The 57,671-nt window shown below is 35.8% G+C and carries 44 protein-coding genes (1 of these 44 cut by a window edge); 24 read left to right on the top strand and 20 right to left on the bottom strand.

Annotated features, from left to right (window positions below; translation table 11 throughout):
- The first annotated feature begins 229 nt into the window (after nt 1-229).
- Complete coding sequence (locus A3EM_RS0134560) at nt 230-1,870, top strand: pyruvate dehydrogenase complex dihydrolipoamide acetyltransferase (protein ID WP_020532836.1); 1,641 nt, start codon at nt 230-232, stop codon at nt 1,868-1,870.
- A 117-nt stretch (nt 1,871-1,987) separates the two neighbouring features.
- A complete protein-coding gene (locus tag A3EM_RS0134555) occupies nt 1,988-2,986 on the top strand; it encodes an aspartate-semialdehyde dehydrogenase (protein ID WP_020532835.1) in 999 nt (332 codons plus the stop codon).
- A 76-nt stretch (nt 2,987-3,062) separates the two neighbouring features.
- Here the strand turns inward: A3EM_RS0134555 and A3EM_RS0134550 are convergent, their stop codons facing one another.
- The 3 genes from A3EM_RS0134550 to A3EM_RS47835 all read right to left on the bottom strand — a co-directional run bounded on the left by A3EM_RS0134550 (nt 3,063) and on the right by A3EM_RS47835 (nt 4,538).
- Entirely contained in the window at nt 3,063-3,710 is a 648-nt protein-coding gene (locus A3EM_RS0134550; RefSeq protein ID WP_020532834.1) for a hypothetical protein, read from the bottom strand.
- Nucleotides 3,697-4,212, bottom strand: coding sequence for an RNA polymerase sigma factor (locus A3EM_RS0134545; RefSeq protein ID WP_020532833.1), 516 nt, complete (start codon nt 4,210-4,212; stop codon nt 3,697-3,699). Before A3EM_RS0134545 ends, A3EM_RS0134550 begins: the two co-directional genes overlap by 14 nt.
- A 179-nt stretch (nt 4,213-4,391) precedes the next feature.
- Complete coding sequence (locus tag A3EM_RS47835) at nt 4,392-4,538, bottom strand: hypothetical protein (RefSeq protein WP_020532832.1); 147 nt, start codon at nt 4,536-4,538, stop codon at nt 4,392-4,394.
- A 98-nt stretch (nt 4,539-4,636) separates the two neighbouring features.
- On the opposite strand from A3EM_RS47835, the gene A3EM_RS0134535 reads away from it, so the two are divergent.
- Nucleotides 4,637-7,357, top strand: a complete 2,721-nt coding sequence (locus tag A3EM_RS0134535) for a hypothetical protein (protein WP_020532831.1) — start codon at nt 4,637-4,639, stop codon at nt 7,355-7,357.
- Between the two features lie 51 nt (nt 7,358-7,408).
- On the top strand, nt 7,409-8,152 hold the full coding sequence (ppk2, locus tag A3EM_RS0134530) for a polyphosphate kinase 2 (RefSeq protein ID WP_020532830.1): 744 nt from the start codon (nt 7,409-7,411) through the stop codon (nt 8,150-8,152).
- Nucleotides 8,153-8,239: 87 nt separating this feature from the next.
- Here ppk2 and A3EM_RS0134525 read toward each other — a convergent pair whose 3' ends face one another.
- From A3EM_RS0134525 to A3EM_RS0134490, 8 genes are all read right to left on the bottom strand, one after another.
- Nucleotides 8,240-9,082: a DUF4097 family beta strand repeat-containing protein gene (locus A3EM_RS0134525; protein ID WP_083925360.1), complete on the bottom strand. Its 843-nt coding sequence runs from the start codon at nt 9,080-9,082 to the stop codon at nt 8,240-8,242.
- A gap of 6 nt (nt 9,083-9,088) precedes the next feature.
- On the bottom strand, nt 9,089-9,889 hold the full coding sequence (locus A3EM_RS0134520) for a HEAT repeat domain-containing protein (protein ID WP_020532828.1): 801 nt from the start codon (nt 9,887-9,889) through the stop codon (nt 9,089-9,091).
- A 53-nt stretch (nt 9,890-9,942) separates the two neighbouring features.
- Nucleotides 9,943-10,485, bottom strand: a complete 543-nt coding sequence (locus tag A3EM_RS0134515) for an RNA polymerase sigma factor (protein WP_020532827.1) — start codon at nt 10,483-10,485, stop codon at nt 9,943-9,945.
- Nucleotides 10,486-10,760: 275 nt separating this feature from the next.
- On the bottom strand, nt 10,761-11,102 hold the full coding sequence (locus tag A3EM_RS46590; protein WP_020532826.1) for a hypothetical protein: 342 nt from the start codon (nt 11,100-11,102) through the stop codon (nt 10,761-10,763).
- Nucleotides 11,103-11,372: 270 nt separating this feature from the next.
- Nucleotides 11,373-13,688 (bottom strand): LysM peptidoglycan-binding domain-containing protein, encoded by a 2,316-nt coding sequence (locus A3EM_RS0134505; RefSeq protein WP_020532825.1) that lies wholly within the window; start codon nt 13,686-13,688, stop codon nt 11,373-11,375.
- A 214-nt stretch (nt 13,689-13,902) separates the two neighbouring features.
- Nucleotides 13,903-14,784 (bottom strand): NAD kinase, encoded by an 882-nt coding sequence (locus A3EM_RS0134500; RefSeq protein WP_020532824.1) that lies wholly within the window; start codon nt 14,782-14,784, stop codon nt 13,903-13,905.
- 3 nt (nt 14,785-14,787) lie between these two features.
- Nucleotides 14,788-15,453, bottom strand: coding sequence for a CBS domain-containing protein (locus A3EM_RS0134495; protein ID WP_026210762.1), 666 nt, complete (start codon nt 15,451-15,453; stop codon nt 14,788-14,790).
- A gap of 300 nt (nt 15,454-15,753) precedes the next feature.
- Nucleotides 15,754-16,521 carry an alpha/beta fold hydrolase gene (locus tag A3EM_RS0134490; RefSeq protein ID WP_020532822.1) on the bottom strand — a complete coding sequence of 256 codons (768 nt, stop codon included), beginning with the start codon at nt 16,519-16,521 and terminating at the stop codon, nt 15,754-15,756.
- Between the two features lie 248 nt (nt 16,522-16,769).
- Here A3EM_RS0134490 and A3EM_RS0134485 point away from each other — a divergent pair, with 248 nt between their 5' ends.
- From A3EM_RS0134485 to A3EM_RS0134465, 5 genes are all read left to right on the top strand, one after another.
- Nucleotides 16,770-18,086 carry a gluconate:H+ symporter gene (locus tag A3EM_RS0134485; RefSeq protein WP_026210761.1) on the top strand — a complete coding sequence of 439 codons (1,317 nt, stop codon included), beginning with the start codon at nt 16,770-16,772 and terminating at the stop codon, nt 18,084-18,086.
- A gap of 123 nt (nt 18,087-18,209) precedes the next feature.
- The gene (locus A3EM_RS0134480) at nt 18,210-19,907 is read left to right on the top strand and encodes a DNA polymerase/3'-5' exonuclease PolX (RefSeq protein WP_020532820.1); all 1,698 of its coding nucleotides are present in this window, start codon (nt 18,210-18,212) and stop codon (nt 19,905-19,907) included.
- Between the two features lie 6 nt (nt 19,908-19,913).
- Nucleotides 19,914-20,759, top strand: coding sequence for a formyltetrahydrofolate deformylase (gene purU / locus A3EM_RS0134475; protein WP_020532819.1), 846 nt, complete (start codon nt 19,914-19,916; stop codon nt 20,757-20,759).
- A gap of 89 nt (nt 20,760-20,848) precedes the next feature.
- Nucleotides 20,849-21,172, top strand: coding sequence for a DciA family protein (locus tag A3EM_RS0134470; RefSeq protein WP_020532818.1), 324 nt, complete (start codon nt 20,849-20,851; stop codon nt 21,170-21,172).
- 108 nt (nt 21,173-21,280) lie between these two features.
- Entirely contained in the window at nt 21,281-22,354 is a 1,074-nt protein-coding gene (locus A3EM_RS0134465) for a mannose-1-phosphate guanylyltransferase (RefSeq protein WP_020532817.1), read from the top strand.
- An 82-nt stretch (nt 22,355-22,436) separates the two neighbouring features.
- Here the strand turns inward: A3EM_RS0134465 and A3EM_RS0134460 are convergent, their stop codons facing one another.
- Nucleotides 22,437-23,774 (bottom strand): YihY/virulence factor BrkB family protein, encoded by a 1,338-nt coding sequence (locus A3EM_RS0134460; RefSeq protein ID WP_020532816.1) that lies wholly within the window; start codon nt 23,772-23,774, stop codon nt 22,437-22,439.
- Nucleotides 23,775-24,148: 374 nt separating this feature from the next.
- Here A3EM_RS0134460 and A3EM_RS0134455 point away from each other — a divergent pair, with 374 nt between their 5' ends.
- The 5 genes from A3EM_RS0134455 (at nt 24,149) to A3EM_RS0134435 (ending at nt 34,174) form a co-directional block, all read left to right on the top strand.
- Nucleotides 24,149-26,266: an OmpA family protein gene (locus A3EM_RS0134455; protein ID WP_083925359.1), complete on the top strand. Its 2,118-nt coding sequence runs from the start codon at nt 24,149-24,151 to the stop codon at nt 26,264-26,266.
- A gap of 164 nt (nt 26,267-26,430) precedes the next feature.
- Nucleotides 26,431-28,368 (top strand): asparagine synthase (glutamine-hydrolyzing), encoded by a 1,938-nt coding sequence (gene asnB, locus A3EM_RS44560; protein WP_020532814.1) that lies wholly within the window; start codon nt 26,431-26,433, stop codon nt 28,366-28,368.
- Nucleotides 28,369-28,420: 52 nt separating this feature from the next.
- Complete coding sequence (locus A3EM_RS0134445) at nt 28,421-29,656, top strand: glycosyltransferase (RefSeq protein ID WP_020532813.1); 1,236 nt, start codon at nt 28,421-28,423, stop codon at nt 29,654-29,656.
- Nucleotides 29,653-30,717 carry a glycosyltransferase gene (locus A3EM_RS0134440; protein ID WP_020532812.1) on the top strand — a complete coding sequence of 355 codons (1,065 nt, stop codon included), beginning with the start codon at nt 29,653-29,655 and terminating at the stop codon, nt 30,715-30,717. The genes A3EM_RS0134445 and A3EM_RS0134440 overlap by 4 nt, the downstream gene beginning before the upstream one ends.
- A gap of 139 nt (nt 30,718-30,856) precedes the next feature.
- Entirely contained in the window at nt 30,857-34,174 is a 3,318-nt protein-coding gene (locus A3EM_RS0134435; RefSeq protein ID WP_020532811.1) for a PAS domain S-box protein, read from the top strand.
- Nucleotides 34,175-34,180: 6 nt separating this feature from the next.
- Here the strand turns inward: A3EM_RS0134435 and A3EM_RS0134430 are convergent, their stop codons facing one another.
- Nucleotides 34,181-34,879 carry a hypothetical protein gene (locus tag A3EM_RS0134430; RefSeq protein ID WP_020532810.1) on the bottom strand — a complete coding sequence of 233 codons (699 nt, stop codon included), beginning with the start codon at nt 34,877-34,879 and terminating at the stop codon, nt 34,181-34,183.
- A gap of 335 nt (nt 34,880-35,214) precedes the next feature.
- Entirely contained in the window at nt 35,215-35,949 is a 735-nt protein-coding gene (locus A3EM_RS0134425) for a hypothetical protein (protein ID WP_026210759.1), read from the bottom strand.
- A gap of 67 nt (nt 35,950-36,016) precedes the next feature.
- Between A3EM_RS0134425 and A3EM_RS0134420 the strand changes: the two genes are divergently transcribed.
- On the top strand, nt 36,017-36,421 hold the full coding sequence (locus A3EM_RS0134420) for an OsmC family protein (protein ID WP_020532808.1): 405 nt from the start codon (nt 36,017-36,019) through the stop codon (nt 36,419-36,421).
- Between the two features lie 123 nt (nt 36,422-36,544).
- Here A3EM_RS0134420 and A3EM_RS44555 read toward each other — a convergent pair whose 3' ends face one another.
- On the bottom strand, nt 36,545-38,584 hold the full coding sequence (locus tag A3EM_RS44555) for a CHU_0125 family OmpA-like outer membrane integrity protein (RefSeq protein WP_044240682.1): 2,040 nt from the start codon (nt 38,582-38,584) through the stop codon (nt 36,545-36,547).
- 336 nt (nt 38,585-38,920) lie between these two features.
- Nucleotides 38,921-39,688 carry a diaminopimelate epimerase gene (dapF, locus tag A3EM_RS0134410; protein ID WP_020532806.1) on the bottom strand — a complete coding sequence of 256 codons (768 nt, stop codon included), beginning with the start codon at nt 39,686-39,688 and terminating at the stop codon, nt 38,921-38,923.
- A 416-nt stretch (nt 39,689-40,104) separates the two neighbouring features.
- On the opposite strand from dapF, the gene A3EM_RS0134405 reads away from it, so the two are divergent.
- From A3EM_RS0134405 to A3EM_RS0134395, 3 genes are all read left to right on the top strand, one after another.
- A complete protein-coding gene (locus tag A3EM_RS0134405; protein WP_211212034.1) occupies nt 40,105-40,482 on the top strand; it encodes a hypothetical protein in 378 nt (125 codons plus the stop codon).
- A 69-nt stretch (nt 40,483-40,551) separates the two neighbouring features.
- Nucleotides 40,552-41,370, top strand: coding sequence for a purine-nucleoside phosphorylase (locus tag A3EM_RS0134400; RefSeq protein WP_020532804.1), 819 nt, complete (start codon nt 40,552-40,554; stop codon nt 41,368-41,370).
- A 30-nt stretch (nt 41,371-41,400) separates the two neighbouring features.
- Nucleotides 41,401-42,012, top strand: a complete 612-nt coding sequence (locus A3EM_RS0134395; protein WP_020532803.1) for a hypothetical protein — start codon at nt 41,401-41,403, stop codon at nt 42,010-42,012.
- A 200-nt stretch (nt 42,013-42,212) separates the two neighbouring features.
- Here the strand turns inward: A3EM_RS0134395 and aspS are convergent, their stop codons facing one another.
- Nucleotides 42,213-43,961, bottom strand: coding sequence for an aspartate--tRNA ligase (gene aspS, locus A3EM_RS0134390; protein WP_020532802.1), 1,749 nt, complete (start codon nt 43,959-43,961; stop codon nt 42,213-42,215).
- Between the two features lie 826 nt (nt 43,962-44,787).
- On the bottom strand, nt 44,788-45,678 hold the full coding sequence (locus tag A3EM_RS0134385) for an alpha/beta fold hydrolase (RefSeq protein WP_020532801.1): 891 nt from the start codon (nt 45,676-45,678) through the stop codon (nt 44,788-44,790).
- A gap of 128 nt (nt 45,679-45,806) precedes the next feature.
- On the opposite strand from A3EM_RS0134385, the gene A3EM_RS0134380 reads away from it, so the two are divergent.
- A complete protein-coding gene (locus A3EM_RS0134380; RefSeq protein WP_020532800.1) occupies nt 45,807-47,660 on the top strand; it encodes an ABC transporter ATP-binding protein in 1,854 nt (617 codons plus the stop codon).
- 209 nt (nt 47,661-47,869) lie between these two features.
- Nucleotides 47,870-49,834 carry a TonB-dependent receptor gene (locus A3EM_RS0134375; RefSeq protein WP_026210758.1) on the top strand — a complete coding sequence of 655 codons (1,965 nt, stop codon included), beginning with the start codon at nt 47,870-47,872 and terminating at the stop codon, nt 49,832-49,834.
- 17 nt (nt 49,835-49,851) lie between these two features.
- Here A3EM_RS0134375 and A3EM_RS0134370 read toward each other — a convergent pair whose 3' ends face one another.
- Nucleotides 49,852-50,487, bottom strand: coding sequence for a hypothetical protein (locus A3EM_RS0134370; protein ID WP_020532798.1), 636 nt, complete (start codon nt 50,485-50,487; stop codon nt 49,852-49,854).
- A 169-nt stretch (nt 50,488-50,656) separates the two neighbouring features.
- Here A3EM_RS0134370 and A3EM_RS0134365 point away from each other — a divergent pair, with 169 nt between their 5' ends.
- Nucleotides 50,657-51,826, top strand: a complete 1,170-nt coding sequence (locus A3EM_RS0134365) for a sensor histidine kinase (RefSeq protein WP_020532797.1) — start codon at nt 50,657-50,659, stop codon at nt 51,824-51,826.
- Between the two features lie 155 nt (nt 51,827-51,981).
- Here the strand turns inward: A3EM_RS0134365 and A3EM_RS0134360 are convergent, their stop codons facing one another.
- Nucleotides 51,982-52,422 (bottom strand): DUF3592 domain-containing protein, encoded by a 441-nt coding sequence (locus tag A3EM_RS0134360; protein WP_020532796.1) that lies wholly within the window; start codon nt 52,420-52,422, stop codon nt 51,982-51,984.
- A gap of 427 nt (nt 52,423-52,849) precedes the next feature.
- On the opposite strand from A3EM_RS0134360, the gene A3EM_RS0134350 reads away from it, so the two are divergent.
- The 3 genes from A3EM_RS0134350 to A3EM_RS0134340 form a co-directional block, all read left to right on the top strand.
- Nucleotides 52,850-54,640 (top strand): ABC transporter ATP-binding protein, encoded by a 1,791-nt coding sequence (locus tag A3EM_RS0134350; protein WP_026210757.1) that lies wholly within the window; start codon nt 52,850-52,852, stop codon nt 54,638-54,640.
- Nucleotides 54,641-54,890: 250 nt separating this feature from the next.
- Entirely contained in the window at nt 54,891-56,873 is a 1,983-nt protein-coding gene (gene nadE, locus A3EM_RS0134345; protein WP_020532793.1) for an NAD(+) synthase, read from the top strand.
- A gap of 127 nt (nt 56,874-57,000) precedes the next feature.
- Nucleotides 57,001-57,671, top strand: the 5' portion of a protein-coding gene (locus A3EM_RS0134340) for a LytR/AlgR family response regulator transcription factor (RefSeq protein WP_083925358.1). Its footprint extends 181 nt past the window's final position; the window shows 671 of its 852 coding nt (coding positions 1-671); the start codon lies at nt 57,001-57,003; its stop codon lies off the right edge, out of view.

Here is a 57,671-nt window from a genome sequence, read left to right as displayed (position 1 = left end):
TTTGTTCATTGTTTGGCACTATCCACATCAAATTTTCAATTTTTAGGTAAAAAATAAATAATGGTTATTATTTTTACATCCCAATTCGCAACACAATCAATAAACTGAAAAAACTACTTGATCTTATTGCTAATTTTATAATATAAGACAAGCATTATTAAAACTTAGTTGGGAAATTTAATTTTTCGCATTAATTCACTGATTTAGATATAAAAATTAATTTAATTATATGGCTGAAGTAATCAGAATGCCAAAGATGAGTGATACCATGACAGAGGGTGTTATTGCATCGTGGCTAGTAAAAGTTGGGGATGAAGTACAATCAGGGGATGTTCTTGCAGAAGTAGAAACTGACAAGGCTACCATGGAATTGGAAAATTACACTGATGGAACGATCTTATATATTGGTGTGGAGGAAAAAAACGCAGTTCCTGTTGATGGAATTATCGCTGTAATTGGTGAGGAAGGAGAAGATTATAAAGCATTATTAAATGAAGGTTCTTCTTCCAATGGAGCTACTGAAGCCCCTGCTGAGGAGGTATCAGCCCCTACAGAGGAAGCTGCTTCAGCGCCTGCCATAGATACTTCTTCTATTCCTGCCGAATTAATTACCATGCCCAAAATGAGTGATACCATGCAGGAAGGAACAGTAGCTTCCTGGTTGGTAAAAGTTGGCGATAAGGTAGAATCAGGTGATATTCTGGCTGAGGTGGAAACTGACAAAGCCACTATGGAACTTGAAAATTATACTGATGGAACGGTATTGTACCTGGCTGTTGAAGCTGGAAATGCAGTAGAAGTAGATGGTATTATTGCCATTATTGGTGAAGAAGGAGCTGATTACCAAAAACTGATTGATGCCTTTAATGCAAAAGGTACTGGTGGAGGTTCTGATGCTAAAACTAAAGCACCTGCTCCTAAAAAAGAAGCAGCGTCAGATAAAACTGTAGCTCCAACACCTCAGGCACAGGAAAGTACTCCATCCACCACAGCAGAAGGAGGAAGAATTAAAGCTTCACCTTTAGCTAAGAAACTTGCTAAGGATTTAGGTTACGATATTTCCAAAATTTCAGGATCGGGCGATCATGGAAGAATTGTGAAAAAAGATGTTGAAAATTACCAGCCAAGTGCGGCTCCGGCAGCCTCTACTTCTTCTGCAGCTGCGGCAGTTTCAGGTCCTGTAGGTGAGGAAAGCTATACAGAGGAAAAAGTTTCTCAAATGAGAAAAACGATTTCCAAGCGACTGGCTGAAAGCAAATTTACTGCTCCTCATTTCTACCTAACCATGGAAATTAACATGGACAAGGCAATTGAGGCCAGAAAGGGAATGAATGAAATTTCTCCAGTGAAAATATCTTTTAATGATCTGGTCATAAAAGCAGTTGCTACTTCTATCCGTCAGCATCCAAAAATAAACTCTTCATGGCTTGGAGATAAAATCCGATACAACAACCATATCCATATTGGGGTAGCTGTAGCGGTGGATGAAGGGCTCTTGGTTCCTGTGGTAAGATTTGCTGATGCAAAATCACTTTCACAAATTTCTGCCGAGGTAAAAGATCTTGGAGGAAAAGCCAAAGAGAAAAAATTGCAGCCCTCTGATTGGGAAGGAAATACATTTACCATTTCCAATCTTGGAATGTTCGGTATCGAAGAATTTACGGCTATTGTTAATCCACCAGATGCGTGTATTTTGGCAGTGGGAGGAATTAAACAAACCCCAGTGGTAAAAGACGGTGAAATTAAGATAGGTAATGTAATGAAGGTAACCTTGTCGTGCGATCACAGAGTAGTGGATGGTGCCATTGGTTCTGCATTCTTACAAACCCTTAAACAGTTACTGGAAGATCCGGTAAGAATCTTAGTTTAAAGATAAATAAATTACTAAGAGCCATTCTTACCGGAATGGCTCTTTTTTTATACCTAAAGTACCAGAAATTAAAATATTACCAAAAGTCACTTACTTTAATTTAAATTTTAAAAGCAAATGAAAGTTGCAATCGTAGGGGCCACAGGTTTAGTTGGTGGCCAGATGTTGAAAGTTTTAAAAGAAAGAAACTTTCCTTACACAGAATTATTAATGGTCGCTTCCAGCAGGTCTGTTGGAAAAGAAATTGAATTTGACGGGAAGACATATAAGGTCATCAGCATGGAGGATGCTATCGCTGCCAAGCCCCAGATTGCAATTTTCTCCGCAGGAGGAGGCACCTCTTTGGAATATGCCCCCAAGTTTGCAGAAGCGGGTATTACTGTGGTGGATAATTCTTCAGCCTGGAGAATGGATCCCTCCAAGAAATTGGTAGTGCCTGAAATAAATGCCAGGGTATTAACTAAAGAAGATAAAATTATTGCCAATCCGAATTGTTCTACCATCCAAATGGTATTGGCTATTGCTCCGCTTCACGATAAATATAAAATTAAAAGAGTAGTAGTTTCTACATATCAGTCAGTAACAGGAACCGGAAAAGCTGCGGTTGACCAGATGATGGCAGAAAGAGCAGGAAAGACATTAACTAAAGAGGAAATGGCTTATCCTTACCGAATAGATATGAATGTATTGCCTCATATTGATGTATTCCAGGAAAATGGTTATACCAAAGAGGAAATGAAAATGGTGAAGGAAACGGTAAAAATTCTTGAGGATGAAAGTGTGAAAGTCACTGCCACTGCAGTTAGAATCCCAACCATGGGTGGCCACTCAGAATCTGTGAATCTGGAATTTGAAAACGAGTTTGACCTTGCTGAGGTAAGAGCTATCCTGGAAAATACGGAAGGAATAGTAGTAGAAGATGATGTGAAGAATCTGGTTTATCCAATGCCGATTAATGCACATAATAGAAATGAAACATTTGTGGGTAGATTGAGAAGAGATGAAACTCAGGAAAAATCGCTTAATATGTGGATTGTGGCTGATAACTTGAGAAAAGGAGCAGCTACCAATGCGGTTCAAATAGCTGAATATCTTGTGAAAAGCAATTTGATATAATCCTGCAGAATTAACCGAACAAAAAAGAGTCACCTCCGGAAAATGGAGGTGACTCTTTTTTTATCAACTAAAAATTTTATGCTGATTCCAATTCAGCCAGACATTCTTTTAATGATTTTAAATGGACTCCATATAGTTTGTGGATATAAATTTTTGTAAAAAAGAAGAAGAATACAAAAACCAAAACAGCCACAAGAATTAAAAATATGAAATATTCATCCACCGGGAAAAAGGCTGGAGTAGAACCCTCATTTTCCCCTTCAGCTTCTGTCTGAAAAATATTATAACTAAATAACATTCCCACAAAAAAACCAATTGGCGCCAAAATGGCATTGGAGTAAAAATAAATTTTAATAAAAGAATTCAGCGAACTGATACTTTTTTTCAGGCTTTCTGCAAGGTTTTCGGTCGCATAATCCAGGTTATTTATGATTTTATACTGGTAAATAAAGAACCCCGAAAAGACGGCACAAACCCCTAACATCACCAGACTAAAATTAAATAAAAAGTGATTTTCCGGGTATTGATTGATGACAAAAAGAAATATCACTGAGCAAATAAAAAGCAGGCTAAACTCAAAAAGCAGGCTTTTATTAATTTTAGAAATAATAGATTGTGGCTGGTGGGAAAGCATCACTTGTACTTGTGCTTCCTCCACTTCATTTTCATGGACCAATTCACTGGTATAATCAGCCCAGGTTGTTTTTAATTCATCTAAGTTCATCGTACATTGGTTTTAAAATCCGCTGTAATTTTGATTTAATCCTATTGATTTTCACCCCTACATTGGTTTTTGTAATACCCGTAATCTGGGCAATTTCCTCATAGCTGTGTTCTTCCAGATAAAGCATAATGATGGCTTTTTCTACTTTAGATAAAAGCCCAATAGCTTTATACAAATATTTTAATTTCTCTTCTTTGTCTTCATTTGGTTTTGATATGGGAATCTGGAAAATTCGTTCGTTTATACTTTCCTTATCCTTTCTTTTGCTCTCCTTCCTAAAGCTGGATATAGCTGTATTCAGGGCCACTCTGTACATCCAGGTGGACACCATGGAATCTCCTCTGAAGGATGGAAATGATCGCCATAATTGGCTGATGATTTCCTGAAAAAGATCCTTTCTTTCCTCAGGATGATGGCAATACATCCCACACACCTTATGGATGATACCCTGGTGCTTGGTGATTACCGATGTAAATTTTTGTTCTAATTGAGGAGATGTCACAGCTTAAACAGAAAAATTTAGTATATAAAAATGCCAGATTTTTGTATATAATTTAATTTTTGGAGATTGGTAAATTAGTAATTTTTCTTAATTCCATAATTTAGAGCAATCCCAGTAATATTTTTGAATTTGGTTTGTCGCAAGTCTTCCGGAAAAATTACATCTGCCCGAAAAAAAATTTACCCGCAACCCAATAATCTGTCAAAATCATCCAAAAAATCGGTGATGCTTCCTTTAGCCTCGGCCACTTTTTTGGCTTTTTTTTCTTTCTCATTCCCCTTTTTTTCATCTTCTGGAACTACTGGCTTCCTTTTTTTTGATAGCATAAAAAATATGTTTTCTATAAGATAATAGGTTCTTGAACCGCTTTTATTTTATTTTAATGCTTAGTTAATTACCTTCAAACCTCCATTTTTCCCAGCTTATGCCATTAAAAAAATTATCAGATTTAAGCACGAAACAAAAAAAACAACTCTACATCTTTGGAGTACTTGTGGGTGGTTATTTAATCGTCCATCTGCTTTTTTTGTTATGGAAAAATACTTTTTATCAAAATCCCTGGCAATTGATTCCCGACCAGACATTGGTGGTTATAGAATCTGAAAACTTTCCCAGACTGATTACCAAATTAAATCAGGATAAAAATTACGAAAATAAATTTGTTGCAGGAAATGCAAAAAATCAAGTCCGGGTTTTGGACAGTTTATTTCAAGAATATCCCATATTAAAGGAAGAAGCCGAAAGTGAATCTTTCCTGGTTTCCTTTCATCAAATTCACAAAAAAAAGATTGATTATGTTTTCTATCTACCTTTCCCCGCTGAGGATTCTATTTTCAATCAATTCCTTTCGCCACATTTTAATTCAAAAAAGAAATTTGAACGGAACTATAAAGCCAATCGCATTTCAGAATACAGGAATAAAAATGGGGAAATAGCATTAGCCACTACCAGATTTAAAAATTATTTTATTCTCAGTTCCTCTTCTTTATTAATTGACGAAATTATAAGAGAAGAAGATGGAGGAAAGGGGGGAAAAATATTTTCAAAATTTAAGAGAAAAGCTTTTGAAACGGACGAAAAGGCTGATTTCGCTTGCTACTTTCATATTGATGGAATTACTCAACTATTATCATCACTCCAACAAGATAAATTAACTTCAATCCTTCAGCCTCTTTTCCATTTCCAGGATATTGTTGGATTAAATTTTCAAATCACACCTGAAAAGATTAAGACTTCTGGAATTCTTTCGGCTCAATTTTCTAAAGAAAAAAACCTTTTTCAGTTTACCAGTAATAATTTGAAACAGGATTTTCTTCCCCTATTTGATAAGCACAACCCTACCATGGTTTTCAATTTTGGGATTGATGATTTTGAACAATTTCATTCCAAATTAAAGGACAGGGAAATTACCGTTCAATCAGAGCTAAAAAATGGAAAAGGAGAAATTTTGGATAAGGAGAAATTTTTAGAATTCTTTTCTACTGAAATGACTTTTGTACTTTTCCCCAATTTCCAGGATGTGACGGGAAACTCAGCCCTGTTTTTAAAATTAGCGGACCAGAAACAAACTGAAAAAACAGCTTTTATTCGTGCAAATAAAGCACTTAGGCTCATTCAGGATTGGAGCATCTTTCAGAAAAAGGAAATCTATAAACTGAACATTCCGGATTTCCCCAAGCATCTTTTCGGAAGTTTTTTCACCGGTTTTAGCTACTCCTTTTGTACTTTTTACCAGGATTATCTGGTTATCTCCAGTGACCAAAATTTTTTGCAACGTCTGATACAGGTAGAAAATAGCCAAGGCGAAAATGTACCAGAAGTTCTTCGGGAAGAGGTAAACAGTACTTTTGGTATTGATTTAAAAATGCTTTCCAAAAAAAATAGCACCGGATTTATGAGCAATGCCATAAATTTCCCTGACTTTCTTTCTGAAATTCGATTTCCAGTGATGGCCCTTTCAGGCCAGGTGGTGGCCAAAAGAGAATGGCTGGAAGTAAACGGGAGTTTTCAATTCGACAATGATGAAGAAAATACCAGCACTGGAAAATTATTAGCTACCGACACCGTCCTAAGGTTTAATAAAAAAATCATTTCAAGAATAATTGATTTCCCAACCGGAAAGGAAAATTCCTGGTTCATTTTTCAGGACAACCGTTTTAACATCAATTTTATAAGGGAAGGAAAAAAGCAGTGGGAAATTCCTTTATGGAGGCCTTTTTCTAATGAAATTTATCAATTGAATAAAAACCGATACGATTTGGGCACTGGTGCGCATTTTGCCTTTGCCTCTGGCAGCAAAGTAAACCTGGTGGATACTGCAGGAAAGTACATTTCACCCTTTCCGGTTTTTCTTCCGTCTTATTTTTTGATCGATAAATTTGCGCTCATTCCACTGCCTCCACCCAATAAGTACGGGTTTCTTCTTTCTGATCAATATGGGAACGTTTTTATCCTCAACCAAAATGGAGAAAAACTCTCAAAATGGGAGCCCCGAAAGTTAAGGAATCCGCTTGGAGCTGTTCCGGTAAGTATAAAAATGGGAAATAAACAGGGTTTGGTTTTTCTGCTTAAAAATGGAGAATTAAACATTCTGGATCTAAACGGGAAAGCATTTCCGGGATTTCCCCTTCAGTTTAATAGTTTTATTGAAAATCCTCCTGTCATCACGATGGGCGAAAACTCCTCCGAATCATTTATCAGGTTGCTCACCAATACAGGTGAAATTATTTTGGTAAGCCTGGAGGGAAAAATAATTTCCAGAAATCAGATTAGGCGGTATTCTTCTGGTACAAGCACCAAAATTTGTGTGGATAAGCATTTGAGAAAAGATTGGATTATTACTCAAAAAGAGGGGAAAAGTTTAAATTTATTAAACAACGAAGGACAATTTTTATCCCGAATACCTCTAGAAAATAACCTCCCAAAAATTGTAAATTATTATAGTTTCGGATTTAATACATTTATTTCAGTATTTGACCAAAAAAGTGCTTCCACTAACATTTATTCTCTTGAGGGGAGGAAATTAAATACTCAACCTTTTATTTCGGAAAATGAATTTATCATCCAAAATACAGAAGCTGAAAATATTTTCTTTTTCTATAGATATTTAAATGGAAAGCTGGAAAAAGTTATATTTTCACTTTAAAATCCTAATTCTATTTTTACCCAAAAACATTAATATTTTAACCTTTATACTATGGCTTTTCATTCATTAGAAACTGATCCGGTTTATATCAATTTGCAAACTGAAATGGTAAGTATGCAGCGGTGGGTGATGGAAAATAATAAAAGAATTGCAATCATTTTTGAAGGACGGGATACGGCAGGAAAAGGGGGTGCCATTATGAGATTTGTTAGATTTATTAATCCCAGGGGATACCGGGTGGTAGCCAAGCCCAAGCCAACTGAAACAGAAATGGGACAATGGTATTTCCAGCGGTATATCAAGGAATTGCCGGATCCGGGCCAGATAGTTTTTTTTGACAGAAGCTGGTATAACCGTGCTGTAGTGGAACCAGTAATGGGTTTTTGCTCTAAAGAGCAGTACCGGGAATTTTTAAAACAAGTAGTGGCTTTAGAAGAAATGTTGATCAATGATGGGATTATTCTCATCAAATTCTGGTTTTCTATTGATGTGGATGAACAAAAAAGCCGGCTGGAAAACAGGAAAGTTGACCCTTTAAAACAATGGAAATTGAGTACCGTGGATATGCAGGCTCAGCTTAAGTGGCACGAATTCACGAAATATAAAGAAGCGATGTTTGAGAAAACAGGCACATCTTTGAGCCCGTGGGTAGTGATAAAGGGAAATGACAGGGACAAAGCAAGACTGGAAGCCATGCGTTATGTTTTAAATAATATTGATTATCCGGAAAAAGGTATTACCAAAGAAAGACTTACACCCGATCCGGAAATTGTGAATTTACAGATCAACAATTAAATAACTAGACGAAAAACCCATTCTACAATACACTGGAATGGGTTTTCAATTTAGTTTAATCAATTAAGTAAATACTCTATTTGCAACTCACTTTTGAACCCGGATATATACATTGCCTTTAGAGGTTGCTGCGGAAAACTCAGGTCCACCACTATTGATTTTGCCATAATTCCATTTTTCCACTGAATAGTAATTTGTGCCGTTTTTCGACTTAGTAATCACTTTTGGTTCAGAATCATTCACGGATACCGCCATATCTGTATAAATATTGCCTCTCTCCGATTTAGTTTTCACTGTAGCATTCCCTTTTTTGGGAAAAGTCAGGTCAATATTTCCATTATAAGAATTAAATGCCGAAGGGTTTTCAGAACTCACATCCGAAAAAGTGACAATAATATCACCATGATGAGTGTCGGCCACAATAGGGCTTGTCACATTCGTGAGCAGGATTGACCCCTGATGGCTTTCTGCATTTATCTCCACCCCCTTAATGTTATCGACTTCAATATCTCCATCCCGGTGATTTTCCAGATACAGGGCAAAATTATGCGGGACCTGTATTTCCAGATCAATTGAAGAATAATGAGAATCCGTGTCCACCTTTATCTTGTTTTCATTTTCAATAATATCAAGTGCATAGGCATTATTTCCCACTACCCTCATGCCTTCTGGCGGATTATCCTCTGAATTTTTATCCTTGTTATGATGGCTTTCAAGGGATTTACTTTTTGAAACCACAATCACCTCTTTGCCCTCATATCCTGATACTTTTATGGAACCATTATGAATCTCCACATATAATTTTCCAGCTTCTCCTGGCTTACTTAATGGAACAATAACTGATTTTTTCGATATTTCCTGAGAAAAGGCCGTAATGGCAAATAACATTATCAGGGTGAACAAACTATTTATTTTTAAAATGTATTTCATCTTTTTTTACATTAGAATTTCCAAACTTTCATTAATTTTTTCTTTTACATCTGCATCCAGTTCGTCCTGTTGAAGCAGATCTTTAAATTCCTTTTTTAAGGATTTATCGTGCATCTCGGTAAGCACATCTATTAAGGCAATTTGAATTAGCGGTTTATCCTGATGACGGAGTGATTCAGTTAATCCATTTCTTATTTTTTTATTGAAGGAATATCTGGTTAATGCTTCCAGTGCGGCCAGCCTTACATTTGAGTTTTTATCATTATTTAGGGTAAAAAACAAAGCTTCAATCACTTTTGGGTCAGCCTCTTCAAGATCATAAGAAATATTTACTGCTTTTATCCGCTCACTGGCTGAGGGCTGTTCCAGAAGGGTGAGCATCATATTTTTTCTCAATTCTTCAATCTCCATGGAAAGCTGTTGATTTCTCTCTCCAGCATTTACTGTTCCTTTGTTCTGATTATACCCAAAGAAAAAACCTACCAGTAACAATACAACAGCATATGCCATTTGCTTAAAACTAATGGTAATCTGGAAATTATTTATCCAATGCTGAATATTGGAAAACAAACCTGGTGATTGTATTGTATTTTCCTCCATCATTTTCTGGAAGTTCTCTTTCAATGCGATATCAGGCTTATGAGAAGGAATTTTATTTAATTCCCCGAATACCTCCTTAAGTTCATCCAGTTCTTCCTGAAGGGCAGGATCAACTTTTAACTGACTTTGAATTGCTATTTTTGTTTCCTCATCTAATTCTTCCCGAAGAAATTCCATTAAATAAGGTTTTAAATCTTTCTTTTCCATAGACTAATATTTTCGAAAGGTTTTATGCATTTGGCTAAAAATTCATCCAACACCTACACCAACATTTTATATAAAACACTCAATTCTTTAATGGCTCTGTGTACTTTCACCCTGGCGGTGTTTTCAGTAATATTGAGAATTTCGGCAATTTCCTTATATCGTAATTCCTGGAACTGACTCAACACAATGATTTCCTTTTTATCTTCCGGCATTTTGCTAAGTGCCTTTTGTATCAGCAGAATTTCTTCAGACTTTTCTATTGGATCGTGATTTTCCGAAAAGTTAATTTCATTGATATTATCTGTATTCAAAGAAGAATTGTAAATCTTATATTTTTTATAATGATCAATCCTTACATTTCTGGCAATCTGGTAAATCCAGGTTTTAAATGATGCCCCTTCTTTAAAAGAATGGTTATATTTTAAAATCCGAAAAAACACATTCTGGGTAAGATCCTGACTGATTTCCCTATCCCCAATAAATTTCAAAAAGAAATTATAAATCGGAATATTATACCGTTCGAACAACAGACTCAATTTCCCTGTGTCTCCTGATCTTACCTTCATCATTAAAGCTTCATCAGAGATCATTTTCATTTTTTAATCATTTGGGAAACACGCAAGTCCATTAAGGTGGTAGATTTCAATATTGTAAAAGGTAATTTGTTCTTCATACAGGTCGATTTTCACCTATTCTTTTCTTTTTTTACCTGGTATACTTCAGGAAATTAAATTCATTACAAGAAAAGGTAAATTTTTAAAGAAATCTATCTATGGGGAAAAATAGATAACAAAAAAATCCCATCCTCAATGGAATAAGGATGGGATTTGATGACTTTATCTTTTAAAATAAAATTTTTAAATTATTAGAATTAATGTCGCATCTGGCAAACTTTACAATACTTCTGTTTTCCTCTTGGTCTCTTCTTTGGGGGTTTTTTATGTCCAAAATACATAGGGTCAGTATATTGAGGTTTTTGTTTCATTCTTTCTTCCTTTCTTATTTGCCTTGCAGTCTTTGGCGCACTTGCACTTGTTCTTTCTTTATTGGAAAAGGCATTCTTTGTTCCTGACTTAAATTGTTTTTTCTGTGGGTTATACCCTCTCGAATTGGCTGCATTCCCCTGATTTTGATTGGAATTACTACTTTGTTTGGCACAACCAATAAAGCTTAAAAGAATTAATATTATTGAAATCTTTTTTAAGAAATCCATATTAAGGTGAATTTGATTTACCGTATTTATTTTATGAGTAAAAATCCTTCTTCTTATACGCTATTTTAAATTGGTTATTAAATGATCGGATATTTTGACTGAAAAATTTAAGGGAAGATAAAAATGATACCAAACAAATAACAAACTTCATCATTTTGTGAGTTCATTTTTCTATTACTCCAATCATGAAAAGGTAACCTGTTTGCCATAAATTTCACTTTGAGCAATCAGGTTACTAAAAACATGCCTGTTATTAAAAGCTGAAATTATTTAGGCTATAGGCGGAACAAATGATGGTTTCTGAGCACTTAATGAGCTGTTTAACAAACTACTTACTCTACTACTAATTCTCTTATCCGAACCAGCATCATTCACAATCTGCTGCAATACCATCCTTTCATCAATATTTTGCAACTCATTTGGAGAGTGCAAATTCCTTGATCTTGCTACTTTTTCAATAGCGGATTTAAAAACATCTCTTGTTTTATTAATCCATTGATTTACCGTCAAATCTACCATGGTAGCACAGCCCATGGGAGAACGGATTATACTATTCAAAACTACATCTTTCAGTTGTAACCGTCCTGTATTGATATCTGTTTTAATGCTAAGGGCCGGCCTTACATATCCAATGACCGACCTTTCTATTTGAGCTTCATACATTGAAGGATGATAAGCCGCCCGGATAAATGCACCGTACAACTGTTTATCGGCTTTCAGGGCAACTTCTGCATCAAGGCCCTCCACCTCGTTTTTTCCTGTGGTTTTCCTAATATCAAAAATTTTCAGGTTGCCATCATGCACTTCCCCATTTCTCATGACAATGTCAATATCAATCCCTACTTTTTGGAAAAATTCGGCAAAAAGCTGAGGTTGTCTTTGCTTCATGGTAGCAATTACGGCTCCCAAAGACCCATTTGTTCCTCCGCCTTTCCCGGCAAACTGGATAAATCCCCAGGAAAAATTAGCTTTATCATAAGAATTGATGGCATCAAAATTCCCTTCATGGGCAGATACATACTTTAATCCTTCCGCCATACTCTGGTCCAAACCAAATTTGGCAAAAGTCTGAAATGGAACATCCGGCATATAATTTCCCTTAAATCCCACTCCATCATAATATTCATTATAACTACTTCTCACAAAATTATTGAATTTAGAAGTAATGAGTTGCCCTCTATTGATAGGATGTGGAACTACCAGCGTATAATCTTCATATTCCCTCAATACTTTTAGGGTAATATCTCCAGGGGCAACAGTTCCCGGAGTAAACCGGTTAGTACCCATCATTTTGACATGTTTATCCTTTTTTGTCCAATAATCTACCTTATACTTACTCTGGAATTTGGAAATGGCCTGAATGGTTTTGGGAATACTACCCTCTCCAATCGTTCTTCCACCAAAGCGCGCTGGAGACTCCCCATGATTGGGACTTAAAATTCCCAACTGAATTAACCTGTTCTGAACTTTCTCCAGATCTTCAGGATTGTTGCTGAAAACTTTTCCTACTGGTGCAGTTAAGCCAGGCCCGATTATATCCTTGCCTGAAATTACCTGAAGCTGAAAAATCTCCCTGGCTTTTTGGTATTGCCCAGCCTTTCCACTTAAATGGGAAGGAGCATTTACAGTTACCTGTTGCTGTGATTGCGGAGGAATTGGCTTAGCAGAAGGAATTAAGAGTCTTTGCCCTATATATAAATTGTTGTTGGGCAATTTATTTAATCTCATTATCTCCTGAGCAGTGGTCCCATACTGATCCGCGATTTTATCCAGCCAATCGCCCTGTTTTACAGTATAGGTTTGTAAGTTATTATTCGTTTTGGGAGGTTGTGTTTTTACAGGCCTTACCCGTAGCATTTGTCCTAAATAAATAGTAGCGTTTGGAGCTAAGTTATTCATTTTCAGGATTTCCTGTGGGGTAGTTCCATTTCTCTGGGCAATGGAATAAAGAGAATCCCCTCTTTGAACAATATAAACATCATCCTGAGAGGACTGAGCTCCGGGTTGTGGAGAAGGAGTTGTTGGGGTTGGTCTGGAACCAGATGACTGAGTAGATGTACCAACCTGCAACCTTTGTCCTACATTAATTGCACCACTAGCAGGCATATTATTCAGTTTGATAATTTCCTGTGGAGTTGTTCCAAATTTTTTAGATATAGAATAAAGCGAATCACCCCTTTGAACGGTATAAAATGTAGGTTTTAGCCCTCCACCAGAAGAGGGCTGAGGAGAAGGACTAGTGGGAGTACTTCCCCCTGCTGGTACATTTAATTTCTGTCCAACATATATAGGTTGGTTAGCCTGCATCCCGTTTAAGGTCAGAATCTGCTGTGGCGTAGCACCATATTTTTGAGCAATTGAATATAATGATTCTCCTCTTTGAACAATATGAGTCTGACCAGAACTGGAAGTTGGAGCTGATTGCGGCACTGTGCTTCCTGCTCCTTCCGATACAATCAGGCTTTGCCCGGGATGGATAGAATCGTATGGTTTTAAGCCATTTAATTCTAAAATTTTATTAGTGGAAATATTATATTTTTTGCTTATTGCATATAAAGTTTCCCCTTGCTGTACGGTATGATTCATGGATATTTTTGATTAAGGAAAAAAGATTATGTAGGAACCTTAAATTTTATTAAAGATAAAACAGAAAACCTGTGCAGGATATTTTCGCTGTTTTACCGATAAAAAAATACAGGAACCCCATTATTCAAAAGAATAAATCATTATAAAAAAATTTCTTACCTTAAAATTGACATTTTTTGTGGTAAAAAAAAATTTTTCAGAGATGGTCTTTTTCTTAATTTCTGTTCCTGAGATCCAAGCCCCAATGAAGTTTTTTCCGAAGGGTATTTAAAAAATTATCTCCTTTTAGTTTTAGGAGATTGGCTTTAAAATCACTTTTTCTTACTGCCATTTTAATGCTTTCATTCACTTTCCTTGACCGGGAATCCAGAGAAATCAGAAAGTTTTTACTTCTGCCCTCTATTTCAAAGGAAATAGTACAATCATCTGATACAATAAGCGGCCTTACATTTAAATTATGGGGGCTAACCGGGGAAATGATAAAGTTATTGGATTGCGGAACGACAACTGGTCCGCCTACGCTTAGGGAATACCCCGTGGAACCGGTTGGGGTAGCCACAATTAAACCATCCGCCCAATAAGAATTCAGGTATTCACCATCAATGTAAGTATGGACAATGATCATGGATGAAGTATCCCGTTTTAGAATAGTAAATTCATTCAACCCCACATTATTCCCGGCAAAAACATCCTCATTGGTTTCTAATTTTAAAAGAGTCCTGGAGTCAATTGTATAATTCCCAATAAAAATACTATCCATAGCCTCCTTGATTTTATCATTGGAGATGGTGGCTAAAAACCCTAACCTTCCGGTATTCACCCCTATGATGGGAATATTTTTCTCTTTTACATAAAGAACAGTTTCCAGAAGTGTTCCATCTCCACCTACACTAAAAATCAGGTCTGAGGGCTGTAATTCCTGGCTACTATTGAAAACATGATGTTTGGGAATTTCATCAAGCTTTTGTCTTAAAAACTTGCTTAAATCCTTGGAGAGAGATAGTTCAAATCCTCTATTGACAATCTCATTAATAATTGATTTAAAAAAAACCAGTTTATCTTCTTCGAAAGTTCTGCTGTGTATACCTATTTTCACTTATTATAATTCCAAGTATTTGAGTAGCGAGTCAAGATGGTCAGACTCGAAATTCTGAGTCTCATAATCATGGAACTTAGCTACTATTGAATAACCAAATCGTTCAAATGTAGCTATTATTCTAGTGAGATCAACAGTATTTACTTTAATTGTTACCAATAACTCGGCATTATTAAGGGAGTTAATTTCAACAAAGGAGCTTAAAACCTTGGCTTCGTTTGATTCGATAAGACGGCTGATCTCGGCCAAAGTATAATCTATTGTAGCGATGGAAATTACAATAATCCCACCTATTGACTGTCCTCCAAGCTTTTCGGCAAAGTCCAGGGCAGCATCTTTTACATTGATAGCGCCTTTATATTTATTTTCCTCATTGAGGACAGGAATGAGATCTAGTTGGTTTTCTTTTGAAATCCTGGCCAGCTCAAAAAAGTGGTAATTATCGTGAACTTTTAGGTCTTTATTTTTTAATTCAAATAATTCAATTTTTTCATCTTCCTTAGTAAAATCACTTAGGAAGGAATCAGAAAATAAACCAAGATATTGCTGATTTTCCACTACCGGTAACCAATTAAAAGAATATTCTTCTAATAAATCTTTTGCAAATCCTACTGTGTCAGAGGGTTTCAAAGATGGTATTCCTTTATCGATATATTTTTTAGCTACCATATTTTTAGGGATTAAAGAATAACCAGGTTCCAACCACCAAGGTATTGAAGGATTTCGCCTTCACTATCAATTGGTTGTGGGATTACTGCCAATTATTTTCTCTAAATATCGACCTTCTTTGTTATTCTAATTAGTTGGTCAATTTTAAATCAATTCAATTGTGCTTTAACTTTTTCATACTGAGATAAAATTTCTCAATATCAAATAGTACTGGTACTTAAATTTAAATAATTAACTGAAAAATAAAATATTTTTCTCAGCCTTCTGATTAGAAGTAGTACCCAAATAACGAGCTTCAGCTTAAATTAATACCTTATTTTGCTCTAAAAAGTTTTCAAAAATTCTATTAAACTTTTCAGGATGCTCCATCATTGGTGCATGTCCACACTTATCAATAAACCGGAGACTTGAATTTGGAATCAATCTATTAAATTCATGTGCCACCATTGGAGGGGTAATTGTATCATTCAATCCCCAGATTAATAGTGTGGGCACATCTATTTTTGGCAATTCACTTGCAAGATTATGCTTCTGAGCCGATCTGGCAATTGCCACAATTCTCATACATTTTGGGATACTTGAAGTTGTTTCAAACACTTCATCTACCAATTCCTTGGTCGCTACTTCAGGACTATAAAAAGTATAAGCCACCTTCTTTTTCACAAATTCGTAATTTCCCCTTTTGGGATAAGACCCTCCCATAGTATTTTCAAATAAACCAGAACTTCCTGTTAATACCAGTTTATTTACCTTCTCTCTATTAGCTAAAGTATATATTAACCCCACATGACCCCCAAGAGAATTTCCGACAATTGTAAAATCATCCAGATTTTTAAATTCAATAAATGATTCGATAAACTTCACTAATCCCGCTAATCCAGCCTCTTTCAATGGCATATCATAAATGGGCATCATTGGAATGATTACCCTGTGAGTTTTTGAAAAATGAGAGGTAAATCCAGACCAGTTACTCAATGCGCCAAATAAACCATGCAGTAAAATCAGGATATCACCTTCACCTTCATCTAAAAATTTAAATCCGTTTTCTTCTTGAATATTCAATTTCATAAAAAAATTGCAATTAACTTTTACAAGGTATTACACAAAGGTATTCAATCAAAAGTAAAGTATTAACACCTGATATCACTTATTCGTTTCAGATCGCTATATTTGGTATTATTTCAGGTATTTTCACCTACTTTCTTGATCATTATTCAAATGAATTTTTAAGCTTTTGAATTCCAATAGCAATATATTCATTATGGTCAATTTCTCAACAAAATTAACACTTTATTAAACTTAAACTGAAACTTCAAATGCCTTTACTTATCGTATTTTTCGGTATTGTTACACTTCTTTTTTTAATGATTAAATTCAGGCTCAACTCTTTTGTAGCCTTAATAATAGTTTCCATAGGAGTGGGCCTGGCTGAGGGGATGCCGGCTGTGGAGGTGGTTAATTCCATTCAACACGGAGTGGGGAGCACCTTAGGTTCTCTAACTTTAATTTTGGGATTTGGAGCTATGCTTGGGGTATTGATTGCCGAAAGTGGAGCGGCACAAAAAATAACTTCCAGCCTGATTAAAAAATTTGGTATAAAAAACGTACAGTGGGCAATAGTATTCACCGGATTTATTGTGGGTATTCCCATGTTTTATTCTGCAGGGTTTGTGATTTTGGTCCCCATTATTTTCACCATCGCCAGTACAACCGGGCTGCCACTTTTATATGTCGGAATTCCCATGGTCGCCTCTTTATCCGTAACCCATGGTTTTCTTCCCCCACACCCTGGCCCTACTGCCATTTCCGTGATTTTTGATGCTGACATCACTCTAACACTAATTTATGGGATTGTAATTGCCATCCCTACCATTGTTTTGGCAGGCCCGTTGTTTTCCAACTTTTTGAAGAATATCAAAGTAACTCCTCCAAAAGGATTATTTGAAACCAAGGCACTAAAAGAGGAAGAATTACCTTCACTTTCTACTTCTATTCTTACAGCCTTAATTCCGGTACTTTTAATGGCCATTTCTGGAATTTTCAAATTAATTCTTCCTGAAGATAATCCCGTGAATATGATTTTCGGATTTCTGGGCAATCCTGTGATATCACTGCTTCTTGCAGTTTTAGTGGCTATTTTCACACTGGGTATAAACAGGGGCAAAAAAGTGGAGGAAGTGATGAACCAGTTAACAGAATCTGTAAAAAGTATCGCTATGATTCTATTGATAATTGGTGGTGGTGGTGCATTTAAACAGGTTTTAATAGATAGTGGTGTTGGGGATTATATTGCAGATTTAATGAAAGACTCTGATTTATCTCCATATATTTTGGCCTGGGGAATAGCAGGTGCATTAAGAATTTCCCTTGGTTCTGCCACTGTGGCCGGGCTTACCGCTGCCGGAATTGTTTCCCCATTAATTGCTACCACAGGAGTTAATCCGGAATTAATGGTACTTGCCACCGGTGCCGGAAGCCTGATCCTTTCCAATGTAAATGACGCAGGTTTCTGGATGTTCAAAGAATATTTTAATCTTTCCATTGCCCAAACTTTTAAATCCTGGTCCGCCATGGAAACAATTGTTGCAGTAATGGGATTAGTTGGAGTATTGATTATTGATACACTTATTTGAATCTTCTTTATTTCCTTGGAAGAATTTTAATTAATTTTAAAAATAAATTGAAAAACTGACCTTTTGTCCACCTGCTTTTGGTTGACAAAGCCTTTTATTTTTTGTCTATAAAACCTTGTTATTTTGACCAATAAAGAAATTGTAAAGCAATTTAAATTAGCCTCTTCCTTATTAGAACTTCATGGCGCCAATCCTTTTAAAATAAGAGCATTTGGCAGTATTGTATTTGTGCTGGAACGCATGGAAGAAGCCCTGGAAGAAAAAACGCTTGAGGAGCTAATTGCCCTTGATATAAAAAAGGGAATGGCTGAAAAAATTATTGAAATCAATCATTTAGGGTCATTTGCCGAGCTAAATGAATTGGTGGAAAATACTCCAGCCGGAGTAATTGAAATGCTGGATATAAAAGGCATTGGTGCAAAAAAAATCAAAACGATCTGGAAAGAATTGGGAATTGAAACCATCCAGGAGTTATTGGAGGCCTGCAAGGCTCATCAAATTTCCCAATTAAAAGGTTTCGGTGCCAAAACTGAAGATTTAATTATCGAACAAATTGAATATATCAGGTCTAATGCACATAAACTCCGATATGCTGATGCAGAACCTTTTGGGATTAAATTAAAAGAACTTATTGAAAACTCGGGTGTAAAGTCAAAAGTTGAAATTTCTGGTCAATTAAGACGGAGTCTCGAGGTGGTGAATAAAATCCAATTGGTAGTAGGCTCAGCAAATATCGATGAGATTAAAAAAATCCTGAGTGGGGAAAAGTGGATGACTTATGAGGAATTGATTTCCGGCCCGTTTTCCTGGAAAGGAACTGTGAATGAAAATGGAGTATCAGTAGAAATAAAATTTGCATCTGAGGAAAATTTTACCAGCCAGTTATTTCTTAATTCAGCTTCTGCGGCTCATTTGGCATATCTAAATCATCAGGGAAAAAGTTTGAGAAGCCAGGCTGAATTAAATACCTGGGAATCAGAAGAAAAACTCTATGAGGCCAATGAACTTCAATTTATTCCTTCAGAAATGCGGGAGGGATTTTTTGAGTTAGAACAGGCCAAAAATAAAACATTACCCAAACTGGTAGAACTCGGGGATTTAAAGGGGATTTTGCACAACCATAGCACATACAGTGATGGAAAGCACTCTCTCGAGGAAATGGCTAAGTATTGTAAAGAATTAGGCTACGAATATTTAGGTATTTCTGATCATTCGGTTTCAGCATTTTATGCCAATGGCCTTGATGAAGACAGAATTGTAAAACAACACGCTGAAATAAATGAGTTAAATCAAAAACTGGCCCCATTTAAAATATTTAAGGGAATCGAATCTGATATCTTAAATGATGGAAGCCTGGATTATCCGGAAGAGGTCCTAAAAACTTTCGATTTTATTGTGGCCAGTATTCATTCCAATCTCAATATGAATATGGAGAAAGCTACAGAACGGTTAATTAAAGCCATCGAAAATCCTTATACCACAATATTGGGACATCCCACCGGCCGATTGTTGCTGAAAAGGGAGGGATATCCAATTGACCATAAGGCTGTGATAGATGCCTGTGCAAAGCACAATGTAGCCATTGAAATTAATGCCAATCCCTGGAGACTTGATCTGGACTGGAGATGGGTGAAATATGCTATTGATCAAAACATTATGATCAGTATAAATCCCGATGCCCATGAGAAAGATGGTTATCACGATATGAAATATGGATTGTTGGTAGGCAGAAAAGCAGGACTTACTAAAGAAATGACTTTAAATGCACTTAACCTTGGGGAGTTCGAAAATTACCTGGAGAAAAAATTGAAAAAGCTTTAGTAGAGGATGACAAAGGAGAAAAACTATATATTACTCATTGATTGTACTGATGAAAAAGGCCTGGTACACAAAATTTCCGAGATTTTGTACAGTCATAGCTTTAACATGATTGGCAATAGTGAATATGTGGACAGGGAAAACAATCACTTCTTTATGAGAACGGAATTGATTGGTGATTTCAGCAGGGAGAAACTAACCAAGGAATTAAAAGCGGTATTGCCTGAAGATGCCAATATCAATTTCCACAGAAAAAAGAAAAAGGATATCGTAGTATTAGCCACAAAGGAATACCACTGTTTGGGAGATTTACTGGTACGGCATCACTTTGGTGACTTAAATGCCAATATAAAGGCGGTAATTAGCAACCATAATACACTGGAAGATTTTACAAAAAAGTTTGATATTCCGTATCATTTCATTTCCCATGAAAACCTGGACAGGAATATCCATGAAAACAAAGTAGCCGAAATAATTCAGTCTTATAACCCCGAATATGTTATTTTGGCGAAGTATATGAGAATTCTCTCACCCGATTTTATAGCCAGGTTTTCCAATAATATCATTAATATCCATCATTCTTTTCTACCGGCTTTTATTGGGGCAAATCCTTACAAACAAGCTTATAACAGAGGTGTGAAGATTATTGGTGCAACAGCTCATTTCGTAAATAATGAATTGGACGAAGGACCAATTATTTTACAGGATATTACTCATGTAGATCATAAAATGACGGCAAAAGATATGTCGAAAGCGGGAAAGGATGTGGAAAAAATAGTGCTTGCAAAAGCCCTAAAATCTGTGTTCGATGACAGGGTATTTATTGATGGAAATAAAACAATCATTTTTGATTAATCATGATTTTCATAATTATACAAAGCGATCCTTTAAATTTACGCTTTAAACTTCATTCTCATTTTTGAAGTAGATAATGCCAACAAAACATGAAATATAGATTTCCATCCAAAAGGAAAAATACAAGAAAGAACGATGCCCAGCCACTTAAAGACGCTTTGCAGGATATGTTTAAATCCATGAGAATGGAGAATAGATATAAGTTTGCACTAGTGGTAGAATTGTGGGGAAAGGTAATGGGGCAATCTGTCTCTTCAAGAACCAACAGAATATTTGTAAAAAACAACAAATTATTTGTAGAACTAAGCTCTGCACCATTAAAAAATGATTTAATTCTGTCTCAAAGTATTATATTAAAAAGAATTAACGAGCATTTAGGTGAAAATTTTTTGAAGGAGATTGTCTTTTTATAACTTTAAAAAAATTAGGTTCCTGAATATTATTCAGATTTTTTCAATAATAATTTTCAACTCATTCATTTAATACAAGCTTGAACAAGCTGTAATTTAAAATTTATACACATGAACAATAATTATGTAATCATTATGGCCGGGGGAATTGGAAGTAGATTTTGGCCATTTAGCAGAACCAACCATCCGAAGCAGTTTCAGGATATTTTAGGAACTGGAAAAACACTATTACAGCAAACTGCTGATAGATTCAAAGGAATCTGCCCAGATGAGAACATTTACATTGTAACCAATGAAGATTATTATGATTTGGTAAAAGAACAATTGCCATTCATGCAGGATGAGCAAATCCTTTTGGAACCGGTCATGCGAAATACAGCTCCATGCGTGGCATATGCCAGTTATAAAATTGCTCAAAAAAATCCAGAGGCCAATTTAATTATCTCTCCGGCCGACCATATAATATTGAAAGAAGCTGCTTTTAAAGAAGTAGTAAATGCCGCACTTTCCGAAGCTGAAAAAAATGAGATTCTGGTTACCATTGGAATTGAGCCTAGCCGGCCAGATACCGGATATGGTTATATTCAGGTTTTGGAAGATAAAAAATTAGGTCCACTGAATAAGGTTAAAACCTTTACTGAAAAACCAAATTTAGAGTTGGCGCAGAAATTCCTCGAAAGTGGCGATTTTGCATGGAATGCAGGTATTTTCATCTGGAAAGCCTCCACCATAATCAATAGCTTTGAAAAACACCTGCCTGATGTGGGAAGTCTGTTTGATTTGGGAAGCATTTATTATTCTAATGAAGAAAATGATAAAATAAAATCAACCTATTCCAAATGCAGAAATATTTCTATTGACTTCGGTATCATGGAGAAAGATGAAAATGTTTATGTGATGAGGGGTGATTTCGGATGGTCTGATCTCGGTACCTGGAAATCATTATTTGAGGTTTCTGAGAAAAATGAAGATGATAATGTGTTGCACGGTAATATTTTAACATACGAAACCAATAATACACTTATTAAAATGAATTCTGATCGCCTTGTGGTAGCTCAGGGGCTTGATGATTTTATTATTGCCGAGAATGGGAATGTGCTATTAATCTGTAAAAAAGATCAGGAGCAAAGAATAAAGCAATTTGTAGCTGATGTAAAAGAAAAAAAAGGAAACGAATATCATTAATCATTTCCCTCCTTATACTAAATTCAAAAACGGAAGTAGAATAATAAAAACAGATTTCTACTTCCGTTTTTTTCTGCTTTTCTCACATATCCTTTAAAAGTTTATTGGAAGGATGAGCATGCATTGAGTTTTCAATTTCCTCTAAAGCATGAGAAAATGATTTGGCGATTTCACCTTTAAGGTGGTGTTCACCTTTTTTCCCTAGTTTTTCAATGGATTGAATGGCATATCCCAGGTCTATTTTTCCTATATCCAATGCGGGTTGGTAATGTTTGGTCTTCTTTTCTGCAATTCTCACATCCGATATTAACTTTGATTTGATTAACATCTTAAGGGTATTTTCCACTGTCAGGAAGGGCAACTCCAATTTTTTAGAAATTTCTGTAGCTGAAGGGGCCTTTTCTCCAGCTTCAAACCTTTTAATTATAAACTGACAAATTACTAAAGCAATTAACTTTTCAGTATATGGGTTAATGTTTTTCAATTTGGTATGTGGTACAAATTTCCTGTAATGTTGGGCACAACAGGAAAACTGAGCCCCAAAAAGTACAATTAGCCAACTTAGCTGCAACCAGGCTAGAAAAAGAGGCAAAGCGGCAAAACTTCCATAAATAGCATTTGCTTTTGCCACTCCAATCTGAAAATTGATATAAAACCATTGTGTGGCCTGGTATGCCGTTCCTGCGATAATGCCTGCTGTAATTCCATATTGGATCTTCACATTAATGTTGGGAATCACAATGTACAGCAGTGAAAGTAATAACCAAATAATGGAATAAGGTAAAAGCTCTAACAATAAAAAAATCACCGGACCGAAAAAGCCTAATAATTCAAATTTTTGGGTTAAAATTTCGATTTGGGAAGAAATAAATACAGTAACACTACTAGCTAATACAAAAAGAACCGGGGAAATGATCATAAAAGTCATGTAATCTGTAAACTTTCTGATCAAAGTTCTTCCTTTCTGAATATTCCAGATCGCATTAAAGGAATCTTCTATATTGTTAAAAAGCTTCAGTACGCTATAAAGTAAAAGAAGCAAACCTAAACCGGCAATCACTCCTCCGCTGGTGTTAGTGAGTAAGTTATGAGCAAAGTCAAATGCCTGATTGAAAACCGAAGGCTGGTTGGCAAACTCCTCTTTCATTTCCCTTTCCAAAGCTCCTTCCAGTCCAAAACCTTTAGCAATTCCAAAAGCCATGGCTATAATGGGTACTATAGAAAGCAATGAATAAAAAGTAAGTGCAGAAGCTCTTAAAACACATTTATTTTGAGTAAAAGCTTTTCCCGTAAGTAATAGAACTCTTAGCTGAGTTAGTAAAAACTTTTTTGTTTTGGGTAAAGCTTTTTCCTCCACTTCCCAAACCCCCTTATCGAAAAAATAGATTAATTGGTTTATTCTAGTTTGAATTGTTTCCATTTTATTTAGTGACCAAAAGCCTAACAGGTTACCACCTTTATTCGCTTTAGCATATTTAAAGTTAGTATGTACCTCCCTTTACTTCCCAGCAAGTGATTTATTGTACTTATTAAATATTTAATTAGATAAAAACGTGTCATTTTATCTAATTTTTTGCCCTAATTAAATAAATAATAATTATCACGTTTATAATATCTGAATTCAATTAGGACCAAATAACCAGTTTTTTTTATCTGGAAAATACTTTTTTATCAAAGGAATTAAAATCCAGCCAAGTACTTTAAAATTAAGAATTATAATCCCAATACATCTGGAAATTTAAATATTTAATCACTAGAGCGTTAGTCAATTCCAGAAAATTATATTATCATCTTATGAAGCGATTTTTAATAATCTTCAGTTTTTGCGTGTTTACGATGGTCCAGCATAATGATCTTTTTGCCCAGGATATCGAAAAGTTACTCAAAAAAGGTAAAAAAGAATTGGAAAATGAAAGAGATATTGAGGCCTATAATTATTTCCTCGATGTACTTTATCAAGACCCTGACAATACAGAGGCTAAGTACTATGCGGGCATTTGCCACCTCATTTTTCACTCACCAAAAAAGGCCCTGGAATACCTGAATGCAATTCAGGATAGTGAAGTCGCCAATAGCCATCCTGCTTATAAATATTATTTAGCAAAAGCCAAGCATATGAACGGGCATTTTGATGAGGCAGAGGAATTGGTTAAAGGACTGGAGGGACTTAATAGTCCGGGCATAGATGTGCAAAACCTTAAGGAACAAATTGCAAGTGCAAAGGATCACTTAGAAAAAGAAATGCCTTATGTTGTAAAAAATTTAGGAGCTAAGATCAACACCAGGCATCATGAATACAGTACAATTGCCTTTTCGGATCATAAAACAATTTTATACACTTCCAGGAATGATTTCAGGCATAGAGACAGTATCATGAATAATCCTATGGATTTTGAAAATATTTATATTGTTTCCTTGGATGAAAACTTTAACTGGTCTACACCGGAGCCACTGACAAATGAGTCGGAAAGTGGAAATGATGCAACAGTTCAGATAGTAGGAGATGATACCCAAATGGTAACTTATTATAATGGGGACTTATATATATCGGAAATTCATGATGGCATGTGGGAAGCCGGCCAAAAACTAAAAGGCATAAACACTCCGGCTAATGAATCTCATTGTTTCTTTACCGATGATGGCAACACAATTTATTTTTCTTCCAACTTCGAAAGCTATGATGGCAATCTTGACTTGTATGTTTCTCATTTCGATGAAGAAGAGGAAGAATGGTCTGAGCCTGAGCCACTTTTAGGCTTAAATACCCCTTATGACGAAGATTCTCCCTACATTGCAGAAGATGGCACCTTTTATTTTGCTTCAAAAGGGCATGGTTCTATGGGAGGTTTTGATATATTCAAAACTCACCTGGACGAGGCAAACCAGCAATGGGCAAAACCTGTGAATATGGGAAGCCCGATCAATTCCCTTTTCGATGATTTATATTTTATCACTTTCGGCAAAATGGCCTATTTCTCTTCTTCCAGAACAGGCGGATTTGGAGGCCAGGATTTATATCAGGCTCTTTTATTTAATAAAGTAGAAGTGGCAGGAAAAGCTGTAGATAAGGAAACTAACGAGCCACTTACCAATCAGGAAATTACCATTGAACTGGATAATAATGAGACCATAACCACTACCACGGATAAAGATGGCAATTATGTAGTGACTATTCCTGTAGATGAGCACACAAAATCTACCATAAAGGGAGATGGTGATGATCAATATATTGAAATTAATTTGGGAAAAATTGAAAATGAACTAATTGATTACAAAGTTTCATTAGCTGATTTCAAAAATGAAAAAACAAATGGAGAGTTCATTGAATCGCCAATGGTAGCTGTGGCCAGTCCTGGTAAAACCAAACCTAAGAAAAATGGAGAAGAAACTGAATTTACTCTCCCTTCTAACGGACCACAAATAGCAAACACTGAGGAAACTGAAGTTACAAATACAGAAAATACTGAAGTCTTGGCTTCAAATGAATCTAAAAATTCAACTCTTGGAAAGAAAGTCAGCAAAACAGTAGCCTCTATGGAATTAGGAAAATCCATAAGGCTTTTTATGTATTTTGATTTAAATGCCTCAGTAATAAAGGAAGTATTTTATCCTCAATTAGATGAGATCTCAAATTTTCTTCAGACAAATGAAGAAATAATCATTGAAGTTGGCGGTCATACAGATAATTTAGGGAGCCAGGAAAGCAATATGCAATTATCAGATCACAGGGCAAAAGCGATTGCACTTTACATCATTGAAAGAGGAATCGAAAAGGAAAGAGTAATCGCAAAAGGATATGGGGAAACAATGCCTATTGCCACAAATGACGATGAAAAGGATGGAAGGGAATTGAATAGAAGAGTGGAAATAAAACTCTTAAATTCTAAAAGAAACAATTCAGGAACTAATTAATCATTAGTTCCTTTTTTTTGATTTTTTTGGGATTCAAATAAGTCAAAAAAAGCATATTATTTTTTAATTCCGCTGTGCGAAATCTGATTTTCCTCCGTTCAATCTTTTGTAATTCGTTTCCATTTTTTTAGCTGATCACTCAGAACTCTAATTTTTTAAACTTTATGTGTGGAATTGCAGGCTTTCTTTCCATGGATTATTCCAGGGAAAATCTCCAAACATTTACAACTTCACTCAAACACCGGGGACCGGATGCTGAAGGGCTTTATTTCAATGAAAAAGACGGGATTGGCCTTGGACATCAACGATTGAGTATTCTCGATTTATCGGAAGGAGCTAACCAACCCTTCGAATCCAGTTGTGGCAGGTATTTAATTGTATATAATGGTGAAGTTTATAATTTTCAGGAATTGAAAAACCAGGTTTTAGCCTTCAAAAACCAAAAGAAACCATTTCAAACACCAGAAAGCCAAAATCAGGAAAATTCAGAAGAAATTGCAGTAGGAGATGAATTAGAATTTAAAACTTCCTGTGACACTGAGGTTATTATAGAATCTTTCGCGCTTTGGGGGCCAAGCATGGTAAGCCGTCTGAATGGAATGTTTGCCATTGCAATTTATGACAAGGAAGAAAAAAAACTTTATCTATTTCGGGACAGGTTGGGAATTAAGCCTTTGTATTATTTTCAGGAAGGGAATAATTTCATTTTTTCTTCTGAATTAAAAGGATTCAAAAAAATATTGCCAAAAGGTGCTTTAACCTTAAATAAACAGGCCATTGGTGATTTTCTACACCTTGGCTACATACCGGGAAATCACTCTATCTACGAAAAAATCAACAAATTCCCAGCAGGGCATTTCGCCATTATTGAATCAGGGGATATAAAATTATTACCATTCTGGGAACCTGATACTAAAATTGCCAATAAAGTATTTAGTGAGGAGGATAAGGCGAAAAAGAACTTAAAAAGTATTTTGGAAAGTGCCGTAGAAAAAAGAATGGTAAGTGATGTTCCACTGGGTACTTTTCTCAGTGGTGGAATTGATTCCAGCACAGTAACGGCCATTGCCCAAAACCTTTCTTCTCAACCTATAAAGACATTTTCAATAGGATTTAAAGAGGCCAAATTCAATGAAAGTCAGTATGCTAAAGAGGTAGCCAAAGCACTTAAAACAGATCATCACGAATTTATTTTATCTGAAGATGAAGCCATTTTACAGGTAGAAAATCTGCTCAATATTTATGATCAGCCTTTTGCCGATTCTTCAGCCATTCCAACGCTATTAGTTTCGGAAATGGCTAAAAAACATGTATCTGTAGCACTTTCCGGAGACGGAGGAGACGAACTCTTTATGGGCTATGGTATGTACAACTGGGCCAAGCGTCTGGATAATCCTATGCTCAAAAGCTTTAGACCAATTATTCATACCTATCTAAAATATTCCGGAAGCCAGCGAAATAAAAGAGCATCTTCACTTTTCGATTTTAATTCCAATACAGACCTGAAAAGTCACATATTCTCTCAGGAGCAATACTTATTTAGTCATAAAGAACTTACAAATAACTTATTGACGGATAAGTACAAGAATGAAAAAAGATTTAAAGCAAAATTTGAAATAAGTGGAAGAATCCTGGACATTCAGGAAGAACAAGCATTTTATGACCTTAAAAATTACCTGAAAGACGATCTTTTAGTGAAAGTTGATATGGCCTCCATGCATCATTCTCTGGAAGTAAGGGTTCCTCTTTTAGATCATAGAATTGTAGAATTTGCACTCAACCTGGATAGTCAGCTTAAGGTAAAAAAAGGCAGCTCCAAATATTTATTAAAAGAAGTATTATACAGCTATCTCCCTAAATCATTATTTGATCGACCAAAGTGGGGGTTTTCAATTCCTATGGGGAGCTGGCTTAAAAACCAGTTGCTATACCTTATTGAAAAATATCTGGATAAAAATGTGGTTGTGCAATTTGGCATTGTAAGACCTGAAGCAGTGGAAAAGCTTAAAGAAGATTTTTTTAATGGGGCTGATTTTTTATATAATAGAATTTGGGCTCTAATCATTTTACACAAATGGTTAATGGAAAATGATGAAATTTAATTCTCTCTGCTTAGAAACTTACTGAATTTCAAAAACCTAGTAATCATTTTTTATGACTAACAAAATCCCAACATTATACCTTTCATACGATGGCATGACTGATCCTTTGGGACAGTCTCAGGTTTTGCCATACCTAACCGGGCTTTCCAAAAACGGTTATGAAATCACCCTGATTAGCTTCGAAAAAGAGGAAAATGAAGGTAGAATTGAACATATCAAGACAATCACCTTGAAGTCCGGAATTAAATGGATTCCACTGACTTATACCAAGCAACCACCGGTACTTTCCACTTTGTTCGATATCTGGCAAATCAAACAGAAAGTTAAAAAATTACACCAGAAAAACCGCTTTAAAATTGTTCATTGCCGAAGTTATATCACAGCCCTTATCGGGTTGTGGTTAAAAAGAACATATGGCATAAAGTTCATTTTTGATATGAGAGGTTTTTTCCCAGATGAAAGAGTAGATGGAGGAATTTGGAATCTGGACAATCCTGTTTTTAAGCGGATATATAATTATTTCAAAAAGAAGGAAATCGAATATTTCTCTGAGGCGGACCACAGCATTTCCCTCACCCATTCCGGAGAAAAAATTATCCATTCCTGGAAGGAAGTGAACAGCCAGCCTATTCCAATTAAAGTAATTCCCTGCTGTGTGGATACTAATCATTTTCGAAATGAAAATATTTGTATAGGAAAGAGAAAAAAGCTACAGGAAACACTTCAAATAGCAGATAATTCTTTTGTAATGAGTTATTTGGGTTCGATTGGCACCTGGTATATGTTGCCGGAAATGATGGCTTTTTTTAAAAGGTTGTTACTTAAGAAAAAGGATGCCATTTTTCTATTTATCACTGCAGAATCTCCTGAAAAAATTCACGCAGAAGCCCTGAAAAATGATATCCCAATAGAAAATATTAAAATAAAAAAAGCAGATAGAGAAGAAGTGCCATTATTGCTTTCTTTTTCCAGCTTGTCCATATTTTTTATCAAACCGGTTTTTTCCAAAAAAGCTTCTTCACCAACAAAACAAGGGGAAATTATGAATATGGGCATCCCTTTAATTTGTAACAGCGGAGTTGGAGATACCGATTATGTGGTGGAAAAATATAAATCAGGTTATTTGGTCAATGAATTTTCAGATAACTGTTACGATCAGGCAATTGACAATTTGGATCAAATACTAAATCTTGATAAAAAAAGAATTATTGATGGAGCGGAAGAGTTTTATTCCTTGTCTAAAGGGGTTGAGAACTATTCCCAGGTCTATAGAGAAGTTCTTTTATGAAAATACTAATTCTAGCACCATATCCCAAAGGCATTGCGCCCTCCCAAAGGTTTCGATTCGAGCAATACCTAAATGCCCTCAATAAAAATGCTATTGAATATGATTATATTCCTTTTATTGACTTAAAAACCTGGAATATTTTACACAAACCAGGTATGTTTTTGGGAAAGGCATTTGGTATGATGAAGGCATTTGCGAAACGGTTTTGGTTGATGTTTTTTTTGGGGCAATACGATTTCATATTTATCCACAGGGAAGCCAGCCACATAGGCCCGCCAGTTTTTGAATTTATCATTTCCCAAATCCTGGGGAAAAAGATTATTTATGATTTTGATGATGCCATCTGGCTACCAAATTATTCTGTGCATAATAAAGCTTTCAATAAGCTAAAATGGTATAGTAAAGTAAAAAGTATTCTTTCTTGGAGTTATAAGGCCAGTGCAGGCAATGAATACCTCAAAAATTTTGCGTTGAATTATTGCCCAGATGTTTTAGTTAATCCTACTACCATCGATACACTTCACCACCACAACCAAATAAAAGATCAGGAAACTGAAAAAATTATTATTGGCTGGACTGGTACCCTTACTACTATCAAGTACCTGGAAGACCTCCTTCCGGTTATTTCCAAACTGGAAAAGGAACATGATTTTGAGTTTAAGATCATTTGCAATGAAAACCCCAATTTTCCACTGAAATCCTTTGTTTTCAAAAAGTGGGAAAAAGATACTGAAATTGATGATTTACTTACTTTCAATGTGGGCCTTATGCCACTTAAGGATGATATTTGGGCGCAGGGGAAATGTGGTTTCAAAGCCCTCCAGTACATGGCCCTGGGTATTCCCGCACTGGTTTCTCCTGTAGGTGTGAATTCCAAAATTGTAGATCAAAGTGTTAATGGATTTATCTGTAAACAGGAAGAAGACTGGTACAATTACCTGGAAAAACTAATCCTTGATTCGCCACTTAGAAATGAGCTTGGAAAAATGGCTCGAAAAAAAATTGAACAGGAATTTTCAGTTGATTCAAATACCAATAATTTTTTATCACTTTTCAAATAATCAAAAACTTTCTTATATTACATAACTAATTGGTAATTAGGACTGTTTACAAAAAAAGCTAATTCCCAAAATAGGAAAAAACTGAAATTAATTTATTAGCTTAGCAAAAAATATTTTTTGAAAATTTTGGATTAATCACATGCCAAACCAAGATTCTTCACCCCAGCAAAACGGATCATCATACAAAATTTTATTAATTTTTGTATTGACCTTTCAATCATTACTAGCCACCGGGTGGTTGGTATATGATAATTTTAATGTATATCTGGAAAAACCAGATGAAATTAACCTGATGTCCCTCATTGCATCAGGACTTGGGGCACTAATTGTTATTATTGTTGGAATATTTCTTTTTAGTAGTGAAAATAAATCTGCCAAAGAAGTAGAACAATCCAATAAAAAATTAAAAGAGAAAGAATCATCTGTGCAGGAAAGGGAGGATCAGATTGCCTTCCTTAACAAAGGCTTGACATTCGATTATTCAAAATTTGACCTTAAATCCTTTTTCGAAATTATCACCAAGGAGGCTACTAAAAATCTAAAAGTTCATCGTGCGGGAATTTGGCTTTTCAACAGCTTAGGCAGTGAACTAACCTGCCGGAATATTTACGACAAGGAAAATGATCAGCATTCCTTTGGGGAAACAATTTCGACTTCCAATCACATCAACCTGATCGGAAATATAAAAACCGAACCGCATATCATTAGTGATAAGGCATGGATGGATAAAAAACTGGAAGAGCTAGGTGATTATTACTTTAAAAGCAGTGGGGTGAGATCTATAATGATTGTTTCCATTGTGGTTGAAAACAAAACGCTGGGGGTATTCTGGTTTGAACAAAAAAAGAGTACAAGGCATTGGTCTAATAATGATTTGGAAATTGCCAAAGCCCTGATAGGCTTTTTCAAACTCTACCTGACTATTAATCACTCTTCAAGAAACCAAAAAGAATTAAAAGAATCCCATCAGGATTATGCAGCATTTTTTAATAGCAGCGATACTGCTATTGGAAAGTTTGATCTTGAAGCCAATCATAATATTAACCTCAGTATTGAAGAACAAACCAAGTCATTAATCAGCTTAACCAAAGTAGCTCATTTTAATGATGCATTTTCCGATTTATTTTCCCTAAAATCGCCACAATCAGTAAAGGAATTTGATCTGAAGCAGGTTTTAGGCCTGGAAGATAAAGAAAAAACCATTCAAAGATTTATTGAAAACGGATATAAACTTTTTCATGAAGAAGTTTCGCTTTCAGAAGATCGCAAAGCTATAAGGGGTTTATTTGGAATAGTAGAAAACAACCGTTTAAAAGGCATTTGGGTATCCATGGTGGATATTACCACCTTTGTAGAAACTGAAGAAAATGTTTTTGAAGCTACAGTAGAAAATGCCTCTGAATTAATTGTAATAATTGATCCACAAGGTCGGGTAAATTATTCAAACAAAGCCTTCAAAGAGAATATACAGGTATTTGAAACCGAACCCACTGACCGGGATTTTCGATTTGATGACCTGCTTGAATCCGGATATATTGAAAAGTATACTGAGGCAGTAAATGCAGTAATTTCTGAAAGAAGACCTGAATTATTGCTATCTATCCCACTAAAATCTAATTTGGGAATTGCTGATGAATTTGATTGCTATTTCAATTTACTACCGGGAAAAAATGGGGAAGATCAGATTTTGGTAGAATTGAAGAAGGTGAAAAAAGTGGTTGAGGTAGTGGAAGAAAGGAAAGAAAGTGAGGACCAGCAATTTTATAAATCACTACTTGAAGAAACTCCGGGTATGATTGCCCTTGTAAATAAATCTGCAGATATTATTTACGAGAATAAGGCAATGAGAAAACAATTTGAGAAAAATAATGAAAGCAGGAAAGGGCACTACGGGTTCGATTTTGTAGCTCCTGAAAACCTGGAAGCCGTAAACCTTGCTTTTGAGGAAGTTTTAGGAGAAGAAGGTTTAACCTTGACTGTTCCCATTAAATTTTCTCCTTCAACCGACTATTTGGTTGAAGGAGAATTAGTATTAACTAATCTTCTTCAGGACGAAGCTGTAAACGGAATTTTAGTTCAATTAAATGAGCCCAAACAAATTGTTGAAATAAAAGAGAAAATAGTTGAAGTAGACCGGGAAAATAACGAGCACCCACTTTTTGAGGATTTTTTGAATAACTCCTCAAGTGCTTTCATCAGAACTGATCAAAATTTTTCAATAGATTTTTCTTCAAAAGGCGTTTCCAAATTTGGATATTCTTCTGAAGAACTGGAAAATACAAAATTTCCAGATCTGCTCCACGATGAGGAAAAAGGCCAGATTGAACAATTGGCTGGAACTGAAACCAACGGCCAGCCAAACAGGCTTAGAATAAAAAGTAAAGAGGGAGAATGGATTCAGGCTGAAGTAACAGGAACCAGAATTAGTGAGGAAGGAAAAGACGATAAGTTCTTGTTCCAGATTAATGATTTTAGCAAAGTGGCCAAAAGGGAATCTGAATTGCTTTTCAGGGCTAAATTTTACAATGTTTTATTAGGAAATATTTCATCTCCACTACTTTTTATCGATAAAACTTCTAAGATTAAATACTTAAGTCCTGCTGCAAAATCCTTACTTGGTTATTCCCTCAAAGCCAGAGTTTTTGACTACATGGAACCTGCTAGTAGTGAATTGCTTGGGGAAAAACTGGATTTCCTAGCCGAAAACCCGGATCAGCTGGTAAACCTCAATACCCCACTAAAAGATAATCACGGGAATGTACTGGCTGTAACTTTTAACATTAGAAATGTTGCCCAAACTTCTTCCATGACAGGATTCGTGTTGGAAGTGCAAATTGAAAATAATAATTCTCCTACGCCTGATATAGACGAAAAAATGGAGAAGGGTTTGCCGGATAGCAAAAAAAAAGTTGACACAAAGTCATCACAAAACAATGGGGAATCAACAGCAAATATAAAAAGCCAAAGCAGCAAAGAAACCAACAATAATTCTTCAAAACTGAATGAAATAGAGAATTCTGGTAACAGTATTGTGCTTATGAATGCTTCAGGGAAGATTCTGCTTCAAAATTCTTCTTTTGAAAAACTGACTGGAATATCCAGGGATTCTTTGCAAAAAGAAAATATTCAGAACCTGCTTTCCCCAAATGACCAACCTAAATTAATTAGTTTGTTTATTGAATGTCTACAGAAAGACAAGCAAGTAGCTAAAAAGTTTAATGTGGTTAGCCTTCCGAAAGCTCCCTTATTTGAATTTGAGTTTACTAATTACTTAAAGGACAAAAAAATAAAAGCCATTCAACTCAAAATAAAGGAGGTGATTAAAAAAAAGAAATTTAACGGCAATTCTAATGGCCATAAATTAGAAGAAGGAGACAGAGGTAAGGTATTTTCCAAAAAATTAAATGGGAAAAATGGTCACCATAAAGGAGAAAAAAGTCTTTTGGTAGAAGAATAAGCTCAATTATTTCCTGCTTCCGAAAAATATGGTGAGAAATACTGATGTATAAACACTTTTGTTTTGAGCTTCATACATAATAGGAATTTCATTTGCGAACACATCCAACATAAACCCAGCCTCAAATCCTGTTACATTTTTCTTGAAAGTTCCAAACTCGAAAGAAACAGAGGATTTGAAACTTCCTCCAAATTCTAAACTGGCTTTTGAAAGGCCATCAATAAAACTTCCCCGACCAACAATTGAATTTAAATCGGTGTGAATTGCGGGATCATACGGTTCAGTCTTTACAGAATTATCCTGATATTGGTATTGAATATGATAAGGCGCCAAAATACCAATGGCAGGACCAATTGAATTAATCCAGTTTACCTGAACCCCTTTTTCCTTGGCTTTTTTGAATAATACGATTTCCCTCCCATATTGCGGCCTTACCACATAAAAAGAGTTTAGCTTTTTTAAAACAAAACTATTACCGCTCAAAAAGCTATTTACGGAATTTTCCTTAGGGTGCTTTATTTCAACTGCCTCTACGGAAAAACTATGATACATTTTTTCATTTATTACTCTGGCATATTTGAATGTAAATCCACCTATCAACCCTCCATTAGTATTAAAATTAATTCCATACACATATTCTTTTTTGTATAGCCAGTTTTCATCCTCCTCGGTCCAGAATTGGCCAAAAGAATTAAAATTGATCATGAAGAATGATATCCAAAAAAGAAAGACACCTCGGTAAATCATATGGGTAGTAATAAAATGTAGAGAAATACTAAACTGGAAAAAAGTTGAAGTTGTTTGGGTTTTTCATTAAAAAATTGGGGTTAATTAATAAAAAAGTATCCCACTTAAAAAGACCCTTGAAAATCAACAAAAGTTGGGTAAAAAATCCCGAAAGCTTATAAGATTAACCCTGAAAAGAAAGGTTTATTTTGGCGGAGTTCTATAACTAAGAGTTTAAAACCAAGAGATATAACACTTATTGAAAGTAATCAATAAAGTATCTATGGGTAAAATTAATTTATAGTCAGAAAAGATTATTTCCTTGTTCCGTAGAAAAATGTTAGAAAAGCTGAGGTGTAGACCTGGCGGTTGTCCGCTTCTTCCATGATAATAATTTCCTTAGTAAATCCATCTACCATGAATCCAGCTTCAAATCCTGTCACATTATTTTTAAATGTTCCGAATTCAAAAGTAACTGAGGCCTTTACAGAGAGACCAGGCACAATGGATGCCTGAGAAAGGCTTTCGGTAAAACTACCTGTGCCCAAAATATTACTTAACTGATGAACATTCGAATCGTAAGGTTCGGTGGCGACCCTTCCATTAAGGTATTCATAACGGATGAGATAAGGGGCAACAATACCCAGAGTTGGTCCGATTGCCGGTATAAAATTCACCTGAATACCCTGCTCCTTTGCTTTTTGGAATAAAACAAGCTCCCTACCATACTGTGGCCTTAAAACATATAGATAGTTGGATTTTCCTGCGATATAACTACTCCCAGTGGAAATGTTTTGGTAACGGCTTTCTTTTGGATGTTTCACATTTACCGCTTCAATAGAAAAGCTATGAAACATAAATTTATTAATCACCCTGGCATGTTTAAAGGAAACGCCACCTATCAGTCCACCATTCGTATTGAAATTAATTCCATAAACACTTTCCCTTCGATATATTAAATCTTCATCAGCCTCAGTCCAGAATTGAGCAAAACCATTTGTAGCATATAATACTATAAACAGGAATATAACAAGAAATTTATTTGTCACTTTTTCCAAAATGTTTTAAATAGCTATAAATTTTCAGAAAACGCTAAGATACAAAAATTTGTTCATCATGATACAATTCAAATCAGCTTACCTTGGGCAACTTAGAAATAAGGTAACCCACTTAAAATCAGAAACTGAATTAATTACAGATGCCCCAACTGATAACCATGGTAAAGGAGAATCATTTTCTCCTACGGACCTTGTTGCCGTAGCATTAGGGACTTGTATGGTTACAATTATGGGCATATACTCGAATAAAAATGGCATTAATATGCCACTGGTTAATTATGAAACTGAAAAGGTAATGAAGTCCAACCCAAGGGCCATTAGCAAAATCAGAATTCACTTTAAGTTTGAGGAGAATAACTTAACCACAGACGAGCAAGAACAACTTAAAAATGCTGCGCTTTCTTGTCCTGTAGCTTTGAGCATTAATCCGGATATCCAGCAGGAAATAAGTTTTGAATTTTAAGCCTCAGTGCTGGTTTATTTATTCTATTTTCTAAAATCAAAACATTGATCTCAAGCCGGATGGATAATAAAACTAAAAAAGGAAGGTAATCACTTACCTTCCTTTTTTAGTTATTTCTATTATTTATTCTCCGGATTCATCCAGTTCTGAGGGATCAATCTGTCCTAAAACAGTCACGGTTGTTCTCCTGTTCACCTGATGCTCTTCTTCAGAAACCGCATCTGGAATAACCAACTGAGTCTCCCCATACCCTTTAGCTACAATTCTTTGTTCACTTATTCCCTGCTCCACAATATATTCTACAGCAGCTTCTGCTCTCCTTCTGGATAGTTTCATGTTATATCTATTGGAGGCCCTGGAGTCAGTATGAGCTCCTAGTTCTACCATTAAATAAGGCTTACTTTTTAAGAAGGCTACAAGCTTATCCAGCTCTCTGGCTGCATCCGGCCTTATTTCCCATGAATCCAAATCATATAAAATACCCTCTAAAACTATAGAAGCACCTGCAGATCCATCATCATCTCCTCCACCTCCTTCAAGCGCGATAAATACATTTTGGAATAAAACTACATCTGTTTCAAAAACAATATTGGTAACAGGATCCTCCAGATCGTCCTCAGGTATACCCTTGCCAATAGTAGAAAAAATTCTTGATTTTGAAATGAAGTCGGTTTTGTTTCCGACTACTGTATAATCATATCCAATTTCAAGTGGTGTTTCAAATTTAAACCGACCAACTGAATCGGATGTTGTTTCACCAATCACCTCACCTTTTTCATTTAATAGTTCCATTTTCACATTTGCCAACAATGTTCTGTTGATATCTTCTTCCAAATAAGATGTTCCAGCCAGGAAGTAATTAACCGTTTTTGTATCTGGTGTATTATCTTCAAAATAATAGATATCATCATCTCCTTTAGCTCCATCGGAAGCCCTATTGCTTGCGAAATAGCCGTTTTTCCTGTCCTTAAGGGTTAAACCAAAATCATCAGCAGTGGAATTGATGGGAGCACCCAAGTTTTTAATCTTAATCTTTCCATCTTTCATGGTAGCTCTAAAAATATCCAGCCCACCAATCCCTGCATGTCCGTCTGAAGCAAAATACAATACCCTTTCTCTTGTAATATAAGGGAACATGTCATTTCCAGCTGTATTGATGGTTTTCCCCATGTTCTTAGGTCTGCTCCACTGTCCATTTGCCTGTAAATCCGATCTGTAAATATCGATTCCTCCATATCCTCCCGGCCTGTTTGAAGCAAAATACAGACGCTCCCCATCAGCCGTTAATGCAGGGCAGGCATCCCAAATTGCCTGTCCATTGTAATTATCATAATTACTCACAGGAAACAATACTTTGGCTTCAGACCAGTTTTCTCCATCAAACTGGGAATAGTACAGTTTTACATCTCTAATAATATCTTTCTTTTTGCCCGCATTACTTCTGGCAAATACCATTACTTTTCCATTCTTGGTAAATGTTGGAGAAGCTTCATGAAAACCTTCCAGATTTACCAGATCATTAAATGGAGTTGGAGTTCCTTCACAATTTTTATCTTTATCCAGGTCGTAGTAAAACAAATTGGTAAAACCAGTTCCGGTAGCTTCATAGATCATGGAACTTTCTCTGGAACTGGTGAATATTAATCTATCATCAACAACAATTGGGGAATATTCAGCCGCACTTGAATTTAATGCATCACAGTTTTCAATAGTTATGTAGGGATCAGGTTCAGATAGTTTTCCTACTTCTGTCAGGTTTTTCAGTTCCTGCCTGGCCCTTTTCGTCTGGTTATAATTAGAACCTTCCTGCACATATTTCTTAAAACCTTTTTCTGCCGATTCATAATTACCCACAGCTTTTAAAGCAAAGGCATAATGGTAAAGAAGGTTTTCATCTTCAATAACCTGGCTCTTAAAAGCTTTTTTGTAGAATGGCTCTGCCATGGGCATTCTGTTGGATAGCCTGTAACACTCACCAATATGGTAATTTGCCATGGCAATCAACTTCTGATCCTTCGAATCAGCCATCAAACTTTTATACATCTCGATAGCCGTTTCATACTTACCCTCCTTCATCTTATTTTCGGCAGATTTATAACTTGTGGCACAGCTCCACATCATAAAAATCATGGCCAGAGGAAAAATGTATAGTATTCTATTCATTTTATGTTATGTTTTGAATAATTCAGCTTACTGCATTTCCACAGCAATTTTGATATTTTCTATAAACTGATTTTATACTAAATAGAGAAAGTGTTAGATAGTTTAAAAAGAGTTGATATTATTCACTTAATTGGACAAAAATTACTAATAATTAGTTGGAAACCTGTTTTTAAGATTTGAAAAAATTCTCTAAACGAAATATGAATGTTTGTTAGTCGAAAAAATTTTATTTAAAAGTTAAGCTAAAGAGCTTAGTAAAATTTTAAACGATACTAACCAAATTTATTTAATAAAAATGAAATCTGAGCCTTCTTAAATATTTATTATCAAAAATTATCAAATTTTAATAGTTCCACTGAACACCCTTTCAGCGGGACCAATCAGATAAATATTCTTAAAAGCACCATTTTCTTCTTCAAATGCAACCTTAAGCTGGCCACCAAGGGTTTTGATACTTACAGGACTTTTCAAATTCTTTTCTTTTGAAATTAAAGCGGCAGCCGTTACACCAGTACCACAAGATAAAGTTTCGTTTTCCACTCCTCGCTCGAAAGTTCTCACAAAAAGACTATTATCATCTTTTATCTCCAGAAAATTGACGTTTGTGCCTTCTTCTCTGTAATCATGTCGTATTTTTTTGCCTTCTCCGAAAACGTCAAAATTTTCAATATTTTCTACAAACTTGATGTAATGTGGGGAACCCGTGTCCAAAAACCAATAATCATTTCCTTTTTCCACTGGGCTGACTTCACCCATTTTTAAGTGAATCCAGTCCCCATCCACTTTAGCTTCATGCAGGCCGTCTACCGCTAAAAAAGTGGTATTTTCCTCAAAAATTTTCAGATCATGGGCAAATCTCACAGCGCACCTGCCACCATTCCCACACATCGACCCTTCATAACCATCTGCATTAAAATAAATCATTTCAAAATCAGACTCTAAATGATTCCTCAACAAAATTAGTCCGTCTGCACCAACTCCAAATTTGCGGTCACACAGCTTCTCAATTAATTGGTGGTTACTTTGATTAAACTCTCCTCTCCTGTCATCTATCATCACAAAATCATTTCCTGTTCCCTGATATTTATAAAATTTTAGCTCCATGAATTTCTTTTTTTATAATTCTCATCTATCAACAAAATTAATCAAATCACAATTCTATTTCTGGAAATTTTAATAGTTTGAATAATATTTGCCGGATGCATTAAATGATTATGTTGATTAAATATAAAATTGAATAAAGTAGATTACGTTCCATAATTTTAAAAACCAGCCTAAAATTTAAGGACTAATTTGGAATTAATCACAGGGACTGTGAAAAGACCCTTTTCCAACTTGGAATGATAAATGCTTTTTTAGTAAAGTTGAAAGAATTTAATCCGCTTTTAAACGTCTTAATTTTTGCCCAAGACGATGTGTTTTTGAGATGCATTGCAGCGTTACACAACGAAAAAACAAAGAAGTATTGAGCAAAAAGAACAAGTGGAAAACGGATGTAAACTATTTTTATATTTTTTAAATTGATTTCTGCTATTATTTACAGATCCACTATGCGCATTCACAAGAATATTTTGAGGAAAACTTTGCCGGGAATAGCCTTAATTATTATTCTCTCATCTTGTGGTCCTAAAATGTGTCCTTTGCAACCCAGTGGAAAAGGACAAAGTGGCTGTATGGTTAGGATGCATCATTACCATGGTGGGGAATTATACCGTGGTTTGCCCTGGTACAGAAAACAAAACCTGAGATATGGGGAAAAAGTTGGTGGTAAAAAAGATGTGAGTAAAAGAAAAGTACCTAAAAACAAAAGGGGAAAAAAATTCAAGTTATTTGGTAAAAAACAACCAGGTAAAACCAAAAAGAAAAAAGGGAAAAAAGTAGTGGTTCCTGTTCAATAAAACCACCACGGGTTTAGCTTTCTGATTTTTTTGTATTAACATTAGCCCGGAAATCTAAACCCCTATCAAATGACTTCAGCACAAATTCAAGAAGCCAGTAATTTTCTAAAATCAAAGTGCGATTTAGTACCAGAAGTTGGTATTATTCTGGGAACAGGCCTTGGCGCACTTGTAAATGATATCGAAATCCAGGAAATCATTCCTTACGAAAAAATACCCCATTTCCCTGTTTCCACTGTAGAAACCCATTCCGGAAAACTCATTTTTGGAAAATTATCAGGTAAACCTGTGGTGGTTATGCAGGGCAGATTTCATTATTATGAGGGGTATAATATGAAAGAAGTTACCTTCCCTGTAAGGGTAATGAAATTATTGGGCATCAAGTATTTATTTGTTTCCAATGCTGCGGGAGGATTGGATCCTGAATATGAAACAAGCGATTTGATGGTGATTAATGATCATATCAATCTGCAATACGAAAACCCTCTCACCGGCCCTAACCTTGATGATTTTGGGGTGCGATTTCCTGATATGAGTGAACCTTATGATTTGGAATTAATTTCCCTGGCACATGAAATTTCAAATGCTCATCAAATTAATCTTAAAGAGGGTGTTTATGTCAGTGTACCCGGACCTAATCTGGAAACTAAGGCAGAGTATAAATACCTGAGAATAATAGGCGCTGATGCAGTAGGTATGTCCACCGTTCCGGAAGTAATTGTAGCCAGACAAATGGAAATTCCTGTATTTGCTGTTTCTGTTATTACAGACCTTTGCTCTCCTGGCAAAGTAAAAAAAATCACTATTCAGGAAGTGATTGCAGCAGCTGCAAAAGCAGAACCCAACCTTACTAAGCTTATTAAAGAATTAGTGGTAAAAGTGAATTAATTTCCCCAAAAACATTATTCCATTTCCTTCATGAAAATTTTTGAATTGCAAAACAGAGTATTTAGTGATTACATACCTCATCGGCCATCTGATGCTCTTTTTCTTTTTGGTCAAACAGCTGATAATCAAGACTCTGCTTTTTTGGGAGCCAAAAAAGTAATTTATGAAAAATTGGCTCAGAAGGTTTTACTTATCAATTGTGCACCTAAAAGTGGCTATCCAGGGTTTGAACTTTGGGAAAAAGGACTTATCCAAATGGGAATTCCTTCCAATAAAATTGAAGGAATATTACAGGATGATACACCTATACTGCATACCCTAATAGAAGCTCAGGCCGCCATCAGCCATTGTAAGGAAAAAGAATATAAAACTTTAATCGTAATGGCTTCTCCGTTTCAACAATTAAGAGCCTTTATGACTGCTGTTACAGTTGCCTTAAAAATTTATCCTTCTATTAAAATTTATAGTATATCCGGAGAACCTTTACGCTGGCAGGAAAAAGTGACACATTCCCAGGGCACCTTAACCGGTGACAGAAAGGACTTGATCTATGGTGAATTGGAAAGAATTGAAATCTACAATAAAAAAGGGGATTTAGGCTCTGTGGAAGAAGTATTAGATTACTTAAACCAAAGAGACTAAATCCCTGATTTTTTTAAGGAATCGGATTTTCTTTTATTTCCAAAAACCTTATTACATAAATGAGAAATCATGCAAGAAGCTTAAACTTTTGCCCCTTTTTCCATTAGATGAAAAAGAGGCAAAAAATTTCTGGCGTCTGACTTCTTGTTTCTTGAAAATTAGAAGCTCAATTGCTTTTCAGTAAAACTAAGCTTTCCCCATTATTTCCTAAGCGCAATACCTAATTCCTTCAATTGTTCATCATTAGTTGGAGAAGGAGAATCAATCATTACATCTCTTCCCGAAGTGTTTTTAGAGAAGGCAATGTAATCTCTGATGGAATCGGAACCTCCGAAAAGAGAACAAATTCTGTCAAAACCAAAAGCAATTCCACCATGTGGAGGTGCGCCAAACTCAAAGGCTTCCATTAAAAATCCAAATTGTGCCTGGGCCTCTTCTTTGGTAAATCCAAGTGCATCAAACATTCTTGATTGGATTTCCTTATCGTGAATTCTGATTGAACCACCGCCAATTTCCACCCCATTGATGACCATGTCATATGCATTGGCATTAACACTACCCGGATCAGTTTCAAGTTTGTCCAAATCTTCTGGAACAGGAGAAGTAAACGGATGGTGCATGGCATGGAATCTTTTGGTATCTTCATCCCATTCCAGCAATGGGAAGTTCACAACCCAAAGTGGCTTGAAAGTATTTTTATCTCTTAACCCAAGTCTTTCGCCCATTTCCAATCGCAACTCACTCATGGCTTTTCTGGTATGATTTAACTCCCCGGATAAGACCAGAATTAAATCCCCTGGTTTTGCATTACATTTTTCCGCCCAGGCTTTCAAGTCATCCTGGCTGTAGAATTTATCCACTGAAGATTTGAAGCTGCCATCAGGATTACATTTAACATAAACCATCCCTTTAGCACCAATCTGAGGTCTTTTCACCCAGTCAGTCAATTGGTCGATTTGCTTTCTGGTATATTCGGCACAACCTTCCGCACAGATTCCCAATACTATTTCCGCACTATCAAAAACATTAAAACCTTTGTTCTGGGCCACATCATTCAGGTCGGTCAATTTCATATCGAACCGAATATCAGGCTTATCATTTCCATAATATTTCATGGCATCCTGATAATCCATTCTAGGGAAATTATCCACTTCCACACCTTTCACTTCTTTTAAAAGATGCTTCATTAATCCTTCAAAAAGATTAAGAATATCCTCTCTGGTTACGAAAGCCAATTCACAATCTATTTGGGTAAACTCCGGTTGTCTGTCTGCCCTTAAATCTTCATCCCTGAAACATTTCACAATCTGATAATATCGGTCGAAGCCGGAAACCATCAACAATTGTTTGAAAGTTTGGGGTGACTGGGGTAAGGCATAAAACTCTCCGGGATTCATCCTTGAAGGCACTAAAAAATCTCTAGCTCCTTCAGGCGTAGATTTAATTAAAACAGGAGTTTCTACCTCGATAAAAGATTGGGCATCCAGGTAATTCCTTGTTTCTTTAGCGAGTCGGTGTCTTAATACCAGATTTTCCCTGATCGGATTTCTCCTCAAATCTAAATACCTGTATTTCATCCTTAAATCTTCTCCTCCATCGGTTTCATCCTCAATTTTAAAGGGAGGAACCTTAGCTCCGTTCAATACGGTAAGTGCTGCAATTTTGATTTCAATGTCTCCTGTGGCCAGTTTATCATTCTTGGAAAACCGCTCAGTCACTTCTCCTTCTACCTGAATCACATACTCCCGACCAAGGTTTTTCATACTTTCCAATACATCCGCACCGGTAACTCCTTCCTCACCTACTAATTGAGTAATTCCATATCGGTCTCTTAAATCTATCCAGACTAATCCTCCTTTATCTCTTACCCTTTGTACCCAGCCGGATAAGGTAACTTTTTGTCCAACATGTTCATTCCTTAGCTCTCCGCAAGTATGACTCCTAAGCATTTTAATATATTTTTAAATTGATTCTAATAACTTATACCAGATTTTCAACATTTGAATAAATGGATTGCAAAAATATTATTAAATAATTGAATATACTAAGCGGACGGAAATAATTCTACTTTTAAATACTTCAGCTTAAAACACTGATAATCAGCAATTAAATAATTTTATTTTCAAAAAAATCCCCAACCTTTTTCATTATAAAGGACATCCAAAAAATCTCTCACTTATTTCATCCCCCAGGCCCCTTCAATTGAAGAAGAAACTTTTCTCTCCCTTCCAGAGTGGATACAGGGAGGTTTTTCAAGACTCCTTTATCAATTTTCAAGAAATAATATTTTCGAATCAGGACTATTTTCGTCCATTAGTTTGAGATATTTCTAAAAAGTCGATAAACCATTTTTTTAAAACCGCTCTAAAGACTCCCAGAAGAATAACAGAATTTAAAAATATCCCGGAAATGTGCTATTCAAAGCCTGAAAAGTACCCAACTTTAATGATTACATAGGTGTTATCATTTTACGTAAAACTCTATAAAAATGAAAAATCGGGGATTCTTTATGGTGTGTGTGGTATTGTTAATGTTGGTCTTGATTGCCTAAATAAACACTTGGTCCCTTAATAAATATTGAAAGAATTAAAACTAGGGGAGATAGTTGATCTGACTAACCAGAATTAATTACCACTTATTAAAATTAAAATTGAGGAGAAATCCATTTGCCTGCTTTTGTCTGGAATGTTTAGTGAATTGTGTAAGTTAACGAAGGCAATGGATTTGGGTTTAGTAAAGCCGGAGGCTTGGCCATGCTGAGCTCCGGTTTTGTTTTTACACGATCTTAATATTTTCCTGAAATTCTCTAAAAGCATTTAGCATAGCCTCTGGAGCTTCAATTTGAGGATAATGTCCAATCCCTTCCAATTCCACTACATCTGGTCTGGGAATAACTTCCCTGTATCTTTTTACCATATTTTTCCCAGAAATGGGATCTTCAAGGCCATTCACAAACCGGATCGGAACTTTATTTTTTTGTAACGTTCCTACCCAGCGATCTCTGTATTCATTCCTTTCAGTCATATACCTTATTAACTTGTGCCCTATTTGGGTCCCTTTATTATAGGTGACCATGTTCCAAAAATGTTTTAATTCTTTTTCTGTAGGCTGGGAATTTTGCCCAAAAATATCTTTTAAATTCTCAGTGAGTTTTTTCTCATTAATAAATTTACTCACGTACCTCCCCATTGGGCCCATTAGGGCTTTTTGTATCATTTTGGGTTTGTGAGCTTCGGGGAATAACCCACCATTCAAAAAGCAAACTGATTTTATTGTCACACCATCTTCCCTAAATTGTACCCTGTCCTGATGTCTGGCCAATAATTCCTGGGTGACCGTATCTCCATAGTCGTGTGCCAGGATATGAATATTATTGAACTTTTTCTTTTCTAAAAGCAATTCTATTAAGTCGGCCTGGTCGAGAATAGAGTATTGATACTCCTGCGGTTTTTCAGAAAATCCAAAACCAATAAAATCCGGAGCAATCACATGGAAATCTTTCGAAAGTTCATTCCATACTTTATACCAATCCCAGGAAGAAGTCGGAAAACCATGGAGGCAAATCAGACACTCCCCTTTTCCAGCTTCCTGGTAGAAAATATCGTGGGCAAGGTAGTTGAAATGTTGTCCTTTGTCATGCCATGCCTGCGGGGTAAGTAAATCCATCTGTAGATTTGTAAGTAATTTGTAAATTAAATGTGATTTAATTTAACTATCCCTGCAGTGGAAAACAATCTGAATTTTGATATTCGGTAAAATTTTTTGATGTGTTGTTGTAGCCAAACTTTTTAAATATGAATCCAAATCCTGCAAAAGGAGGGAAAGCGAATAATATCCGGCCCAGGCCGAATCTTTCCTTCCGGGAACAAATTGGGGCTTTACAAAACCTCCCCAGGTTTTTCAGTTTAATTTGGGAAACAAGCCAGGCACTTACCCTGGGCATTATTTCCCTTAGAATCATAAAATCAATTATTCCCCTGTCTCAATTATATGTGGGAAAGCTTATAATTGATGAAGTCATTGGGTTATCAGAAGCAAAAAATCCGGACTTTGAAACCCTGTGGATTTGGGTGGGAATTGAATTCGGACTTGTCATTCTTTCCGAACTCTTAACCCGGGGAACAACTCTGATGGACAGCCTCATTGGAGATTTGTTTGCCAATAAAATTTCTATAAAGCTGATTGAACATGCGGCCTCACTGGACCTTTATCAGTTTGAAGATGCCAATTTTTATGATAAACTGGAAAGAGCCAGAAGACAAACTACAGCCCGGGTAGTTTTAATTTCTCAGGTTTTGGGACAGGTTCAGGATATGATCACAGTGGCATTTTTAGGCGTTGGACTGATCATTTATAATCCCTGGTTAATCTTTCTTTTGTTCCTAGCGGTAATTCCAGCTTTCGTAGGGGAAACTTATTTCAATCAGGAAAATTATTCCCTTTCCCGAAGCTGGACTCCCCAAAGAAGAGAACTGGATTACATCAGATACATCGGTGCCAGTGATGAAACTGCTAAGGAAATTAAAATTTTCAATCTTTCAGATTTCCTGGCCAACCGCTTTAAAGAAGTCTCGGATAAATATTATAATGCCAATAAAAAGCTAGCTATAAAAAGAGCATCCTGGGGAGGTTTTCTTTCCTCGATTAGCTCGGTTGCTTATTATGGAGCTTATATTTTTATCCTTATTCAGGCTGTAGAAGGCATTATTTCCATTGGTGATTTAACTTTTCTTGCAGGTTCATTTAACCGCATGCAAAGTTTACTTCAGGGCATTATGAGCAGATTTTCCAGCATTTCCCAAAGCGCGCTTTATCTTCAGGATTTGTTCGAGTTTTTTGAAATTAAACCTCATATTAAATCAGCTGCGCAAAACCTTCCTGTTCCCAATCCTATTCAAAAAGGATTTGTATTCGAAAATGTGGGTTATAAATATTATAACAGTGAAAAATGGTCCTTAAAAAATGTTTCATTTCATTTGAAACCCGGAGAAAAACTAGCGCTTGTTGGGGAAAATGGAGCAGGAAAAACGACTTTAGTGAAATTACTTTCCCGATTATATGAACCCACTGAAGGAAGAATTTTACTGGATGGAAAAGATTTGAAGTCATATAATTTAAGCGAGCTCAGGCAAAATATAGGTGTAATTTTTCAGGATTATGTAAAGTTTCAAATGACTGCAAAAGAAAACATAGCAGTGGGCCAGATTGATGAAAGAGAAGATCTCGGAAAAATTAAAGAAGCCGCTCATAAAAGTCTGGCCAGCAATGTAATTGGAAAGTTGCCAGAAGGACTCGATCAGGTTTTAGGAAAGCGATTTAACAATGGTACCGAACTTTCAGGAGGGGAATGGCAAAAAATTGCCCTGGCCAGAGGATATATGAGAAATGCCCAAATACTTATTCTGGATGAACCTACCTCCGCGCTGGACGCAAGAGCAGAAAACGAAGTATTTATAAGATTTTCTGAATTGATTGAAGGAAAATCAGCAGTATTAATTTCACATAGATTTTCCACTGTAAGGATGGCTGATCGTATTTTGTTTTTGGAAAACGGACAGGTAAAAGAATTGGGAAGTCATGAAGAACTCATAGCTCAAAATGGTAAATATGCGGAATTATTTCACCTCCAGGCACAGGGTTATTTATAGCCAATATCCCCATAAAAATAAAATAATTCCCTATTTCTCCTGAGCCAATCAGGTCTTGTATTAGTTGAAAAGGTAACAAAAGTCTTTTTTATACCACGACTTGTGTTATAGCTTTGCCCCATAAAATCATGTTTTATTTTTTTAATAACCTGACTACCTAAGAACTGATCTGATGATCTGTTACTGAATAGAGAAAATCAAAATTACCTATGAAAAGAATTTTACTTTTTATCTTTTTTTTGTCCTCAGGAATGAGTCCGGTCATCATTGCTCAGGAAAACCCCGGAGCTGTAAGTCACCAGTTGAATGATACCATTTCGCAATTTTTGGACGATGTGATCATCACCGGAAACAGAATGCAAATTCCATTTTCAGAATATTCCAGAAATATTACTGTGGTCACTAAAGAAGACATTGACAATTTACCAGTTCAAAGTCTTGCCCAGGTTTTAAATTATGTACCTTCTGTGGATGTAAGGCAGAGAGGTGCAATGGGAATTCAGGGTGATCTGAGTATAAGAGGGAGCAATTTCGATGAAACCTTGGTTTTGGTGAATGGAATTAAAATGAGTGATCCACAAACGGGTCATCATTTATTAAACTTCCCACTCAATATTAATAATATCCATAAAGTAGAAGTACTGAAAGGGCCCGGAGCCAGAATTTTTGGCCAGAATGCTTATGCCGGAGCAGTGAATATTATCACTAAAGTTCCTGAAAAGAGGTTTATTGAGGTCAATGGATTTAGCGGGATTGGGCAAAGTGATTCTCAGGAAAGTGATACTACTTTTTATGATTATGGAATAAATATTGGATTTTCAATGCCTGGGGAAACTTATGGCCAATATCTTTCGCTTTCTCATAATGCATCGAACGGCTACCGCTACAATACAGATTATGAAATGAATAATCTTTTTTATCAATCAAAATTGACAGGATTAGGTGGAAAGTTCAATTTTCAATTCGGATATACGGATAGAAAATTTGGAGCAAATGGATTTTATGCTGGAAATGATGAATATGAAGAAGTAAAAACCAGTTTGGTAAGTCTTGATTATGAGAAAGTGGCAGGTGATTTATTTATTAAACCAAGAATTTACTGGAGAGGAAACAAGGATAATTACCTATTTCACAGAGAAAATCCTCAATGGTTCAATAACGTTCACTTAACCAATGTTTTTGGAGGGGAGGTTAATTTAAGTTACGATTCCAAATGGGGAGTAACAGGCCTGGGAATAGAAACCAGGTATGAGTCAATTGACGGACTGGAAGAGGAGCAACACCCTGAAGCCCAAAATCAATTACTCAATGACGATAGCCGGTATAATCTTGGAGTATTCCTGGAACACAGATTTACCTTCCATAAATTCAATATGACACCCGGAATTTATGTCAATCAGCACAGCGATTTTGGATTTAAAGTATTTCCCGGGATTGATATGGGCTATCAGGTAAACCAGTTACTTAAAATTTATGGAAATGTAGGTAAGACTTATAGAGTACCCACCTTTTTTGACCTGTATTATGCTTCGGCTGCCACCCAAACTTTTGGCGATCCAAATCTGAAGCCCAGTGAGGCCTGGATGTATGAAGTTGGTTTAAAGGCATCTGAAAAAGGGATTTTGGGAGAAACTAATTTTTTCATTCAGAATGCAGAGAATACCATTGATTGGATAAATGATCCGGAAAATCCTGATGTAAAATGGCAGGCAGTTAACTTTTCGAATGTAAACAAATGGGGAATTGAGACTTCTTTTAGTGTAGATTTTCAGCAAAGAATTGGGCCAGAAGCCATTCTAAAGAAAATATCTGCAAGTTATGTGTATATCAATTCCGATTTGCAGGATAGCCAGTTCAAATCGAGATATGCCTTAAGTCATTTGAAACACCAGTTTATTTTTGGCATCCATCATAAAATTGCAAAAAACATTTACAATTCTTTAAAATTCAGGTATTTGTCCAGACCTCAATTTGATGATGACAGTATACTGGAAGGAAATACAAACCTGGATAACTACGAAGTTCTGGATATGAGAATATATTGGGAAAAAGCAAATAAGATGGTCTATCTGGAGGCTACCAATCTAACCGACTCTAAGTATGTGGAAGTTGGTGAAGTTTTGATGCCAGGAAGGTGGTTTAGAGCTGGAGTAAAATTCAGATTCGAATATTAAACAACTTTCAGGTTTTTTCAGGATTTTAATAAAATGGCAAGTTCCAAAGTCTCCCGGATGGCCATTTTATTTTCCTCCGATAACCGAATATCTTCATAACCTTCCTTTCCCCAAAGCCTTACATAAACGGGTTCATCAATCTTTCTGGAAATTTCCTTCGCAATCAATAAGTCCTTCTCCTCTTTTAATTCAATAGTCTCCCACACTTCCACCACTGGGGAATGATCAATTGGCACATCAATTTTTACCACCGAACTATCGTATAAATTTTCTCCTACCTTCACAAAAATTCTGTCGTGTAAAATCCTCTTTTTTCCATAATATTGACTTACCAGACTAAACTCCCCCTTCTCATTTATTTTTGCAGTTAAAGCAATTCTTTTTTGGTCGAATGTACTCCAGTATTTATGAACATACCAGGAACTATCTGAATAAGGGCTTTCCCGAATCGAAAAACTTGAAAGCAGTGTTTCAATTTTTTTCTGAGTTGCATCTGCTTGAAAAAGATCGCTTGAATTAAATTTTTCTGCCTTATTTCTAACCCTCCTCTCCTTTTCAAATTTGGCAATCAGTTTTTCCTCTTCTTTATGAAACAAATATCCAAATACAAAAATCGTGATCAGGAGCGCAGAGATTATATATTTTAATTTCATGGCTTAATTATTTTTGGCTAAAACTCTCAAATTTAATTACTTCTATATTTTTAAGTTTTTATTTTAGGGCTTGTTTAAAATTTGAGGTTTCACGTGAAAACACTCAGTTTCATTCACAGCTCTGTCTTTTTATTTTAGATCAATTGCATTAAATCCCTAACTACCGGAGATGGTTAATATATATCAGAATAAGGAAAAACTCAAATGGATAATTGTAGGTATCGCTTTTTTATTAGGGATATTTTCCATTATCTACACGCAGATTTTAGTCCAGCAACTGGCCGAAACAGAAAGAAAACAGATTGATCTTTTTGCCAAAGCATATGAATTTATCATCCTATCAGAAAATGATGAAGAGTTTAATTTTGTACTTACAGAAATAGTATTCGCAGAAAACTCCATTCCTATAATTTTAGCCGATTCCCTTGGGCCTTTTGACCACAGAAACATTATAATGCCAGAACTTTCTCCGGAAAAAGAAACAGAATTCTTAAAAAAAGAAATCCTGAAAATGGCAGAGGAATATCAGCCTATAGAAATAGATTTGAATGATGCCAAAAAGCAATATATCTATTATTCCAATTCCCCTGCTATTGGTCAGATTAAGTACTTCAACTATGTGCAGATTACTGTAATGTCTATTCTTTCCATTCTGGCTTATTTCGTATTTAGCTCGGCCAGAAGAGCTGAACAAAACCGGGTCTGGGTGGGTTTAGCTAAGGAAACAGCGCACCAGTTAGGCACGCCAATCTCCAGCCTAATGGCCTGGATTGAATTTTTCAAAACTGATCCTAATTTTGATCAATCCATCATCCCGGAAATGACCAAGGATATCAAGCGGCTGGAAATGATTACGTCAAGGTTCTCCAGTATTGGGTCAGAGCCATCCTTAAAGGATGAAAACTTATTAGAAGCAGTTGAAAATATTATTGGCTATTTACAGAAAAGAGTCTCAACCAAAGTAAAATTCATCATTACTCCAAAATTTGATCACGAATTATACGCCAAATTGAATGTTCCCCTTTTTGAGTGGATTATTGAAAATATCTGCAAAAATGCAGTAGATGCGATGGGAGGAGCAGGAAAAATTGAGATTTATCTGAAAAATTCCAAAGATGGAAGATTTGTTATACTGGATATTAACGATACTGGCAAGGGTATACCAAAATCAAAATTGAAAACGGTTTTTCAGCCTGGGTTTACTACCAAAAAAAGAGGATGGGGATTGGGATTAACTTTAGTAAAAAGAATTGTGGAGAACTATCACAATGGGAAAATTTTTGTATTAAAATCAGAAATTGATGTGGGTACTACTTTCAGAATTCTTATTCCCAAATAAATAGTAATTCAAAATTAATCCTGTATAATTTTGCCATAAAAGACTGATAGAGAGACTACTTTTTCTTTGAAATAATAGTACCTGGTGCTTAAATGCCCTAACAAAAAAGGGCTGACAAAAATTTACCAGCCCTTCTTATAGTTTTCGTAAAGGTTCTATTTCATTTGAATTTTAAATCTTTTACTGGTGAGTGTGAATACTGCTACTACAAAACAAATCCCGCAAAATAACGCGCTTCCAAATACTGATTTTTTAAAGTTCCCGGGATATCCGTCCAAATCTGCCTGAAGTGCAGCTTCCTGAGCATTTTCAGGATTATATTTTACTGTTACCACATCTCCTACCTGAACATCACTGTTTTCAAATCCTACAAAATAAGTTTTCTTGTTATCAGGAGTTTCAAATTCTAAATACGGGCAAACGCCAGATTCAGTCATTTTTAAGTCTTTCACTACTGCCTTAGCTTCAATCCCGTTGTTTTTAAGAGATTCTACCTTTGCATGATCCGAATAGTTTATTTTGAAAAACACCCAACCACCAACAAGATAGATTAAGGCAAGTACCAGTCGGATACTAAGATTAATTATCTTTTTCAAAGCTTTAGTCTGTTTAGTTTATTGAAGTTTGAGTCAGGAAATATATCCAGCTCTTTAGTTTTGACATGCTTTTACAATTACCGGGGCAAAATGAGTTTTATTCATGCTCATAATATTTAAAAACTTACATGTGTAATCAGCCCTGGAATTATCGATTAAATTACCTGTATCAAATTTTATATAGTTAAAAAGACCTTTTTCTGCTTATTTTGCCACTGGTTTAAGAGGCTTGAAGGTTGCCTAAAGGAGGAGGATTTTTCAACTTTTTCTTTTTATTAAATCTTTTTGGTTTTTTTCATGTTAGTAATAACATTACTTTGGAATCTCCGGAAGAAGGATAAATTAATTTTCCGGTAGAATTTTGATTTGATTTTGAAAATATGTCCTGGCAAAACTCAAAGGACTAACAACACAAAAAAAATATAGAGTGAAGGAGCTAGCTTATCTGAACAAATACTTTTTTAAATACAAATACAGATTTTTACTTGGTATTCTTTTTATTTCACTTGCCAACGTATTTGCAATTTTTCCAGCACAACTCGTAAGGCAGTCTTTCGATTTGGTAAGTGATACCCTGGGCCTATATCCATTATTTAAGGGAACTGAGCTACAGGAAAATTTTTACAGTCATTTTACTTACATCATTCTAATGTATGGAGGTTTGATTGTAATCATGGCATTTATCCGGGGCGGCTTTTTATTCCTAACCAGGCAAACAACAATTGTGATGTCCAGGCTTATTGAATATGACCTGAAAAATGAGATTTATGAACATTATCAATCTCTTCCAACAAGTTTTTATAAAAAGAATAATACAGGGGATTTAATGGCCAGAATCTCGGAAGATGTAAGTAAAGTAAGAATGTATTTGGGGCCGGGAGTCATGTACAGTACTAACCTGATTGTTACATTTGTTTTGGTAATTGGTTATATGCTTACTGTAAATGTAAAACTTACGCTGTATTCATTATTACCCCTGCCCTTGCTTTCCCTAAGTATTTATTATGTGCATAATTTGATTAACCGTAGATCTGAAGAAATTCAGAGAAGCTTGTCTGAAATGTCCACATTTGTGCAGGAAGCTTTTTCAGGTATTAGAGTAATTAAAGCCTATTCCAGAGAGAAAGAATCACTAGAAAAGTTTTCGAAGGAAAGCAGGGAATATAAGAAGAAATCTATGAGTCTGGCCCTGGTTAATTCCCTCTTCTTTCCATTGATGCTGGGATTGATTGGTATGAGCATTATTCTTACTGTTTATGTTGGGGGTTTGGAGGTTATCGATGGGTCGATTACTGCCGGAAATATTGCAGAATTTATCATTTATGTCAATTTACTTACCTGGCCAGTGACCGCTCTTGGATGGGTAACCAGTATAATTCAGCGAGCTGCAGCCTCTCAGGAAAGGTTGAATGAATTCCTGAATCAAAAGAATGATATTAAATCGCTAAAGAATTATGATGAACCGATAAAAGGAAAAATTAAGTTCGATAATGTAACTTTCGATTATCCGGATTCCGGTATCAGGGCTTTAGAAAACATTTCTTTTGAGATTTCTCAGGGGGAATCTCTGGCTATTTTAGGCACTACAGGTTCTGGAAAAAGTACCATAGCTAACCTGATTTGCCGGCTTTATGATACTTCCCAGGGAGAAATATTAATAGATGACCAAAATATTAAGGATTTCAGAATTTCCAGATTGAGGAAGCATATTGGGTATGTGCCTCAGGATGTTTTCCTTTTCTCGGATTCCATTAGAAATAATATCGCCTTTGGAAAGAAGGAAATCATTGAGGAAGAAATCATTCAGGCAACCAAAGATGCCGATTTAATGGAAAATATTGAGCAGTTTCCTAAAGGTTTCGACACTTTGGTGGGAGAAAGGGGAATTACCCTTTCAGGTGGGCAAAAACAAAGGGTTTCCATTGCCAGAGCTATTATTAAAAAGCCGGAAATTTTAATTCTTGATGATTGTCTCTCTGCTGTAGATACCAAAACTGAAAATGCAATTTTAAATAGCCTGAAAGGAATTATGGAAGATCGGACTTCCATTATTATTTCCCACAGAATTTCCTCCGCAAAACTAGCGGATAAGATCATTGTACTTGATGGCGCTAAAATAACGGAGGGAGGAACTCATGAGGAATTGATGGCATTGAAAGGCATGTATTTCGAGCTTTACGAAAAACAACTAAAAGGTGAAGAAGAAGTCGAGTTTTAGGAAATATCTGGCTTTAATCTTTACAAAAAAACAGGCACTATCTATCAGAAAGTGCCTGAATCCAAACATTACTTATTATGATCGTATTTTCATAGGTTCTATTAATTTTTTATTATAAAAGTAACCCTCCGGATTAAAAAAATCTTCAAGTTATTTCAGAACTTTGCCTTATCACTATTCCAGGGATGATATTTAAGATATTGGAATTATTTAATTACCTTTCAAAAAGGTACAGCATAAAAACTCATCAATGAAACTGATAAAGGTAGGCGGAGCCGTATTAAATCAAATCCCTTTAGATTGGGACCATAATAAAAACAACATTGTAAATTCAATAAAGGAGGCTAAAAACCAGGGAGTTTCAGTCCTTTGTCTGCCTGAATTATGTATTACAGGCTATGGCTGTGAAGATGCATTTTATTCTCCTGGAATATTACAAACCGCCAAAGAAATGTTACTGGAAATTCTTCCCCATACCAAGGGAATTGCCACCTCCATTGGTTTACCTGTATTATTTCAGAATAGGATTTTCAATGCTGCTGGACTTCTTGTTGATGGAAAAATTCTTGGTTTTGTAGGCAAACAACACTTACCGGGGGATGGCATCCATTACGAGCCCAGATGGTTTACTCCCTGGCAGGAAAATACAAAAGGAGAAATAAAAATTGGAAAAGAAACCTACCCCATTGGCGATATAGTTTTTCAACTGGATGATATAAAAGTAGGGTTTGAAATTTGCGAAGATGCCTGGGTTTCCAGTCGGCCTGGATCAAGGCTACATAAATTGGGTGTAGATTTAGTGCTCAACCCAAGCGCAAGCCATTTTGCTTTTGATAAACTTGAAGTCCGAAAAAGATTCGTGCTGGAAGGTTCACGAACTTTTGGCTGTAGTTATATTTATGCCAATTTATCTGGCAATGAGGCAGGCAGAGCCATTTACGATGGGGGAACCCTTATCGCCAGTTCCGGAGTGTTGCAGGCTGTTGGAGAAAGGTTAACTTTTGACGATTATAAGCTAACCACTGCAGTGATTGATGTAGATAACAACCGACTAAACCAGGCCCAGAGTAGCACTCACTATAAATTTGCCGACCTGACCGGAATTTGTTTTAAGATTCCATTCGAGTTCCCCACCATTCTTCCTGAGCCTTATAAAAATAAGGATAAGCAATGGGAAAAAAGCCCTTTTATTAAAGAAGAAGAATTCGCCCGCTCTGTTTCCCTTGGCCTTTTTGATTATATGAGAAAAAGCCGGTCAAGAGGATTTGTAATTTCTCTAAGTGGGGGTGCCGATTCTTCGGCTATTGCTTCACTTTGCTATCTGATGATCAAATTTGGAGTGGAAAGTCTGGGGCTTGAGAAGTTTAAGGCAAAACTGGCCTATTTTAAGGAGCTTTCAGATTGTAATTCAGTGGAAGAATTGGCCAAAAAGATAATTACCACGGCCTACCAGCCTACTGAAAACAGTGGAGAAGTCACCCGTAATGCAGCTTCAAAACTGGCAGAGGCTATCAATTCGGACCATTACGAATTCAATGTAAATGAAATTTTCCAAAATTATAAACAAATTATCTCCAACGGACTAGGCCGGGAATTAACCTGGGCAACTGATGATATTGCCTTACAAAATATTCAGGCAAGGGTGCGTGCCCCAAGTGTATGGATGATGGCCAATATCAAAGGTGCATTATTAGTTTCCACAAGTAACAGATCGGAAGCTGCTGTGGGTTATGCCACAATGGATGGAGATACCAGTGGAGGTTTAAGTCCAATTGCCGGAATCGATAAAGCATTCCTACGAGAATGGTTAAAATGGTTTGAAAAAGAAGGAATAGATGGAAATATGAAACTTCCGGCCCTTAAAGCAGTTAATGAGCAGCAACCTACTGCCGAACTCAGGCCTCAGGACTCTCACCAGACTGATGAAGATGATTTAATGCCTTACGAAGTGCTGGATGCTATCGAAGAAGCCGCTATAAGGGATAAAAAAGTACCGGTGGAATGCTATAATCTGTTGAAAACAGTTTTCCCTGATTATTCCAGGGAACAATTAAAAAAATGGACCATAAAATTTTTCCAGCTGTGGTGCAGAAATCAGTGGAAACGGGAACGATATGCTCCCTCTTTTCATTTAGATGATAAGAATCTCGATCCAAAAACCTGGTGCAGATTTCCGATTTTATCAGGGGGCTTTACAAGGGAATTAAAGACACTGGAAAAATATGATAATTAGGTTGTGGGAAACTATAATTCCGGGATTTTTCGTATTAAAAAAAAAGGGATCACCATTCTCCAATTTACTTGGTAGTCCCTTTTAGCATTTTCAAGAATTTTAATTTTACGTAAATTTAGGAAGGAATATGATGTCCTGGATAACCCTTAACTTACAAAAACCATTTCCCTTTTTCTTCAATAATTTTTCCAATAATCTAAAACTGGTTATTAGTCTCAGCCTGTTTGCGATCCTTTTTTTATGGATATTTCAGCCCAATAATTACCTGGAAAATCGATTAATCGGACTTCAAATAATCAGTTTCGGAATCATTACCCTTATAGCCCTTTCCTTTAATTTACTTTATTTACCAAAGTATTTTCCCAATTTAATCCAGGTGGAAAACTGGACTTTTCTCCACCATATCGTAATGACTTTGTGGAATTTCTTCGTGATCTCTTTTTTAATTTTTCTTTACAAAGTTTATTTATTTGAGGATTGTGAACCTACCTTAAGTTATTTCCTGCAATCTCAATTGAAAGTATTTTCTGTGGGCATAATGCCGATGCTAATTGTAACCTATCAAATCCAGAACAAACAATTAAGAAGCATTGTGATCGACCCTCCCAAAGTTTCAGAGCCGAATGAAAAGGAAATCATTATCAACACAGAAACCCAGGAAACCTTAAGGATTTCCCCAAAAGAATTATTATTTGCAGAAGCTCAGGGACATTACGCTAACTTAGTCTGGCAGGAAAATGAAAGTATTAAGGAGAGATTATTGAGAATTACACTAAAGGATCTATTGAACCAGATTAG

It is taken from the genome of Flexithrix dorotheae DSM 6795, assembly GCF_000379765.1.
In the GTDB taxonomy this organism is placed as follows: Bacteria; Bacteroidota; Bacteroidia; order Cytophagales; family Flammeovirgaceae; genus Flexithrix; species Flexithrix dorotheae.
Note: the sequence above shows the minus strand (reverse complement) of the source record. Positions and strands in the feature narration are given on the sequence as shown.

What these genes read in the sequence shown, in the direction of transcription:
- A3EM_RS0134560 (WP_020532836.1), top strand. Translation starts at nt 230, where the DNA reads ATGGCTGAAGTAATCAGAATGCCAAAGATGAGTGATACCATGACAGAG.
- A3EM_RS0134555 (WP_020532835.1), top strand. Translation starts at nt 1,988, where the DNA reads ATGAAAGTTGCAATCGTAGGGGCCACAGGTTTAGTTGGTGGCCAGATG.
- A3EM_RS0134550 (WP_020532834.1), bottom strand. Translation starts at nt 3,710, where the DNA reads ATGAACTTAGATGAATTAAAAACAACCTGGGCTGATTATACCAGTGAA.
- A3EM_RS47835 (WP_020532832.1), bottom strand. Translation starts at nt 4,538, where the DNA reads ATGCTATCAAAAAAAAGGAAGCCAGTAGTTCCAGAAGATGAAAAAAAG.
- A3EM_RS0134535 (WP_020532831.1), top strand. Translation starts at nt 4,637, where the DNA reads ATGCCATTAAAAAAATTATCAGATTTAAGCACGAAACAAAAAAAACAA.
- ppk2 (WP_020532830.1), top strand. Translation starts at nt 7,409, where the DNA reads ATGGCTTTTCATTCATTAGAAACTGATCCGGTTTATATCAATTTGCAA.
- A3EM_RS0134525 (WP_083925360.1), bottom strand. Translation starts at nt 9,082, where the DNA reads ATGAAATACATTTTAAAAATAAATAGTTTGTTCACCCTGATAATGTTA.
- A3EM_RS0134520 (WP_020532828.1), bottom strand. Translation starts at nt 9,889, where the DNA reads ATGGAAAAGAAAGATTTAAAACCTTATTTAATGGAATTTCTTCGGGAA.
- A3EM_RS0134515 (WP_020532827.1), bottom strand. Translation starts at nt 10,485, where the DNA reads ATGAAAATGATCTCTGATGAAGCTTTAATGATGAAGGTAAGATCAGGA.
- A3EM_RS46590 (WP_020532826.1), bottom strand. Translation starts at nt 11,102, where the DNA reads ATGGATTTCTTAAAAAAGATTTCAATAATATTAATTCTTTTAAGCTTT.
- A3EM_RS0134505 (WP_020532825.1), bottom strand. Translation starts at nt 13,688, where the DNA reads ATGAATCATACCGTACAGCAAGGGGAAACTTTATATGCAATAAGCAAA.
- A3EM_RS0134495 (WP_026210762.1), bottom strand. Translation starts at nt 15,453, where the DNA reads ATGGTAGCTAAAAAATATATCGATAAAGGAATACCATCTTTGAAACCC.
- A3EM_RS0134490 (WP_020532822.1), bottom strand. Translation starts at nt 16,521, where the DNA reads ATGAAATTGAATATTCAAGAAGAAAACGGATTTAAATTTTTAGATGAA.
- A3EM_RS0134485 (WP_026210761.1), top strand. Translation starts at nt 16,770, where the DNA reads ATGCCTTTACTTATCGTATTTTTCGGTATTGTTACACTTCTTTTTTTA.
- purU (WP_020532819.1), top strand. Translation starts at nt 19,914, where the DNA reads ATGACAAAGGAGAAAAACTATATATTACTCATTGATTGTACTGATGAA.
- A3EM_RS0134470 (WP_020532818.1), top strand. Translation starts at nt 20,849, where the DNA reads ATGAAATATAGATTTCCATCCAAAAGGAAAAATACAAGAAAGAACGAT.
- A3EM_RS0134465 (WP_020532817.1), top strand. Translation starts at nt 21,281, where the DNA reads ATGAACAATAATTATGTAATCATTATGGCCGGGGGAATTGGAAGTAGA.
- A3EM_RS0134460 (WP_020532816.1), bottom strand. Translation starts at nt 23,774, where the DNA reads ATGGAAACAATTCAAACTAGAATAAACCAATTAATCTATTTTTTCGAT.
- A3EM_RS0134455 (WP_083925359.1), top strand. Translation starts at nt 24,149, where the DNA reads ATGAAGCGATTTTTAATAATCTTCAGTTTTTGCGTGTTTACGATGGTC.
- asnB (WP_020532814.1), top strand. Translation starts at nt 26,431, where the DNA reads ATGTGTGGAATTGCAGGCTTTCTTTCCATGGATTATTCCAGGGAAAAT.
- A3EM_RS0134445 (WP_020532813.1), top strand. Translation starts at nt 28,421, where the DNA reads ATGACTAACAAAATCCCAACATTATACCTTTCATACGATGGCATGACT.
- A3EM_RS0134440 (WP_020532812.1), top strand. Translation starts at nt 29,653, where the DNA reads ATGAAAATACTAATTCTAGCACCATATCCCAAAGGCATTGCGCCCTCC.
- A3EM_RS0134435 (WP_020532811.1), top strand. Translation starts at nt 30,857, where the DNA reads ATGCCAAACCAAGATTCTTCACCCCAGCAAAACGGATCATCATACAAA.
- A3EM_RS0134430 (WP_020532810.1), bottom strand. Translation starts at nt 34,879, where the DNA reads ATGATCAATTTTAATTCTTTTGGCCAATTCTGGACCGAGGAGGATGAA.
- A3EM_RS0134420 (WP_020532808.1), top strand. Translation starts at nt 36,017, where the DNA reads ATGATACAATTCAAATCAGCTTACCTTGGGCAACTTAGAAATAAGGTA.
- A3EM_RS44555 (WP_044240682.1), bottom strand. Translation starts at nt 38,584, where the DNA reads ATGAATAGAATACTATACATTTTTCCTCTGGCCATGATTTTTATGATG.
- dapF (WP_020532806.1), bottom strand. Translation starts at nt 39,688, where the DNA reads ATGGAGCTAAAATTTTATAAATATCAGGGAACAGGAAATGATTTTGTG.
- A3EM_RS0134400 (WP_020532804.1), top strand. Translation starts at nt 40,552, where the DNA reads ATGACTTCAGCACAAATTCAAGAAGCCAGTAATTTTCTAAAATCAAAG.
- A3EM_RS0134395 (WP_020532803.1), top strand. Translation starts at nt 41,401, where the DNA reads ATGAAAATTTTTGAATTGCAAAACAGAGTATTTAGTGATTACATACCT.
- aspS (WP_020532802.1), bottom strand. Translation starts at nt 43,961, where the DNA reads ATGCTTAGGAGTCATACTTGCGGAGAGCTAAGGAATGAACATGTTGGA.
- A3EM_RS0134385 (WP_020532801.1), bottom strand. Translation starts at nt 45,678, where the DNA reads ATGGATTTACTTACCCCGCAGGCATGGCATGACAAAGGACAACATTTC.
- A3EM_RS0134380 (WP_020532800.1), top strand. Translation starts at nt 45,807, where the DNA reads ATGAATCCAAATCCTGCAAAAGGAGGGAAAGCGAATAATATCCGGCCC.
- A3EM_RS0134375 (WP_026210758.1), top strand. Translation starts at nt 47,870, where the DNA reads ATGAAAAGAATTTTACTTTTTATCTTTTTTTTGTCCTCAGGAATGAGT.
- A3EM_RS0134370 (WP_020532798.1), bottom strand. Translation starts at nt 50,487, where the DNA reads ATGAAATTAAAATATATAATCTCTGCGCTCCTGATCACGATTTTTGTA.
- A3EM_RS0134365 (WP_020532797.1), top strand. Translation starts at nt 50,657, where the DNA reads ATGGTTAATATATATCAGAATAAGGAAAAACTCAAATGGATAATTGTA.
- nadE (WP_020532793.1), top strand. Translation starts at nt 54,891, where the DNA reads ATGAAACTGATAAAGGTAGGCGGAGCCGTATTAAATCAAATCCCTTTA.